Raw genomic sequence first — 56,930 nt, 5'->3', positions numbered from 1 at the left:
CCAGATGCGCGGCCCAAACTTCCGCCTCGTTCGGCGCGCGCTTGCGCCGCGTCGCCAGAATCGCGCCAGACGCCGGCACGTACTCGGTTTCGATGAACAGTTTCGAGAATGCGGGATGGGCGTGATCGGCGGCGGGCGGAGCGAGCACGATTTCCGCGTAGGACGTGAATTCGATCACGCGTGGCCGGGAGCCGGTATTGGCCACCGACACCCGCCGCACTTCCGCATCGTCCTCGGCGGATACCACCACCTCAAGCGACGTCGTCAAGGTGCCGTCGCGACGCACGAACTCGGCGCGATCTTCGGTGAACGTCACTTCGTAGCTGTCCGGCACCACGCCGGTGGGCTGCCACGTGGCCGACCAGACCTCGCCGCTCTCGGCGTCGCGCAGATACAGATAGCTACCCCAATCGTCGCGCGTCGCGTCTTCCCGCCAGCGCGTGACGGCCAGATCGTCGCGGCGGCTGTAGCCGGAGCCCGCGGCCGTGAGCATCACGGCGTAGCGGCCGTTGGACAGCAGATGCGTGACGGGCGCGGGATCGTCCGCCGACAGCAGGCGCCGTGCAACGCCGGCGTCGACGCCATGCATCCTGCCGGCGGGTCTGGCGTCGACCCGCGGCCGCCCTGCCGCGACCCGGCCCGGCACCCGTTCCTGCAACAGCAACTCGGTGGCGCGCACGGCCGGCTCGCCATGGAAGAAGGCGCGAATGCGCCCGCCCAGCAGTGCATTGGCGATCGACACGATCGACATGCCCTGGTGATGCGCCATGAATGCCCGCACGATCGCAACTGGCATGCCTTCCGGCACGCGCGCGGGCGTGTAGTCGAGCGCTTCGTAGAAGCCGAAGCGCCCGCACGCGCCGGCTGCACGCAACCGCTCAAAGTTGCGCGCGGCGGCGTTCGGCGCGACCATCGCCGCGAGCGCGGTCGCATAGGGCGCGACCACCAGGTTCTGGTCGAGATCGCGCTTGAGCCCCAACTCCGGCACGCCGAAGCTCGAATACTGATAGGTTAGCTCGATGTCGCGTGTGTTGTACGCCGATTCGGACATGCCCCACGGCAGGCGCAGCCCGTCGCCGTAGGCGATCTGGCGACGCACCACCAGCTGATTGGTGCGCGCGAGCAGGCTGCTGTCCGGCGCGCGCATCACGAGCGACGGCATCAGGTATTCGAACATCGATCCCGACCACGAGATCAGCGCCGCGCCGTGCCCGATCGGCGTCGCCAGGCGGCCGAGCCGGAACCAGTGCCGCGCCGGGACATCACCCTTCGCGATCGCGACGAAACTCGCGAGGCGCGCCTCCGATGCCAGCAGATCGTAGTTGCCCGGATCGAGCCGCCCGTCGCCCACCGCGTAACCAATCGACAGCAGATTGCGCACCGGGTCGAGCAGAAAGCCGAACTCCATCGCATAGGCTATCTGCAACGCGGTATCGGCCAGCGTATGCAGGCGCTTGTTCAGCACGTCCGCTTCGTCCGGCGTGCGCGTCGCGTCGCGGCAATGCCCTTGCACCGCGTGCTCCAGCGCCTGCGCCCAAAACAGCACGTCGTCGACGTCGCCGCGCCGCACCCCGCCGACCTCGTCCGTCAGCGCGCGCGCGACATCGGCGACCGTCGCGGTGAGGATCGTGATCTCGGACCATTCCGGCGCTGCGGGGCCGTCCGGGGCGCCGACTTCCCGGGCCGGCGCGGCGAGCGTCTCATCCAGCTCGGTCGCGGCCTGCTCGAATTCGCCGTGCAAGGTCGTCCGGGCATCGCCATCGCGGCACACGGCCTTGCGCAACAGCGCGAGCGTGTCACCGATCCCTTCGTACGCGGCCTGCCACCCCACACCGGCGGGCTGATTCGCCCAGGCCCGGCAACCGTTGCCGAGGGCGATCAGGTGGCCGGCAAGATTGCCGCTGTCGACCGACGACACGTACTTCGGCTCGAGGGGCCGCAGGTCGCGCGTGTCGTACCAGTTATAAAAGTGGCCGCGATAGCGTGACATCAGTCGCATCGTCGCGACGGTCGCCTCCAGCCGCGATACCGCGTCCAGCGTACCGAGCCAGCCAAACTCGCGGGCGCTGACGGCAGACAGCAGGTATAGCCCGATGTTGGTGGGCGAAGTCCGGTGCGCGACGACGGGCTTCGGGTCCTCCTGGAAATTGTCCAGCGGCAGCATCTGATCGTCCGCCGTCACGAACGTCTCGAAATAACGCCAGGTCCGGCGCGCGTCGCGCCGCAGTTGACGCGCATCGTGCGGGGCCACCGGCAGCTCGCCCGCCGACCGTGGTGCGCGGCTCAGCCAATACGCGATCGCCGGCGCGGCAAGCCAGACGAGTACGAACGGCACGGCCAGCCAGCCCGTATGACGATCGAGGCGCCAGCCCGCCATCAGACTGGCAGCCGCGACAAGCAGCGCGAGCGTCACACCGCCGCGCATTTGCAGATAGGTGGGCGCGAGGGTCCGCCGGTCGCGCGCACCCGCTGCGGCCGCCGTGGTCCATTCGAGCAGATGGCGACGGCTGATCGCCACACGAAACAGCGTACGCGCGATCGCGTCGCCCATCGACCACGCCTGCTGCGGCAACATGACGATCGACAGGCCGAACCGCGTCAACGCGAACCGCAACTCCATCGACCATGCATGGAGCACGCTGCGCGTGGTCATCTTCACGTGCGTGCGCCGCCAGCGCGGCACCAGCCCGCTCAATACAGGCAACAGGAACGGCAGCGCGATCGTCACCAGCACGAAGGCGCTCCAGGCGAGCGATACGGGGAGCGGCAGCATCCATCCGGCCAGTAGCGCGACCAGCATGGCGGGCGCCGTGAGTGTGCGGCGCAGGTTGTCCAGCATCTTCCAGCGGCCGACCGCCGTCAACGGTTCGTGGCCGAACAGCAACCAGGGCAGGAGCTGCCAGTCGCCGCGCGCCCATCGGTGCAGGCGGCTCGCGGCGACGTCGTAGCGGGACGGCGACGCTTCGACAACCTCGATATCCGACGCCAGTCCGGCCCGCGCGAAAATACCTTCGAACAGATCGTGACTGAGCACCGCGTTCTCCGGCACGCGACCGGCGAGCACCGCCTCGAACGCGTCGACGTCGTAGATGCCCTTGCCCGCATAGGATCCTTCGTCGAACAGATCCTGATAGACATCCGATACGGCTGACACGTAAGGATCGATGCCGTGCGCGCTCGACGACACGCGCTGGAACAGCGAACCCTCGTCGCCGCTCGCGAGCGAGGACGTGACGCGCGGCTGAAGGACGCCGTAGCCGCCGACGATGCGCCGGCTCGCCGAATCGAATACCGGCCGGTTGAGCGGATGCGCCATCTTGCCGACCAGGCGGCGCACGGTATCGCGCAGCAACCGCGTATCGGCATCGAGCGTGATCACGTAGCGCACGTCCGGCGGCACGTGCGGCGTCCGGCCGGCCGCCGCGATGAACGTCGTGTCCGATGCGCCGCGCAGCAATCGATTCAGCTCGTGCAGCTTGCCGCGCTTGCGCTCCCAGCCCATCCAGCACCGTTCGCCGTCGTTCCATACGCGCTTGCGGTGCAGCAGCAGGAAGCGCTCGCCTTCGCCCGGCGCAGCCGGATAAAGGCGATTCAACCGGTCGATGCCCTCCGTCGCGGATGCCAGCAACCTGTCGTCGCTGTCGGCGTGCGGCGTGGACGCGTCCATCCAGTCGGAGAGCAAAGCGAAGTAAAGCGCGCCGTTGGGGCTCGCCAGATGATGAATTTCCAGTTGCTCGATCTGCTCGCCGAGCACAGCTTCCGTTGTCAGCAGCACCGGCACGGCGACCATCGTGCGCAGGTCCGGCGGAATGCCGTCGAGCAATGCGAGGCCGGGCAGGATCTTCGCGCCGACATCGCGCATCACGCCGCGATTGACGAGCGCGACCGCGGCATCCAGCGCGGGTAGCAGGCCGGCGACGCCGAGCCAGATCAGCCAGTGACCGGGCGGTTCGACACGCGTGAGCCACGCCAGCATGCCCGCCAGCAGCAGCGCGACGATCAGCCCGATCCGGCCGAGATAACCGCCGAGACCGGCGTGGCGTGTCAGGCGCCGCAGCCACAACGCGACGGGCGGCCGATAGCCGATCTCCGCTTCGAGCGCGGCGCGGCCGTTCGCCAGCAGGTAGTAACCTGGATCCGTCTCGGCGGCCGGCCCGCAGCCTGCACCCTGCGCCGCCGCATCGGCGACGACGCGGCGGGCAATCTCGAGCTCGCTGACGGGTGCGCCGCGGGCCAGCGCTTCAACCGCGTCGCGATACAGGTTGCGCGTGGGGAAATCCATCTCCGCGAAGCCTGGGTGGCTGCGCAGTACCTGATCGACCAGGCTGACGCGCTCGAACAGATCGGTCCAGTCCACCTCCGAAATCAGCCGCATGCTGGTGATCACGTTGCGCACGGTCAGGCTGGCGGCGCCCTGCTGATGGTTGACGGACGCGACAATTTGGTCCGGCGTCGCGCCGCGCGCCGCCAGGTGCCGATGCAGCCACGCCAGTGCCGGCGCGACGGCCGGATTGGGATCGTGCAGCCGCTGAATCAGCTGCACCGCGAACGCATCGTGCAATACGGCCTGCTCGTAATTGGCGACGAGCGGCTCCGCCGCGACCCGCGCCTGGCCGCCCTCGCCGAGCAGGCGATCCGCGAGCGCGTCGGCGTCGAGTCTCGCGCGCCGGTCGTCGATGATCTGATCCGCGAGCCGTCGCAGGTTCTCGATCAGCACGATCCGCAGCGTGATCGCCACCGCCCACAGTTCGCCGATCGTCAACGGTTCCACGGCCTGATAGGCAAGCATGAAACGACATAGCGCATCGGGATCGAAACGGCTGTCGGTGTGGGCGACGAAGGCCCAGTTGATCTCGAACACGCGCGGATAACCGGCGAACGGGCCGTTGCCGAGTTTGGGCAGTTGCCGGTAATAACGCGGGGAGAGATCATCCCGGATCTGCCGCACCTGTTCCGCGACAAGATAGTAGTTGTCGAGCAACCACTCTGCCGCAGGCGTGATTTCTTCGCCGCGTGCGTCTGCGGCCGCCGTGTTCCGGTAGGCCTTCAGCAGATGATCCGCGTTGTCCTTCAGCCGCGTGGCGAGCGACGGGCCCGCTGCCACACCGGGCAGCACCTTCTGCGCGCGAGCCAGGCTGCCCGCATGCTGCGCCAGTCGCTCCTCGCCGAAGAACTCCTCGCGAATCGGCCGGGCATTGCTCCATGGCGATGTCCGGCGTCGCGACACTCGCGCAACGTGAATCTTCAAGGCGCTTCCTCCCCCATCGCCGCACCATCCGCAGCGGCTTCATGCCCGGCACGCCCGGGCCGTCAGGCCGCTTCCGACAGCGATTTCGCGACGGGTTCGCACCGCAACGCCCCGTGCTGCGTGGATTGGACGGCTGCGTTCTCGCACGCCAGCGACACGAAGGCATCGCGAGTCGTATGCAGCGCGTTCGCCGTCCGATCGATGTCGTGCACGATGCGCTTCGGCAAGCACAGCTCGATGCGCACCGAACTCGACGTCATCCGGCTCAGGTCCAGATCGATGAACCGCCAGATCCCGTCCTCGGCATCGACTTCCGACGCCTGCAATACCGACATGTCCGTGGTCGGTGGCGGAACGAGACGCGCGGAGCGGTCGTAGCGGGCCATGACCCGTTGCTCGGCGGCCGCTTGCAGCTCGCCATACGAGTCGCCCTCCACGCCGACCTCGGGGAAATCCGGAAGCGCGCCGCGATAGCGGGGCTGCCCATGCTGCGTGATGTAGATCGGATATTTCATGAACCGCTCCCCGCTGAAGAACGTGACGAACGTCATCGTGCATCGCGCAGGCTCGTCGAGTCGGTACGCTGAAGAACAGTCTCCGGGAAGCGTCTCGTGGTGCGCTGCACGTCATTCACACACCGGATCACCCGATATTTCGCTATCCGGTCACGCAAGCGCAGCGCGCGCGATCGAGGTACGGCACCGTACCGATCGGCATGGCGTTAGGGCGCACGCTCGCATCAGGGCTTCTGCCCTTGTTGCCAGAACGCCCAAGACGACCCGAGATGCAGTGCGCCTCATCGCTCATGCGCCAGGTTGTCGTCACCGAAACGGAGCGTCACCATGAATCCCATCACACTCGTGTTATCTGCCGCGTTCGTCCTCGCGGCATTCGCCATCGGCGCGTGGGGCCACCTGTATCTTGCGGCCCCCCTTTTCATCGTCGCGGTCCTGATCGCACTGTCCGTGCGGGTCGCCAACGTCTGGGAGAAGTTCGTGATCCTGCGGATTGGCAAGCTGCAAAGCGTCAAGGGTGCCGGTTTTTTCATGATCATTCCAATCCTGGACAATGTTGTCGCGATCATCGACGAACGCATTCAAACCACCGCCTTCAACGCCGAACAAGCGCTGACCAAGGACACCGTGCCCGTCAACGTCGACGCCGTGATTTTCTGGCACGTCCATGACGCGCAGAAAGCCGCGCTCGCCATCACCGACTACCGGCAAGCAATCGACCGCGTTGCGCAAACCTCGCTGCGGGAAATGATCGGGGCATCGATGCTGGCTGCCTTGTTGTCGGATCGCAAGGCGGCCGACATGCACCTGCGCGACGAGATCGGCAGAAAGACCGTGGATTGGGGCGTGACCGTCCGCTCGGTCGAGACCCGCGATGTTGCGATCCCAGTCGCGCTGCAGGATTCGATGTCGCGCCAGGCGCAAGCCGAGCGCGAAAAGCAGGCACGGGTGATCCTCGGCTCGGCGGAGGCCGAGATCGCGACCAAGTTCGTCGAAGCGGCGCAGGTCTACGAAAATCATCCAGGTGCGCTTCAGTTGCGAGCGATGAACATCATCTACGAAACGACGAAGGAACGCGGCGCGACGATCCTGATCCCCAGTGCGATGGTTGACAGCCTGAATCCCGTGCTCGCGCTTGCGATTGCCGGGTATGACGCGGCGGGCGCCGCACCGGCGCCTGCGCTCAAGACAGCAGCGTGATCGCTAGCTCGTATTCACTCCCCCGCGACGCCTTGCGCAGATCGCCCGAACATTGCTAGAGCGGGGGGTACCCCACACGATTTGATGATGAGACTGTTGCGAATACTTCACCGAAGGCAGGAGGCGGAAATTGCTTCATCACGTTACAACGCGGGGTTGGTCGTGGCGGGGGCGAGTCCCCCTCTCATTCGAGGTCGGCCGTGGATCCTCACATAGCATCGATTGATGACCGCCATGAACATATCGTTGCAAGAAGATAGTGGCCGCGTTCACCTCACAAAGGCTGATCGTCGAATTGCAACTGGTTCGTCACCGAGACGATGCCGTCGACGCGCCAGGCGACTGTTGCTACGAAATTCGCCTCGTTCGCGTCGGCAACCGAGCCGACAAGCGTTGCGATGACGGTGCATCACCTTGCGGGCGACCCACGCGCCCTTTTCCGTGCCTTCATTTCTTGTTACTCGTTGGTTGGATGGTATGTCTGTAGCCCGCTGGCTTGAAAAACAGACAGCAACCATTTGATTTTAAAAAAATACTTAGAGGCGGCGGGGCGTAACCCCGCATGCAGTCCAGATCGCTCTAACCGGAAAATTGCACGGAGATCAAGGTTACCCCCTATCGGACGGCGCAACTACTTGTTCGCGGGGGCAGACTCAGGTGGCGAGCGCGCTGCCGCTATCTACAGCCTGATTGTCACCGCCAAGCTCAATGACGTCGATCCGGAAGCATATCTGCGCCATGTGCTGGCGCGCATTGCGGATCATCCGATCAACCGGATTGATGACCTGCTGCCCTGGCATCTGGCACAGGATCTGGCTTAGTCCTCGTACGAGATCGGCGCTTCGGCGCAATCCAGGACAATCGAGTGCATGCGGATCTCGCACCACTCCTTGAATAGCTTGAGCGTACGACCTTGCGGCCATAGACGCTCGTCGACATACCAGTCCTCGAGCATGCGTTCGAAAATGACCTGCCAGTGCTTCTGTAACCAACGCTTGGCAGCGGCATCGGGATCGCTACCGGATGCAGGAACCAGAAAAGCGTTTGCGTTCTCGCTGGCTTGTTCCAAGCCGCCATGCTAAAGCAATACGGTGTCGGTGCCACGCTTACGCTCAATGCAGGTCAGGCGGTACGTATTGGGCCCCGAATCGCTCTGCCAGTTGCGCGAGCCGCCGATCACGCGTCCAGAGCCGGGTGCTCGGGGTCAACAGCACCGATGCAAGCAGCGTGCAATCCACGGCACCGCATCCGCGCCCATACAGCCGTTCCCGCTCGATCCAGTCCGCTACTTCGCCTGGCGTCGCGAGGCGCGTTTGGCGCAATAACGCGAGATCTCCCAGCGTTCGTGCCCGCGGTTCGGGTGGTGTCCCGCACGTGAGCTCAAGTATCACCAGCGGATGTGTAAGGATGCTATCGACGCGCAGAAGTTGGATAAGTGCCGGGAGTGGCCGCCGGAAATGCTCGACCCACACGGACGTGTCGACCAAGACACTCATCGGGCGGTTGCCTCAGCGGCGCGGCGCGGGACATCTGCCATGTCGGGCGCGCGACCGCCCAGGGCGGCTAGGCGTTGACCGGCCTGAACACGCACGAAGGTTTCAAGTGCCGCCCGGAACAGGTCGGCCGGCGGCATGCCCGGTTCGGCGAGTTCGAGTGCGCGCGCATAGAGAGTGTCGTCGACGGTGACGGTGGTACGCATGATGCCTCCTTCGATGCATTTTCGCATCAATTATAGCATCAATTCAATAGCAGCTCAGTCGCTGATAAACGGATCGCCCGCCGGCCTGAACTGGGGCCGTGACACTTTCGTGGGCCAGAGCCGAATACGAAGACAGTCGCGGCTGGCGAAAATTCGTCACGACGTTGCTGGCGCACGTCTGGGCGGGTGTTATGGTCAACACGCTGCGCGGCCATCCGTGCTCGAATCCGCATACCAAGGCAGGTACGGGCTGTCGTCAGTCTTGTCGTGTCACCACGGTAATTGTGCAGCGCGCTACTGCACAAATCCCGGCCGCGAAAGGTTGTTGTGACTGGAGGCATATTATTTCGGTGCAGCCGGAAACCGAAATGAGCGCAAGGTCTGGAGCATTAATTATGACTCCGACCCCATATATGTGATAATGTTAATTATGTCAAATTGATCGAATATTCGTTCTCCTGGGTCGGATACCAGGCGACCCCGCACGCCATCCCGCCCGCCTGATGTCTCTATTATCATGCTCGCCGCGCAGGCGCACCTGCTTGCAACTGCGCTGATCATACGTCTGAAGTTTTGGAGCGAGCATGCGAGACATCATCGATGGCTTTTTGCGTTTTCAACGCGACATCTACCCGCAACGTGAGGCGCTTTTCAAGCAACTCGCCACGTCACAGAACCCCAAGGCGCTATTCGTCACGTGCTCCGACAGCCGTGTCGTACCTGAACTGCTCACTCAGCGTGAGCCGGGCGAACTGTTCGTGATCCGCAATGCGGGCAATATCGTGCCGTCCTACGGCCCGGAACCCGGCGGGGTGTCGGCCACCGTGGAATACGCGGTCGCCGTTCTCGGCGTTCGGGATATCGTGATCTGCGGCCACTCCGATTGCGGCGCGATGGGCGCGATTTCGCGCTGCACCTGCCTCGACCATCTGCCGGCCGTCGCGAACTGGCTGCGTCATGCCGATTCCGCGCGAGTCATCAACGCCGCGCACGAATACGACACGCCGCGCGCAAAACTCGACGGGCTCGTGCGCGAAAACGTCATCGCGCAACTGGCGAACCTGCGCACCCACCCTTCAGTCGCGCTTGCACTGGAGCGAGGACGCCTAAACCTGCACGGCTGGGTCTACGACATCGAGACGGGCGGCATCGATGCGCTGGACGGCACCACCCGACGTTTCCTCCCGCTGGCCGAATCGCCCACGGTGGTCGCCGTGAACTCGCGCGACCGCGCTCAGATCTAGTCCACCGACTGTTCGCGCCCGATGCCTGGCATCGGGCGTGCACAACGATCCGCCTCTCGGAGCGAGAGCGGGAGCGCGCACGCCGGTTTGTATCGCCCCACCCCACGCGCGAGTCTAACGGCGTCAATGCAGACGCCTCCCACGTTGACGGGTATCGACACCATCACGTGTACTCCATCGGCGATATCCCGCCTTTCGCCGTCGCCATCGGCCACGGCTGCGGGCATACGCGGAGCTCGGCGTTGTTCCCGGCCCGATGGCGCCGTGCACGCGTGTTGTGTGCGGTCGCCCTAATGCGCAGTGCGCCGCAACATCGTCGTGTCGTAACCGAGCGTCCGAACCCGTTCGACAAGCGCCGCGGCCTGTTCAGCGGAGGGCTTCGCATCGCGCGTCAGGATCCACAGGAACCGACCCGACGGTTCACCGACGATCGACCATGAGTAGTCGTCGGCGCGATCGAGCACCCAGTAATCGCCGAAGAAGAACGGCCCGAAGAACGACACTTTCAGCTTTGCGCCGCCGCTGTCGGCCACGATCTTTGCGCGCCCGTCGGAGCTTCGCGCGTGGCCGTCCGGCCCGCCTTCGTGGCAGGTATTGCGCACACCGACGAGACCGTCTTCCCGCTTCGCATAGTCGGCCGTCACGCCGTCGCATCCGCGCTCGAAGCGGTTTTCATACCGCGCGAACTCGTACCATCTGCCGACGTAGCGATCGAGATCGACGGATTTCGCGGGTTGCGGAACGTGTGCATTCCCGCTGGGCCCGCCGGCGAGGCCTGCACATCCCGCCAGCACCAGGGCGGCGCCCGCCACGATCACTCCCGCCGCCCACACCGGTCGGCCAACGATACTTCGCTTCATTGAATGACTCTCCAGACACGAAACCCGGTCATTGTGCACGCAACCGACGGTAGTCGGCCGCATTCGCCGCACGTTGCGGCTGCCTGCATCCGCGCGGACGCGTCGCTCGTATCTGGTTGAAGAGATCACAGCGGGCGTTGCGCTGCACAACGTGCAGCGGGCGCGCCACCGATCGGTCGATCACATGCATCCGAGAGTGCTATATTTCGCTCGATATTCACATCATGGCGGTCCGCGCCATCCCCTTCGCATGAGCGACACGCCAGGCGGTGCCAGCGGCTTCGATCAGTCTGCCCCTTCGCGCGATGCCGATGCGGATGTCGCGCGCCGCGAACATCTGAACCGGGTGATGCTTCAGGCAGCAACAGGCGACCAGGCGGCTTTCGCGGAGTTGTACCGGCTGACCGCGTCGCGGGTGTTCGGGACAATCGTGCGCATGCTTCACGATCACGGGGAAGCCGAGGATCTCCTCCAGGAGGTCTACACGACCGCATGGCGACGCATCGACGCATTCGACCCGGCGCGCGGCGGCGCGATGACGTGGCTGATCACGCTGGCGCGCAACAAGACGATCGACCGCTTGCGGCAGCATCGCGACGCGCAACTCGACGACGAACAGGCGCTGGAGCTTCCCGCCGAAGATCCGACGCCCGCCACGCTGGCGGAGGCCTCGCAGGAGCGCCTGCGCCTCGAGCGATGCCTCGCGCAACTCGATCCGCAGCAGGGCCGCGCGGTGCGCGAGGCCTTCTTCAGCGGCGCGACCTACAGTGAGCTGGCAGCGCGACTGCGTGTGCCGCTCGGAACCATGAAGAGCTGGATCCGGCGCAGCCTGATGCAGCTGAAGGTGTGTCTGGAGCAATGAATACGCCGGCCGATCACGATCCCGAATTGCGCTGCGCCGAATACGCCCTCGGCGTGCTCGACGCAGACGCGCGCCGCGAGCTGGAGCAGTCCGCCGCGCGCGACCCGGCGTTGCAAGCCACGCTCGAGCGCTGGCAGCGCCACCTCGCCCCGCTCGCGGACGACGTCACGCCCGTCGACCCGCCCGCGAGAACCTGGACGAGGATCCAGCACCAACTGGGCTTCATCCCGCCGCCGCGCCCGCGCAGCGCTGCGCCATCCGACGGATGGTGGAACAACCTGAAACTGTGGCGCTGGGTCGGCATGGGCGCGAGCGTGGCGGCGCTCGGGCTGCTCACGGTCAACGTGATCCGGGTGGGCGAAGCGCCGCCGCGCCCCGCTGCCGAAGACAGCCACTACATGGCGGCCACGCTGGCACAAGCGGATGGCGTCGCACGGTGGACCGCCACGGTCGACTTGCGGCGTGCCCGGATGGTCGTGGTGCCCGCGAACACGCCACCTGTCGCCGCGGACCGCTCGACGGAGCTCTGGCTGATTCCGCCGAATGCGAAGCCGATCTCGCTCGGCGTATTCGCGTCGAACGCACCGGCGTCGATGACGCTGCCGCAAGCGATCGTCGCGCGACTCGATGCACGCGCGGTGCTCGCCGTATCGCTCGAGCCTCACGGCGGCTCGCCGAGCGGCCAACCCACCGGGCCGGTGCTCGCCACCGGCGCGATGCACACCACTTGACGCGCGCATCGCGCTCGACCCGCAAACGTAAAGCGCGGCGGCGTGCCGCCCGCTGCCTTCTCTCTAGACGAGATCACGCATCTCGTCGCATTCGTCTGCATCCGATCGGTCGCCGGCTCCGTATAAAGGGTATCGCGCCCTCGGAGCCCGTATGCCCGCCGTCGTCGTTGCCCTCCTCGCCTTCGTCGGACTGATCCTGTCCTTCACGACGGTGTGGATTACCCAATTGCATTCCCGGAACGCCGGGATGATCGATCCGGTCTGGGCCGCGACGCTCGGCGGCGTCGCCGTGTTCGTCGCCGCGCTGGCGACCGGCCCGGAATTGAATCGTGCGCTCGTCGCCGCGGGCGGCGGCATCTGGGGGCTGCGACTCGCGCGGCACCTGTGGCGGCGCAACCGCGGGCAGCCGGAAGACCCGCGCTATCGACAGTTCCGCCTGCAGTGGGGCGACGCCGCGCCGCGCAACATGTTCTGGCTGTTCCAGTTGCAGGCGCTGATCTCGATGCTGCTGTCCATCGCGTTCTTTATCCCCGCATACAGCGCGGCAACCCCGTCCCGGTTCGCGATTGCCGCGGCAGTGGCGATCTGGATCGCCGCCGTCGCCGGAGAGACGGCCTCCGACCGGCAACTCAAGCGGTTTCTCGCGGATCCCGACCACGGCGGCCAGGTCTGTCGCGCCGGCTGGTGGCGCTATTCGCGGCACCCCAACTATTTTTTCGAGTGCGTGCACTGGCTCGCCTACACGGCGCTGGCGATCGGCATGCCGTGGGGCTGGCTGACGCTGTTCCCGCCACTCCTGATGGCATGGCTGCTGCTCAAGGTATCCGGCTTGCCGCTGCTCGAAGCGCGTCTGGTGCAAAGCCGGCCGGGCTACCGCGAGTACATGCGCACGACCAGCGCCATCGTTCCGTGGCCTCCGAGGCCGGCGCCCGGCCCTTCCCCCACTCGATCCGATCACCCTGAAGACCGGAGCACGCGATCATGACCGCTACCACCTCGCAACCGTCGCCGGCCTCGGCGGCGGCACCCAACGACGCCTGGCTGATCCGCTGCTGCGAGCGCGGCTGGCTGCCGGACCGGCTGATCCGGGCCGGCATGCGCTCGCTCATGCGGCAACGCCTGCGCGACGAACACGCGTATGACGGCGAACGGCGCGCGGCGGCCTACGACACGCTGGTGCGTGAACTGGGCGCGAGTCCGATCGCAATCGAAACGCTCGCGGCGAACACGCAGCATTACGAAGTGCCCGGCAGCTTCTTCGAGGCCCATCTCGGCCCGCGGCTCAAATATTCGTGCGGCTATTACCCGTGCGGCGACGAAACGCTGTCGCAAGCAGAAGAAGCCATGCTGGCGTTGTACGCGCAGCGCGCCAGGCTGGAGGACGGCCATCGCATTCTCGACCTCGGATGCGGCTGGGGTTCGCTGTCGCTCTGGCTCGCCGAGCGCTACCCGGCCGCGCAGATCGTCGGCCTGTCGAATTCGCACGGTCAACGCCACTTCATCGAGCGGTGCGCGGCGCAGCGCGGGCTGACGAATCTGCGCATCGTGACCGGCAACGTGGTGGAGTTCGACTTCGATCCCGAGGATGCCGGTTTCGACCGCGTGCTCTCGATCGAGATGTTCGAGCACATGAAGAACTACGGGCAACTGCTCGCCAAAATCGCGCGCTGGATGCACGACGACGGCAAGCTCTTCGTGCACATCTTCGCGCACAAGCTGCTCGCCTATCACTTCGCGGTGCACGACGACACCGACTGGATGTCGCGCCATTTCTTCACGGGCGGGACGATGCCGTCGGCCGACCTGCTGCTGCGGTTCCAGGACGACGTGCGCATCGCCCGCCAATGGTGGCTCGACGGGACTCACTACGCCCGCACGGCCAATCAGTGGCTCGCGTCGCTCGATGCGGCGCGCCCCCGGATCATGCCGATTTTCGAGACGGTCTACGGCGCCGACGCCCGCATCTGGTTCCAGCGCTGGCGGATGTTCTACATGGCGGTCGCCGAGCTGTTCGGCTATGCCGACGGGCAGGAATGGGGCGTCGCCCACTATCTGTTCGACAAGCGCCGGGTTCTCGCATGAGGGCCGAAATCTCATACCGGGTCGTCCGCCGCATCGCCGTCACGGTCGTGACGGCGCTCGCGATCGGGGCCGCCGGGTGCTCGGGCAGCCCGCCGAACCCGAATCCGCGCGCCGCCGTCCCGCTGTCGACCGTACCCGTCGACCTGCCGCGCTACATGGGCCGCTGGTACGTGATCGCGAACATCCCGTATTTCGCGGAACGCCGCTTCGTCGGCAGCCGGGCCGAGTGGCGCCTGCGCGACGACGGCCGGATCGACGACGCATTCGTCGGCCGCAAAGGCGGCTTCGACCAGCCCGAGAAGCACTACCGGTTCGTCGACGCCGTCAAGCCCGGCAGCGGCGGCGGCGAATGGCGCGTGCGGCTGTTCTGGCCGGTGTATGTCACGCAACTGACGCTCTACGTCGACCCCGACTACCGGTACACGATCCTCGGCTACCCGGGCAAGACGCTCGGCTGGATCTTCTCGCGCGAGCCGACGATGGACGAGGCCACCTATCGCTCGCTGCTCGCCCGGCTCGATGCGATGGGTTACGACACGTCGCGCTTCAGGCGGGTGCCGCAAACACCCGACCAGATCGGCAAGCCGGGCTTCGCGTCGCCCGGCGATCGCGAATGACAACCGCGCCTGCATCCGCCGCGTGCGGTGCGACGTATATGAGCACATGTGATTCCCGAACCTGCACTTGTGACTGACGGAGACCATTCGCGATGCACCCGGAACTTACAATGTCGCTGCCCGGCCGGCGGATTGCCGTCGTCGGCGCCGGCATCGCGGGCCTGGCCAGCGCGTACTTGCTGGCCCGCCGTCACCGTGTGACGCTGTTCGAGGCCGCCGACTATCTCGGCGGTCACACGCACACGGTCGACGTCGACCTCGACGGCGCACGCCACCCCGTCGACACGGGATTCCTCGTGTTCAACGACCGGACCTATCCGAACCTGATCGCGCTGTTCGACGAACTGGGCGTGGCCGCCCATTCGACCGACATGTCGTTTTCGGTTTCGGTCGACGGTGGCCGGCTCGAATGGGCCGGCAGCAACCTGAACACGGTGTTCGCACAACGCCGCAACCTGTTCTCGCCGACCTTTCTCGGCATGTTGCGCGACATCCTGCGCTTCAACGCGTCCGCGCAAGATCACCTCGAATCGGCGAGCCGGCAGCGTCTTTCGGTCGGGGAACTGCTCACGGCCGGCGGTTACGGCGCATCGTTCCAGCATCACTACCTGCTGCCGATGGCGGCCGCCATCTGGTCGAGCGCGGCCAACGACATCCTGCGGTTTCCGGCGGCGACGTTCCTGCGCTTCTGCCTGAATCACGCGTTGTTGCAGGTCAACAACCGGCCGACCTGGCGCACCGTCGCGGGCGGCGCGCGGCAGTACGTCGAGCGCATCGCCGCGACGCTCGACGACGTGCGCGTGAATACGCCGGTCCGCGCGATACGGCGCGACGACGCGGGCGTGACGGTGGCGACCGATACGGCCGGTCACGAGCGTTTCGACGCGATCGTGCTCGCGTGCCATGCGCCGACCAGCCTGCGGCTGCTCGCGGATGCGAGCAAGGCCGAGCGCGACGTGCTCGGCGCCGTGCGTTACCAGCACAACGTCGCGGTGCTTCATACCGATACCGCGTTGCTGCCGCGCCGACGGCGCGTGTGGTCGGCATGGAACTACCTGGGCGGCCGGCCGAGGCGCACGGGCGGCGAATCGCCGGTGTGCGTGAGCTACCTGCTCAACCAGTTGCAGCCGTTGCCGTTCCGCTCGCCGGTCGTCGTCACGTTGAATCCGGTCGACGAGCCCGCGCCCGACACCCAGCTCGGCCGCTACGATTACGAACACCCGCTGCTCGATCTCGCGGCCGTGGATGCGCAGCATCGCCTGCCGATGCTGCAAGGGCGGCGCAATACGTGGTTCGCGGGAGCGTGGACGGGCTACGGGTTCCATGAGGATGGACTGAAATCGGCGTTGCGCGTCGCCCGCAGCTTCGGCATCGCGCCGTCCTGGGCTCGCCCATGAACGCGCCCTTTGCCCGCGACGGCATGGCCGCCCGGCTGCTCGTCGGCACCGTGATGCATGAACGGCTGCGGCCGGTGCGCCATGCGTTCGCGTACCCGATATTCCAGGTCTGCTGCGACGTCGAGCGGCTGGACGAGATCGACGTCGGCTGGTTCGGCATCGATCGCCGGGCCCCGCTTGCGCTCGCTTCCCGCGACTACGGCCCGCGCGACGGCCGCGCGCTCGGCCCGTGGATGCGCGATGTCCTCGCGCGCGCCGGCATTCCCGCCGACGGCCCGATCTGGCTGCAGACGATCCCGCGCATCTTCGGCTACGCATTCAATCCGGTGAGCTTCTGGTACTGCTACGACCGCGCGGGCCGGCTGCGCGCGCTGTACGCCGATGTGCGCAACACGTTCGGTGCGCACCACGGCTACCTGCTGAGTGCGATGCGTCACGCACCGATCGACGCCGACACCGTGCTCGTCTGCCGCAAGACGTTTCATGTCTCGCCGTTTTGCGACATCGTCGGCGATTACGCGTTTCGCGTGCGTCAGTGCGGCGACCATCTGAGCGTGGCGATCGACTATCGCGACGACGACGGTCTGCTGCTGCGCACGGCAATCGGCATGCGGTCCGCGCCGCTGACGGCGGCACGCGCATGGCGCGCGCTGGCCCGGCAGCCGCTGAACGCGATCAACGTCGTCATTCGCATTCATTGGCAAGCGCTGCGGCTGTGGCTCGCGCGCGTGCCGTTCCACGGCAAGACGCCCCCCGGCCGTTCCGCCGCTGCCGATTCGCCATTGTCCCGTTCGCCGGGCGCGTCGCCACACGGCCGCTCGGCGATGTCCGATCACGAGGCTCGCCCATGACCTTGCTGCGCCTGCTGTCTTCCGCCTCGCAACCGGCGATGCCGCTCTCGGCCCGGTTGTTCATCGCGCTGCTCCGGCAAATCAACGACGGTCACCTGACGCTCGTGACGCCCGAAGGCGCGCAGCATGTGTTCGGCGATCCGCACCGCCAGCCGGCCGCGACGCTGCAGGTCCGCGACTGGCGGGCGTGCCGTGCGATCCTGCGCGCGGGCGACATCGGATTCGCGGAAGCGTATCGCGCCGGCTGGATCGAGACGCCCGAACTCGTCGCGCTGCTGCGCCTCGCGATCCGCAACCAGCCGGTGATCGCGAAGACGGTGACCGGCGGCCGCCTGGCACGCCTCTGGTACGCGCTGCGTCACCGGCTGAGGATGAATACGCGGGCCGGCAGCCGCCGCAACATCCACGCGCACTATGATCTCGGCAACGACTTTTACGGATTGTGGCTCGACGACACGTGGACGTATTCGAGCGCATGCTTCGACGGCGACGCGCAGCGTTCGCTCGCCGACGCGCAAACGGCGAAGTATCAGCGCATCGTCGATTCGCTCGGCCTGCGCGCCGGCATGCACGTGCTCGAGATCGGCTGCGGCTGGGGCGGGTTCGCCGCGCATGCCGCGCGGCAAGGCATCCGCGTGCATGGCGTCACCGTCTCGCAGGCGCAATACGCGCTGGCCCGCGAGCGCATGGCGCGCGACGGGCTGTCCGATCGCGTCACGCTCGAATTGCGCGACTATCGGGACGTCGACGGCCAATACGACGCGATCGTGTCGATCGAGATGTTCGAGGCCGTGGGCGAAACATTCTGGCCGGTGTACTTCGACACGCTCAGGCAGCGCCTGAAGCCCGGTGCTCGCGCGCTGATTCAATCGATCACGATCATCGAGTCGCTATTCGACGCGTACCGCACGTCAAGCGACTTCATTCGCGAGTTCATCTTTCCCGGCGGGATGCTGCCGAGCCCGGAGCGTTTCGTCGATGCCGCGCGGCGGGCCGGCCTGGCCGCCGAACCGGTGCTGGCGTTCGGCGACGACTACGCGCGCACGCTGCGCACCTGGCGGGCCGCCTTCGAGGCGCGCATCGACTCGGTGCGTGCGCAACGGTTCGACGAGACGTTCATTCGCACCTGGCGCCTCTATCTCGCCTATTGCGAAGCGGGATTTGTCGAGCGGCGGACCGACGTGATGCATTTCATCGTGTCGTCGGGCGGCTGACATGCGGCGCAGGCTTGCGATGCTCGCCGCAGTCGCGGCCGCGGCGCTGGCTGCACCCTTGTTCGCCGGCGCGAGCTGCGTCGACGACATCGCGTCGGCGCGACTGATCGGATCCGGCCGGTTCTGCATCCTGGGCATCTGTCTGTACGACGCCCAGCTGTGGGCGCCGCGGCCGCCGGGCGCGTTCGACACGCCGTTTGCGTTGTCGCTGGCCTACCGTCACGACGTGAAAGGCGAGCGGCTAGTCTCGACGGGCATGGACGAGATCGAGCGACTCGCACCCGCACCGTTGCCGGCGGCGACGCTCGAAGCATGGCGCCGCGATATCGAACGGGCGTTCACCGACGTATCGCGCGGCGACGTGCTGTGCGGTGTGTATGTGCCCGAGCGCGGCGCACGCTTCTACACCAACGGCCGCCTCACGGCCGACGTGACCGACCCGGCGTTCGCGCGCGCATTCTTCTCGATCTGGCTCGACCCGCGCACGCGGGCAAAGTCGTTGCGCCGTCAGTTGCTGGGCGACGATGCACGCTGATTCGACGGTGAGCGGCGATGGTCCGGTGTATCGACGCCGGCAGCGCCGCTCGACCGGACAGTTCGCCAGGATCCTTCTCGACGCGTGATTCGCCATGGTCAACAAGATGCACTTGCCTGAGAAGACATGCGAGACCTGCGGCTTGCCTTTCAGCTGGAGAAAGAAATGGAAAGCCGCCTGGGACGAAGTCCGATATTGCTCGGAGCGTTGCCGTCGAAATCGGCGGCCGCGTTCCCGCATGAAGCCAAACGCTGCACGTTGGTGACTTCGCGTTGACGAGCCGGTCGCGAGCAGCGCGCGGGCCCGGTTGGCGCTTCGATCCGAGATGGAATGCTCGCGCCTGTTTTGGGCAATCCGGATCGATCGGCGCCGGTGCGCGCACAGGCGCGCTCGTCAGGGCAGTCCTCCCCCTTCCCCGTGGCCGTCTGGTTCCCTATAAGCGGCTCACTCCGCCCCGTTTCAACTGCACGACGCTTTGCGGGAACGGCCGCGGACCGGATCTCGCCGTATCGACACGCAAATGTGCGACACGGTCGATGCACACATCGAAATCGCGCACCTTCCGGCGTACTTTCTGGCCCGTCGCGGCGCAAATTAACCACCACCCCATTGACCCCGGAAGTCGTTTCATACGCCACACCAACACGAAATTCCCTTGCACAAATGAGGACTCCCGTGCTCGCAACGCAACCTTACAGCACCGACGCCTCAAGTGACTCAAAATAATCCGGGGCAAATTGTTGCGTGAATCACTTTTCCGCTTCACTTTCCGGAAAATTTGCATACAATCCAGCTGTGACGCATGAATCGACCGAGGGAGGCCCCGTGCCAACACGCAATCACGACATCAAGCCGCGCCGGTTTCCGGCGTGTCCGGCTTCATGGATGGCGCGCGTGTCCGTCGCCCCGGCACGCAACCCGTTACACCACGTCGGTGCGGCGCTCGACCGGCCGATTGAATCGCGCTTGCGGGTCGCCGCGCAGCAGCGCGGCCAACGCTGCCGGCGCCGCTCGCCGCTGGTGACCGACCGGTGTGCAAGCGCCGGCCTGCAGGGCGCACTGCCCGAACGGCGATCGCACACCGTCGCGGCTCGCGTGTGTCCCACGCTACTCGTCACGGGCGTCCTGACTGCATCCGACGAAACGATCGAGCAGGCCGGCCTGCACGTCAGCGAGCGCGTCGAGTCGGTGCCGCGGGCGCTACGGCAGCCGGGCCCGGCTGTCGACGCCCTGATCGCCGAGGTCTCGTCGTTGCAGATGAATCTGGCGATTCAATTCGTGTCGCTGGCACAGGCGCGCCGTGTCCGCGCGGCCGCGGTCATCTATGAGTACGGCAGCGTGCAGGCGCTCGCGTTGATCCGCCTTGCAGGGTTCCACCTGTTTCACTCGGTCGGCGGCCGCGTCGACCACGCGTTCGTCCTGGCCAGGTTGCAACAGTCCGCCGCCGTCATGCTCGCGGCGAAGCCGACTGCGAACGACCCGATGTTGCGGTTCCGCCGGGACGTCGGCGGCTGGGCCCCGGCAACGCCAATGGGTCCGTCGTGCGCGGTCAGGACCGGATCTCCGGTCACGCTGCCGGGCCGCCATGCACGCCCGCGCACGCCAGGTGAGCGCCGCCCGGTCGGCGCGTCGTCGAAATAGCGGCGGCGTTCGCCCGGTTTTTATCCAAGAAACACAGGCAAATCATCGCCTCTGTCGCGATCCATCGCATGACCCCCTAACCTCGAGAAACGAACCGACATGGGCAATCTGATCGACGCTCCCGAACACACCTTGACTGCGATCGACGAGGGCATTCCTCTGTCGCACATCATCCGTCGTCGGCTGGAGAACGCGGGCGCGCGCTTCCATGCGAACGACAACATCGCCGCGCACCTGCGCGACGGCGAACTCGATGCGTTGCAGAACGAAGTTGCGCAGGGAATGGAAGCGGTGCTGCGCTCGCTCGTGATCGATGTCGACAACGACCACAACACCCGGGAGACCTCGCGGCGCGTCGCGAAGATGTTCATCCGCGAAGTGTTCGCGGGCCGCTACGACGCGGCGCCGTCCGTCACCGAATTCCCGAACGTCGAGCGGCTGGACGAGTTGCTGATCGTCGGGCCGCTGCGCGTGCGCAGCGCCTGCTCGCATCATCTCTGCCCGATCATGGGTCGCATCTGGATCGGCGTGCTGCCGAGCGCCGCGTCGAATCTGATCGGCCTGTCGAAGTACGGAAGGCTCGTGAACTGGGTCATGACGCGCCCGCAGATCCAGGAAGAAGCGGTCAAGCAGATCGCCGATCTCCTCGAATCGCGCATCTCGCCCGACGGGCTTGCCGTCGTACTCGAGGCCGAGCACTTCTGCATGCATTGGCGCGGCACCAAGGACGACCAGGCAAAAATGACCAACAGCGTGATGCGCGGGAAATTTCTCGCGGACGCATCGCTTCGCCGAGAGTTTCTCGCCTTGTTGTCCGGAAAGAATGCGTAATGCGCGCGACAGGCATTCGCGACGAATGCGATGGCACCGTGCCCGGCCATGAGCCGCGCCCGCTCGTCACCTCGGGCGCGCAACAGCGCGAAGCGCAAAGCCATACGGAGTTCCCGATGAACTGCTCGCAAGATTCGCTCCGCCCGTCGTCCGGCAAGGGTCGATCGACGAAGCCGCATTCAGGCAGGCAGCAACGCCGGGACGCGTCCCGCGGGAGGTCGCGCCCGGGCGGCAGAACGGAATTCACCGCCGATGCGGTCGTTCAGCCCGACGAAGCACCCGACGCGCATGCGGAACTCGACCAATTGCTGTCTCGCGTCGCCGCCGGCGACGAGCACGCGTTCGCGCAGCTGTATCGATCGACGGCGGCGCGGCTGTACGGCGTGATCGTCCGGATGATCCGCGACCGCCACGAAGCGGAAGACCTGCTTCAGGACGTGTTCACGACGGCGTGGCGTCGCGCCGATTCATTCGACGCCGGACGCGGCACGGCGATGACATGGCTGATGACGCTCGCACGCAATCGGACCATCGACCGGATCAGGCAGCACCGCGAGGTTCCGCTCGACGACGAACTGGCGCTGTCGATCCCCGACGAGAACCCGACGCCCGATCTCGGCGCGCAGGCGAGCCAGGAGCGCCTGCGTCTGGAGCGCGGGCTCGCGCATCTGGGCGAACGGCAGGCCTATGTGCTGCGGGAAGCGTTTCATGGCGGCGCGTCGTACGCGGAGCTGGCCGAACGCATGCAGGTGCCGCTCGGCACGATGAAGAGCTGGATTCGCCGCAGCCTGATGCGACTCAAGGTGTATCTCGAGCAATGAGCGCGCGAATCACCTCGCGGTTCGATCGCGCTGCGCGAGTCGAACCGCGCGCCGTTGAATCGGCATTTGCAGCGGCGGCGGCAGCGCGCCGCTGACTCGATGGAGAGGCGACAGCATCGTCGCCGCGGGCCTGCGATATTTCATCGTGATGCCCCCCCGAATTCGATGCTCCGGCACTCGGGTCGGCGAGCTGTTCAGGACGTCGCCACGGAGGGATTCGGATCAACCGTTCATCGAAGGCGCGGCGGCCAGCAGCGAGAGACTTGCCACACTCGTCAACAGGCACCGCAACGCGAAATACCAGGCCGGAACGAAATCCTTTCTCCACAGCACGCCGTCGACGGCCGCGCAGGCGACAAGCACGATCGCCATTGCCGTGAGCCGCGCGCCGATGCCCGGCATCATGAGCACGGCCCACGCCATCAATGCGGGGATCACGCTCCATCCGTAAAGAATGCGCTGGCGGGGCGGCGACTCGGATGCGCGCAGCGCGACACCCCAATGCACGGCCCCGACGAACGACGCGATACACGCGGCGTAGTTCAGCAGCGCGTGCACGTAATCGTCATTGGCAGCCGACGCGTGGACACTCAGCCACGACAGCGCGACGAACGGCGCCAGGCCGGCCAGCGCCAACGCTGCGGGAACGCGGTAGCGATGCAGCGCCGCACGCATGATCACGACCTCGGCGAGACGATCAGCGCACCCTGGCCGCCATCGACGCCGAACTGCTGGCCGGTCACCCATGACGCATCGGCGCTCAACAGGAACGCCGCAAGCGCGGCGGGATCGTCGCCGACGCCGAGTCGTCCGAGCGGATTGGCGTCCGCGAGGCGCTTCGCGACCTGCGGCGCACTCGTCAGACGCGCGGACATCGCCGAGACGATCAGGCCGGGATGAATGCAGTTGACGCGAATCCCGCGCGCCGCGTAGGTGGCGGCCGCCACCTGCGCGAGCGCGCCAACCGCGGCTTTCGCGCTGGCGATGGCTTCATGGTTCGGGAACCCGGTTCTCGACGCGACACTGCCGAACAGCACCGCACTGCCCCCGGCCTGAGCGGCGAGCAACATGCGGACGAACGCGCGCAATGCGTTCCATGCCGAAAAGTAATTCGCCGCAAACGCGTCATGCAGTTCGGAATCCGAAGTCGAATGCATCGGCTTGACGACGATCGAGCCGACGCAATGCGCAAGCCCGTCCGGCACACCGAATCGCTCGACGCCTGCCTCGAGCGCCCGATCGAGCGCCGCCGCATCAGTCGCGTCGGCGGGCGCAACGACCACACGCTCGCGCGACATCGTGTCGGCAAGGGCGCCGAGACTATCAGCGTGTCGGGCTGTGAGCACCATTGAAACGCCCTTGGCGTCCAGCCGGCGCGCAAGTGCGCTGCCGACGGCTCCCGTTGCCCCGCAAATCCAGACAAAAGCCATGACGACTCCTGTTGCAAGCACCCTTCCCGCGCGGGGACTCCGGCTCCTGCGCGCGCGGCGCTCGACGACCGCCGCACGATGCGCAGCCGGGCCGCGACATGCCGTTTGTTCACAGTTTCTATTCTATGCCGATTCCCGGCGGGATGAAGCGATATAACGACTCATGATGACTTAACGAGTCAAAATCTACGTGTCACATTTCACAAATATCGACTTCATATGCCCGAGCGCGACATAGAATTCAATATGAGCGCTAAGAATTTGCGCAATATTCTGCATTTTTTTAGACGAATCAGATGACTTCATTTTCCGATTCGCCCGCCAACATCGCGATCGTCGGCGCGGGAATCGCCGGACTGGCCTGCGCGCGCGTCCTCACCGATGCGGGCCACCGAGTGACGGTGTACGAGAAAAGCCGTGGCGTGGGCGGGCGCATGAGCACGCGCCGCGCGGACGGCTGGCAGGCCGATCACGGCGCGCAGTATTTCACCGCGCAACATCCGGCATTCGTCGCCGAAATATCGCGATGGGTCGCCAGCGGCGCTGCCGCCCCGTGGGCCGCGCGCGTCGCATCGATCGGCTCACTCGGGCCGCGGGCACTGCTCGCGCCAGCTCAGCGATTTGTCGGCGTGCCGGGCATGACTGCGCCGGCGCGCCATCTGTCGGCCGGAATCGAAACGGTGCCCCAGACGACGATCACGGGGTTGATGCGAGACGAACATGGCTGGCGACTGATCTCGTCCGAGCATCGTGCGCTGGACGCGCGTCACGACGTCGTCATCGTCGCGGTTCCGGCGCCGCAGGCCGTCCCGCTCCTGCAGCGCGCCGAACCGGGTCTCGCGGTGATTGCCCAGCGTACCGAGATGCGCCCGGCCTGGGCCGTGATGGCGCAGTGCGGCCATTTGCCGAACCCGGGATTCGACGCCGCATTCGTCAATTCCGGTCCGCTTGGCTGGATCGCCCATGACACGTCCAAGCCCGGGCGCACCGGCGCGAGCACGTGGGTGCTGCACGCGACACCCGACTGGAGCCAGGCTCATCTGGAGGCGCCGCCCGAGCAGATAACGCGCACGCTGCTGGACGCCTTTCGGGACATCGTGGGCGCCACCGCCGACACGGCAACCGCCCATCGCTGGCGCTATGCCGAGCCGGCGCCGTCGTCTGTCGCGACTCCCGGCCGCTTTGCGTGGCGGGCTGGCCCGCGCATCGGACTGTGCGGCGACTGGCTGGGCGGCGGCAAGATCGAAGGCGCGTGGCTCAGCGGCACCGGCCTCGGCGGCGCGGTGGCCGACGCCCTGATCACGCACTGAACGGCGGCGGCCGATGACGGAACGGCCTACAGCGATTCGAGATTCCGCACCACGCTGTCCGCCTGCATGCGAATCGCTTCGAGCGCCGCGTCATCAAAGCGCGCGAGCTGCCGATAGACCATCCCGAGCCGGTTGTTGTGCTGCAGCGCGCCGCGGTGCCGGTCGAAAAAGTCCCAGTACAGCGCGTTGAACGGGCATGCGCGCGCGCCGGTTCGCGCATTGCGGTCGTACGCGCAGCCCTTGCAGTAATTGCTCATCCGGTGGATGTACGCGGCGCTGGAAACGTAGGGTTTGGTCGCCATTGCCCCGCCGTCGGCGTATTGACTCATCCCGAGCGTGTTCGGCATCTCGACCCATTCGAACGCATCGATATAGACACCGAGGTACCACTCATGCACCTCGTGCGGATCCAGCCCGGCCAGCAGCGCAAAGTTGCCGATCACCATCAGCCGCAGGATGTGGTGCGCATGCGCGTCTTCGAGCGACTGCCGCAGCGCGTGCGACATGCAGGCCATGCGCGTGCGGCCATCCCAGAACCAATGCGGCAACGGGCGGCGATGACCGAACGCGTTGCTGTTTTCATAGCCCGGCATGCGTGCCCAGTACACGCCGCGCACGAACTCGCGCCAGCCCAGTATCTGCCGGATGAACCCTTCGACGGCGGCAAGCGGCGCCGCGCCGCTGCGATACGCATGCTCGGCCCGCGCGACGACTTCGCGCGGATTCAACATTTTCACATTGAGCGCGAACGACAGCATCGAGTGGAACAGGCGCCGCGCGCTCCCGTGCATCGCGTCCTGGAACTGCCCGAAAAACGGTAGCGCATCCCGGATGAAGGCGTCGAGGCAGGCGAGCGCTTCGGCGCGATCGACGGGCCAGCGGAAGTCGCCGGCCGACGGCTCCCCGAAGCTGCGCACGCCCGCCGCAACGATCTGTTGCCACAGCGCACGATGATCGTGATGCGGACGCCAGTCGGCCGGTTCCGCGGGCGAGCCGGACCACGCCTGGCGGTTCTCGGCATCGTAGTTCCACTGCCCGCCTGCAGGCCGCCCTTCCCCGTCGAGCAAGACGCGATGCCGCACGCGCATGCTCCGGTAGAAGCGATCCATGATCCATGATCGGCCCGCTCCGAGCACTTGCGCGACCTCGTCGCGCGTCGTATGGAAATGACCGGTATCGACCGCGCGAACCGGCACGCTCGCCGCTGCCGCATAGGCGCTCAGCTGCTGGTCGACCCGCCATTCGTCCGGCAGCAGATACTCGATGCACGCCGCGCCGTGAAGCTCGGCGACACTGTCCAGGTTGGCGGGAATGGCCTGACGATTGAGCGGGTCGTCGATCTCGATGTAGTGCACGCGATGGCCCGCATCGCGCAACAGCCTCGCGAAGCGGCGCATCGCCGCAAAGATCGCAATCAGCTTCTGAGCGTGATGGAGCGTGTAGTCGGTTTCCTGCCGAACTTCCATCAGCACGTAGATCGTTTCGGCCCGGACATCGGAAAACCAATGATGATTCGGGTCCAGCTGATCGCCGAGGACAAGCCTTAAAGTCTTCATGGGACGCTTCGCGATTGATGATCGCCGCCTGGGTTGTCGAGACACCCGCGCGTCGAACGAAACACCTTGCCCCTCCGTACGCGCGGCACCGCGCGCGTCCTGACCGACCTCGCAACACGGAGCGGTACCGCTTCCAAGCATTTTAGCCGGCTCGCGCTTCGCGAACCACCTTTTCGGACGAAAATACGTATATTGAATCACTTTCCTGCTTCGTATTTCACGCAAACTGCGTACAATCCTGAGACAACAGTACGTCAACTTCAGGAGAGCAACGATGCCCCCTCGCAAGGATCGCGATACGCCCCATCGCTATCGCAGCGGCGAGGCCGCGCGCCTGGCGCGCATGCCGGCAGCCACGCTGAGAATCTGGGAAAGGCGCTATGGCGTGGTTGCGCCGCCCAAAACGCCGTCCGGACAACGACTGTACTCGGACGACGACGTCCAGCGAATTCGATTGCTGAAAACGCTCGTCAATCAGGGCCACGCGATCGGCTCGATCGCCAGCCTGAGCCGCGAGGAACTCGAGGCGTTGTCGTTGACGAATACGCGTGACCCGGTGTTTCACGAGGCAAGTGTGAGCCTCGCGGTCGTCGGCGCGCTTTCGATTCCGGAATCCGCGATAGAGCGAATGGGAATCCGGATCGCCGCGCGAATCGACTCGCTCGACGACACGAGCGCGCATGCGGGTACGTCAGTCGATGCCCTCATCGCGACGACCACGTCGCTCCATGAGGATGTCGTTTCGCAGCTCGCTGCCGTGGCGCAACAGCTCAACGCGCACGCCGTGGCCGTCGTATACGGGTTCGGCACGGCAGAGGCGGTCGAGCTGGCGCGCCTGTCGGGGTTCGAGCTGTTCCGGTCGACGGAAGGCCAGACCAACCCGATATCGATCATTTCGAAACTGGCGCAAGCCGTCGTCAAGTCGCGCCAATCGAATGACGCGGATCGCGGGCTCTGGCTGCGCACGCGGCGACGCTTCGACGAGGCGACGCTCGCGTCGCTCAGCGGCCTGTCCACCACCGTCAAATGCGAGTGTCCGCGTCATCTCTCCGAATTGATCATGCAGCTCAGTGCGTTCGAGCGATACAGCGACGAATGCGTGTCTCGATCGCCGGCCGATGCGCTGCTGCACCGCCACCTTGGAGACGCAGCGAACCGGGCAGCCGAATTGCTCGAGACAGCGCTTGCCGTCATTCTTCGCGAAGAGGGATTGGGCGGGACGACGCCGGAACTGAAGGCGCTGTAGCGCGGCACGCGCCGCCGGCTGCTCCGACCTGCCCACGACGGCAGGTGGCGATGCTGTTTCGCGCGCATTGCGGGGCTTGCCTCGATCACCGAGGCGCAACGGAAGAACGAGCCACGGCGGCAGGCGATGTTGGCTGCCTGCTCGTGGCGCCGGCATTCGACGCATTCGCGACGCGATCCACGAACGCGGAGAGATCGTCGAGCACTGGCGCCAAGCCTCGCAACGGCGCGCCCAGCACACCGACGATCGATGCATGGCTCACGTTCCTGTAACGCATGACCACGACGGTACCGCCCTTGTCTTGCAGCGCGCGCGCGAAGCGGGTCGTGTTGCCGGGCTCGACCACCGTGTCGTTTTCCGCGACGGCCAGCCACATCGGCGGCTCCGTACCCTGGATGAATCGAATGGGCTGGCTCCCGGCGCGCGCTTCCTCCGGGAAGATCCTTTCAAGCGTCGCGTCACGCAGCGGCAGGAAATCGTAAGCCCCGGCCAGGCCGATCACGCCGGCGATATCGCTCTTGCGCATCTCCTGTGCCGCCAGATAGCGGCCGTCGGTCGCAAGCAACGCGGCAATCTGTGCGCCGGCAGAGTGCCCCATCAGAAACAGGCGATGTGGATCGCCGCCGAACGCAACCGCGTGCTCGCGTGCCCACGCGACCGCCTGCGCCGCATCGTCGACGAAACCGGGAAAGGTGGTCGCCGGATACGTCCTGTAGTCGGGCAAGACGGCAACAAAGCCCCTCGACGCGAGCGCCTCGCCCACGAACAGATAGTCCTTGCGCTCGCCGGACTGCCAGCTTCCGCCGTAAAGGAACACGACCACAGGGGCGCCCGCCCTCGCATCGGCCGGCCAGTGATGCAAGACGCGCGTGGGCAAGTAGACGTCAAGCACCTGGCGTTCGCCGGATCCGTACGGGATACCTGCGAAAAGACTGAACGTGTAGCTCGGCGTCAGCGCATTCAGGAGCCGCACCGGGCTGCACGCGGAGAGGAGACCGGCCGCGAGCAGCACCGACAGGACGACGAGTCCGGCTTTCATGTTCATGGATATCCCCATTCCTGACGATTCCGGCCGCATCCGCCGCCTGGTTTGTGGTTTACGGCGATTGCGCGCAAGCGGATGCATGCATCGCAGGGCAGCCGCGCCCCTTGACGGCATCCAGATCTTCCCTGCGCAAGTGCATCCGTCCGCAGCGGAGAGTCGTATGTGGAGTGGATAAGTGAATCAACGCGGAATGCCGACGGTCGCTCGCTGCCAAGCAATCGTCCGGTGGTGAATCCGCTCGTCGACGATAGTGAGAGCCGTCTGCCATGAACGTTCTACCTGCCACTTTCCCGGAGATGCAACGTCGACATGGCGGCACGGCGAGCATGCCGTTACCGATCCGCCGCGAACGATCATGAGAAGCGCGCCGAATCAACTGACGTCGAGCACGAAAAAGTCCGGCGCCGCTCGCGTGTGCATCTATCTCGCGACGACCCAGACAGGATGGCTGGTATGCGTGATGACTGCCGCATCGCATCACGCGGCGTGGGGCGTCACCTATGCGCTGATCGCGACAACCGGCCATCTTCTCTTCGCGCGTCGGCCCGCATCCGAGGCGCGGATCGTCATCACGGTCACGGTGTCCGGATGGTTGTGGGACAGCGCCGTTGCACATTCCGGCCTGCTCGTGTACCCGAACGGCGTTTTTCTCAAAGGTACAGCGCCGTACTGGCTCGCGGGGCTGTGGGCGCTGTTCGCAATTCAACTCAACACCTTGCTGCTCTGGCTTCGGGCGCGACCGCTCGTCTCGGCGCTCGTCGGCGCGTTCGCCGGCCCCGCGTCCTTTCACGCAGGTGCGGCGCTGGGGGCCGTTCATTTCAAAGATCCGGCTGCAGCGCTCGTCGTTCTCGCAACCGGCTGGGCGTTCATCTTGCCGGCCGCGCTTGCGATTGCAAGCCATTGGGATGGCGTAACGCGCCCTTCTCCTCCGCCAATCGGCGCAGGCGACATGAATGACGCCCGCGCCGGATAGAGCCGGAAGCGACGCAAGCCGGCTTTATCTCCGATCCCGTTCAAATTGCCAACATACCTTCTCAGGCACCACACATGACACGCTCCGAATTGCCGCATGAATCCCGCCCCGTTATCGTATGGTTTCGGGATGACCAACGACTCAGCGACAATCCCGCACTCTCTCATGCGGTCAGTACCGGCCATCCTGTTGTTTGCGTCTACGTCTACGACCCTGCCCCGAAGCTCGGGCGCGCCATGGGGGGCGCGCAAAAGTGGTGGCTGCACGAGTCATTGAAAAAACTCGACGACTCGCTTTCCGCTCTCGGCGGCTCGCTGCTCGTGCTTCGCGGTAACGAACATGAAGCCATCAGGAGCCTCGCCGTCGAGACCCAGGCGGCAATGGTTTTCTGGAATCGCCGCTACTCGAAAGCGCAAACGGAAATGGATGCATCGATCAAGAAAGACCTGATCGGGCGCGGAATCGACGTGTCGACATTCAATGGCCATCTTTTGCGCGAACCCTGGACAGTGGCCACGCGCGAAGGCTTGCCGTTCCAGGTATTCAGCGCGTACTGGAGAGCCGCTCGCCGCGATAATTTTTTTCCGCCGTGCCCACTGTCGGCGCCCGCTCGGATCACGTTCTTTCCCGTCTCCAAGAACATCAGCGCACACGTCCGTACGCTTCCTGAACTTGCACTGCAGCCCTCGACGCCAGACTGGGCGGAGGGTCTGCGTGCGACCTGGCGATGCGGCGAGGAAGCGGCCGGGCATCAACTCGAGGCCTTCATTGAAAACTCGTTTTCCGATTATGCCGGCGCTCGAGATTTTCCGGCCGCTCGAGCGACGAGCCGGCTTTCTCCCTATCTTCGCTTTGGAAATATCTCGGCCCGGCAGGTGTGGTACGCAACGTTATCAGCGGTAGACACCCTGCGAAGCAGGCGAGTCGTTCGCATTGACGATGCCAAAAATGAGTCGTTGAGCAAGTTCTTCAGTGAACTCGGATGGAGAGAATTCTCGTATTACCTGCTCTATCACTGCAAACCCCTTCATCAGTTCAATTTTCGGCGTCAGTTTGACGCCATGCCGTGGCGCACCGATGCCAAGGCGCTTCGCGCGTGGCAAAGGGGGAAAACAGGATACCCGCTGGTCGACGCCGGCATGCGCGAGCTTTGGTACACGGGCTGGATGCACAACCGCGTGCGCATGGTGACAGCGTCATTTCTCACCAAGCACTTGCTGATCGACTGGCGCGAGGGCGAAGCATGGTTCTGGGATACGCTGGTTGATGCGGACGAGGCAAGCAATCCCGCCGGGTGGCAATGGGTGTCAGGAAGCGGCGCCGACGCAGCCCCGTATTTTCGAATCTTCAATCCTGTTTTGCAGGGGAAAAAGTTCGACCCGAGAGGCGAATACACGCGGCGGTGGGTGCCCGAACTATCTGCACTCCCCGCCGAAACGGTCCACAGCCCATGGACCGCTTCCGCTGAAGCGCTGCAAGAAGCATCCATCGCGCTCGGCGCAAGTTGAGGTCTGGCCGGGATTCGTAAAAAATCCGCCACATCTCGATCTAAGCAGCTGATCTAAATAAAAAAAGTCGATGGTCGGATCGAGCGGTGGACCGGGGCGTTGAAGATCCAGCAGATAGTCCACGAGCCGGTTAATGCGCCCCCGCCCGTACGGGGTGTGCTCAAGATTCGGATTTTTCGCACGCCAAGCGATGTCGCTTGCCGGCCGATACTGTTGAAAAACTCTTCTATCGCGGGCTCCGCCTGGTTTTCAGGGGTCCTCTTACCCGTAACCGATGCTCATGAGTGGCGTATAGGTCGATCTGAACGGTCGATTTTTAGCTAAGCGGTCCCATCACGGCGAGAAGCGAGTTTTTCAACAGAATCGGCCACGAAGCAGTCAGTCCAAGGAGCGTTCGGCAAAATTCCGGATGTCCAAGCCCCAATACCGAGCGGCCGCTCGGACCTATGTCGAAGTGCCGACTTCGTGGCTTCTGCGCCAGCGCGCATAGGACGCCATCATCCGGCAGCACCGTGCGGCATCATTTCTATTCGCGTGGCAAAGCTACCGATCGGCGATGGCAGGTGCGAACAAATGTCCGGGCTGAATGCTCCGGCCGCCGGACAGCGAAATTAATGTGGCTCAATTTCATGAGCCAAATAGATTGTGCTGGATCTGCCCCAGGTGTTCTGTCAGAACCTTGGCAGCCGCCTCTGCGTCACGGTCTCGTAACGCCTCAACAATCGCGCGATGCTGAGCCTGATACTCTTCGCGACGACCTGGTGTCAACGAGAGGCGCTTGAGCCGCCCCCATTCGCCTTGCTCGCGGACACGATTCATCAGCTCAAGAATCTGCATGAAGAATGAGTTGTGCGTCGCAATACTGAACGCACGGTGCAGTTCGCCGTCCCAGTGTTCGAACTCTTCGACCGTTTCCGCCGCCTCCGAGCGCTCAATGCACTCCGCCATCTTCGCAAAGTCTGCGCTGGTGGCATTCCGCGCGATCAATTTCGGCATCAAGGGCTCGATAAGCAGACGAGCCTCCATGAGTTCAGCTGGGCTGGTTTGATGCACCGAGACGCCTTGTTCATCAGCTTGCGCTTGCGTCCGGACCGATTTTGGAAGTGCAAGGGCGGCTCCTGCCTTGACGTAGGTTCCGCTACCCACGGACTGAGTGATCAGCCCGCGATCCTTTAGATCTTGAAGGACGCGCCTCACTGCACCGCGGGAGGCGCCGAATTGCTCACTGAGGTGCCGCTCTGCGGGCAATTTCATGCCATCGCCCATACGACCGGTCGCAATCTCCTCGACCAGGTAAGCAGCTAATGCCCTTGCACCCGCTGCTCGTACAGAGCTGGTTGCTTCTACCTCGCTCATTACCTTCCTCCGGGATTTCGTGGTTGCCATTCTAGCTCATGTAGTACCAATTGGACAGGATTTTGGTTTACCCGTACTTGCGTTCGGTCCACTTTGGTTCTACAGTGTGAGCACTTTCAACCAATTGGACTCGCGAACAGGAGTGATCTCATGAAGCTGGCTAACCTTAATGTGGCGGGAAAGAAGACAATTTCGATTGTGGATATCGTTCATTCTCGATTCTGGCCGGTCCAATCGTTGGTCCCCCAATTTGACGGCGATATGGTCCAATTGGTCCAACAATTTGAAGAAGTCAAACCGCATCTGAAGCCAACGGGGAACGGTTTGTCGCTCGCGGAGGCCACCATCTTGGCCCCGATCGATCAGCCGCGTCGCAACATCTTCTGTGTCGGCAAGAACTATCACGAGCATGCGGCCGAGTTCCAGAACTCGGGATTCGACAGCAGCGCAAAGAACGGCGAGCACGCGCCGGAGGCGCCGGTCATTTTCACCAAGCCGGCGTCGACGGTGATCGGGCCGTCGGCAAAGATCCCACGACATGTCGGCGTGACCGCTCAGCTCGACTACGAGGCCGAGCTGGGTGTCGTGATCGGCAAGGGCGGCCGGGGTATCAAGAAGGCGGACGCAATGAATTACGTCTTCGGCTACACCGTGATCAACGACTTCACCGCTCGGGATCTTCAGAAGCTTCACCGCCAGTGGTTCCTCGGAAAGTCGCTCGACGGCTTCTGTCCGATGGGGCCGTTCGTGATCACGTCGGACGAAGTCAACGGCCAGAACATCGACATCAAGTGTTGGGTGAACGGCGAATTGCGTCAGAACTCCAACACGTCCAAGCTGATCTTTGATATCCCGACGCTGATCGAAACCCTGTCGGCCGGCATCGAACTTCAGCCGGGTGATGTGATTGCGACCGGTACCCCGGCCGGCGTCGGTATCGGCTTCAATCCACCCAAATTCCTGCAGAAGGGTGATGTGATCCGAATCGAGATCCAGAACGTCGGTGTACTCGAGAATGAGGTGGGCGAATGACGACGACCCTCATCAGAGATATTGCCGTCGAGATAACCGGGGAAGGTCAGCCCGTCGTGTGCATCCACGGACTCGGTGGCTCCTCGAACAACTGGACCCCGGTTCTGGAAGCCTTTGGGGGCATGCGTGTCGTCCGACTCGACTTGCCCGGTAGCGCGCGTTCAGCGCTAGCCAACGAGCCGTTGTCCATCGAACTGTACGTGTCCCGGGTGGCCGATGTGCTGAGCGAACTCGGTATCGAGCAGGCCCACATCGTTGCACACTCGATGGGTACCATCGTGGCTCAGCATCTCGCAGTCCAACATCCTCATCTCGTCCGCAGCCTCGCGCTCTTTGGGCCGTTGCTGGCGCCACCAGACCAAGGCCGGCCCGCGATACGGGCGCGCGCAGCGCTGTGCCGCGATCGAGGCATTGCCGGCCTCCAAGAGATCGCGGATGCGATCGTCAAAGGCGCTACCAGCGTCGAGACCAAGTCCGTGCGGCCGGTGACGGTCGCGCTTGTTCGCGAAAGCGTCATGCGTCAGTCCCCGGAGGGGTATGCACAAAGTTGCTTGGCCCTGTCCGAAGCGAGCGAGGCAGCAATTGATCAAATCTCGGTCCCGACGCTGCTCGTGACGGGGGACGAAGATGCGGTTGGTCAGCCCGCGCTGGTCAAAAATATGAGCGAGCGAATTGACGGGAGTACGTTGACGGTTCTTCGCGGCTGCGGCCATTGGACCACGTTCGAGAAGCCCGCCGAGTGCATCGCCGAACTCAAGGCGTTCTACGACAACGACAAGTAATTCGCTGAGGCTTTGGAGGAGACATGAGCAAGATCGTATTTACGAACGTCAACATTTTCGACGGGAGCGGAGCAGATCCCTATAAAGGCGAAGTCCTCATCGAAAATGATCGAATCAAGTCTGTGTCGAAAGGCGGCGACGTCATGCGCCCCGCAGACGCGCAGATCGTCGATGGTCGAGGCAAGTTCGTCATGCCCGGCATGACGGAAGCACACACCCACTTCTCGTGGAACGACCAGCCGACGCTTGCGGCTATCCAGTTCATGCCGCCGGAGGAGCATATTCTCTGGTGTGTACGGGTCGCAAAGCGCTATCTGGACATGGGCTTTACGTCGGCGCTCGGAGCCGCGGCGGCCAAGCCGCGCCTCGACGTCGTGTTGCGCAACGCTATCAACGCGGGCGAATTTCCCGGCCCGCGTTATCTCGCGGGCAGTCAGGAAATCACGACGTTGGGCGGCTTGGGCGACAACACGCTTCCGCACCTCCCGTATCGTGAGCTCAACTTCGGGGAGGTTGTCAGCGGTCCGGAAGAGGTCCGCCGCGCGACTCGCATGTTTGTGAAGTACGGCGTTGATCACCTGAAAATCAACCTTTCCGGCGAGTATATCGCCGGCATTCCGGCCGAAGCATCGCCGTTCTCGGAAGAAGAAATCGCGATGTTGAGCGCCGAAGCGAAACGTGCCGGCAAACGTGTAGCAGCCCATGCCCGTTCGAGCGAGTCAGTGAAGCAGTGTGTCCGACACGGCTTTGAACTGGTCTTTCACGCAAGCTTCGCGGACGAGGAAGCCCTGGACATGCTGGAAGCGAACAAGGACAGGCATATCGTCGCCCCGGGGATCGGCTGGCTCGTAAGTACGCTTTACCACGCGGAGCAGTGGGGTATCACCGAAGCGATCGCAACGAAGATGGGCTATGCACGTGAACTGGAGATAGCTTCCGAGACGCTCACCAAAATGCACAAGCGTGGAATTCGCATCGCGCCGGGAGGCGATTACGGGTTCGCGTGGATGCCGCATGGCACCAACTCCCGCGACCTCGAACATTTCGTCAAGTACATCGGCATGACGCCGAAAGAGGCCTTGCTAGCCGCGACCCGCCTGGGAAGCGACGTCATGATGCACTCCGAAATCGGGCAAATCCGCGACGGATACGTGGCCGACATCGTGTTCGTCGACGGAAATCCACTGGACGATCTGAAGGTTCTGCAAGATCCGGCCAAGATCGTCGCGGTGCTGCAAGCAGGCGAGTTTCGTAAGGGCGGGTCCGGGCTTCAGCATCAGCTCGAGCAACTGTAATCAAGACTGGAAGCACGATGCAGCACGAGCGCGTCAGGCACGCTCGTGCTCGCGCACGGTTCTCAGAAGCTGACTAATCAAGCGGCGGAATCCCGCATGTAGGTAAGACAAAGATCTCACCGTGGGACGTGATACAGCGCGGCGCGTTTAATACATTAGTTATACTAATAAATTAAGGAGACGATATGGACAAGAATTTTGGATCATGGATGAGGGTGCTCATCACGATGCTGGTTGGCTTCCTCAGTACGTCCGCGATGGCCCAGAATTTCGCCGTCAACAACTTCAACTTCCTGTACACGAATCGTTCTAGCCCGGATCCTATCTATGGCTATGGAACAGGCAACGGGAACCTGCAGACGTATCAATTTGAACACTTCAGCGGCAATCAGTTTGGCGATATCTATTTCGACGCCGAGCTTTACCATGGCAACAACGTTGGCGCTCCGTTCAGTAACGCGAACTTCCAGAACCTTCTGGTGTTTAACCCGCGACTTAGCTTCGGAAAAACGCTCGGGAAAGACTTGTCCGTCGGTCCGATTTCCGACGTATCGCTCATCGCCCGATGGGAGCGGGGAAGCTATCCCGATACGGACCATTTCGAGTCTCAGAACTACGGCTTGTCGCTCAATTTCAAGGTCCCGGGTTTCGCATGGTTCGAGTCAGGTATGCTTTACCGAAACACGAACTTCGATAAGCATACGTGGCTGTGGCGATCGGTGCTGCTCTCGAACCCTATCGAAGTAGGTGGTCAGAAATTCCACTTCAACCTTCTGTCGCTCATCAATGGTTCTAACCATAACGGGACCGAGGTATTCGAGCGAGCGGAGCTTCTGTGGGAGATCTTCGGCAAGCCGCAGTACCAACTCGGTGCTCGCTTCGAGTTCATGCATTACAACAACAATCCCGTCGGCGGTGGGACCTACAACAAGTACATGCCGGAAATAATGTTTAAGTATACGCTTTGATTTAACTAGTTGACCGGCGAACATGCCGGCCGATGAGGTGATCAACGCTATTCCACCGAGGTGGGTCGAATTCTGGCTTTCACAGTTGGTCCACCCTATCAATGACGCTGTACACGTACTCGGCATCCAATATCATTCCACCCCATGTCCATGACGAGGCGTTGAATTTCCAGCGCGAATGTCGGCTACGCATTTTGGAACGGTATTTAGAGCGTCGTCAAATTGATTGTCTCCTTCGGGGCACTCAGAGTCATTTGAGACATCCGCGCTGGACGTTTGGCGTACGAAAAAAATCCGGGTCCTGAGGGCACCCCAAGACGCACGCGCGAGATTGAAAATCCGACGAGCATCAAGATGTATCGCTATCGCTAACCTATATTATCGATAGGGTCACATTTTTAGATGAAACTGCCATTTCGCAAAACGCGTCACACCTGAGCGGCACGCCGTTGTCATCCCACCGCCTATAATTTTTGGATGCCGAATAATCTGTCACCACCATCGTTTCCCGAAGCCGCGTCCCTGTCCGCAGTGCGTGCGTGGTATGCGGGCGTTGGCTCGCGTGAGGCGATTGAGCGTTATTGTCCGCACGCGCTTGGAGGGGGTCAGTCGGCGCGCGGTGTGATCGGCCGGATGCGCCGGCAGATCGCCGATTTCGCCCTCAGCCGTCATCGCGCCGATTTGGCCCGGCCGTTCCTGTGTGCGGCCGGCGAACGGAGCCGTCACCGCAAGGCGGCGATCCAGGCGCTGGACACACTGCCGTCGCTGCCGGTCCCGCACCCGCAGGTGAGCGATCCAGTCGATGCCTGGCTGTCGCCTCGTGTTGTCGCAGTGCTGCACCGGCACGGCATCCGGACGCTGGCCGATCTGACCGTGCGCATTCCCCGTCGCCGGCGGTGGTGGCTTGTGATTCCCGGACTCGGTGAACGAAGCGCGCGCTGGATCGAAGGCTTCTTTGCCGCTCATCCGGCGCTCACTGAGCGGGCTCGCGCACTGGTCGCGGTGGCGACGCCAGAACCCGTGGTGCCGTGGGAACGCATCCACGTACCTCATGAAGTCGATGGGTCGCGCGGCACTTTCCGCGCGCCGAAGCGAATGTGCGCGCTCGAGGCCGATAATGACTATCAGGCGATCAACGCGTGGCTCGAACGATACGAAGCTGCTGAAACACGACGCGCCTATCGCCGGGAAGCCGAACGCCTGATGCTCTGGGCTATCGTCGAGCGCGGCAAGGCGTTGTCCTCACTCACGAGCGAGGATGCGACCGCCTATCGCGCCTTCCTACGCCATCCAACGCCGCGTGCCCGCTGGGTCGCGCCGGCGCGGCCGCGACCTTCGCCCGAGTGGCGTCCGTTCACGGGCGCGCTGTCGCCGGATTCGATCGCCTACACCCTGTCGGTGCTCAGTGCGATGTTCCGCTGGCTGATCGAGCAGCGCTACGTACTGGCGAATTCGTTCGCGGGTCTCAGGGTGCGCGGGGCGCAGCGCATAGCGGTCGGCCGTTCTTTCACGCCCATGTTTTCGTCTCCTGATGGAACCGAGCCCGGTTCCGTTTCGTTGCCGTTATGATCGAAGGCATGGAGAAATGGTAAGCGCTTTCCCGATCTACTCGTATACAGTACTTTCCCTATGGTTATTCCGCATAAATCGCGGTGAATTCCCATAATATCCAAGGAAAGCGCTTACCCTAACAGGAAATTTCGACGCAATTCGTAAGAATGTTGAAATATATTCGTTCGAAAAACCCGAGATTTTCGGTAAATATCGCCGTGCGCAGTGCCGTTCGAACGACACGAGGAAACCGCTTACTCTCCTGCTACAATGCGTGTCAGCGGCGGGTACTGTGCCTGCCGTCGACCGCACAGACACCCATGCCAACCAAACCTTCGATCGACGCCGTTGCCCGCGAGGCTGGTGTATCCATCGCCACGGTATCCCGCGTGCTTAACGGCACGAAGGCCGTTTCTGCTGCTACGCGACAGCGCGTCGAATCGGCAGTCAAGGCACTGGACTATCGAGCGAATCCGTTTGGACGAGGCCTGAGTACAGGAGAAAGTCGTATCGTCCTCATGCTCATGCCTGACTTTGCCAACCCTTTCTACGCCGAGATCGTTCGCGGCGCGGCGGCCGTCACTCGATCGGCTGGCTATACGCTGCTTCCTGCCGGCTGGGAAGCGTCGTCGGACACCGCGGATCGATCCCTGCAGATGCTGGCCGGAAGCTTGAGCGACGGCGTCATCAATCTCATGCACATGCCGGACCAGAAGCCGTGGCAAGAGGCCACACACGGCAAACCTTGGGTCAACTGTTCCGAATTTCTTGCCGGAGACAGCGAACCCTACGTCAGCATCGATCATCGCCAAGCTGCGATGGACGCGGTTCAATACCTCATCAACAAGGGGCATCGGCGTATTGGTTTCGTCACCACCAATGATTACTTCCTCTACGCACGCCAGCGTCGCGAGGGTTACGAGGCTGCGCTGACGCGCGCCGGTATCGTGCCGACGCCGGAACTGATTTTCGCCATGGGCGAGAACAGTTACAGCGCCGGGAGTCAGGCTGCCGCCGCGATGCTTGCGGTAGTAGATCCACCCAGCGCGGTGTTCACGGTATCGGACACACTCGCGATCGGTGCGATCAAGGGATTCCGCAAGGCTGGCCGAGTCGTGCCCGGGGACGTCGCCGTGATGGGATTCGACGACGTCCCGATCGCCGACATCTTCGAACCGGGATTGACTACCGTGGCACAACCCATGTCCGATCTGGGCGCCACTGCCGCCGAGATGCTGTTGGCAATCCTTGGCGGTGATACCGCTAGCCCGAAGATTTTGCAGCATCGTCTCGTAGTGCGACAGTCAGCCTGAACGAAGGACCCACACCATAAGCTCGCGCCCGCTCTCTTCTCGCGATCCCGCCGTGGTTATAGAGCAGGCGCACTCGACAGCCCGCGGCGCATTCGGCTTTCGCCTGCAAAACACCCTTTTGCACTCACATAGCCAGCATGCGGGTTGCCGCGGAATTCCTATACCAGCACAGTGCCTGTGTAATTTTCCGCGAGCGCTGCAGATGCCGTTCGTGACGTCGTGACGTGTTCGAGTTCGGCGAGCTGCAAGCGCTGCTCGAATGGCGATGCATCGTCGATGCGATGCATCATGCTGGTCATCCAATATGAAAAATGCTCGGCGCGCCAAATTCGCCGCAGCGCGGTTTCACTGTATGCATCGAGCAAATCGGTGCGGCCTGCTCGGTAGAACGCCTGGATTGCCGCAATCAAGATGCGTACGTCGGAAACCGCAAGGTTGAGGCCTTTCGCTCCTGTCGGCGGTACGATGTGAGCCGCGTCGCCCGCAAGAAACATGCGTCCGTGGCGCATCTGCGTCGAGACGAAGCTGCGCATGCCGACGATATTTTTTTGGAAGATTTTCCCTTCGACAACCTGATGACCCTCCCGGGAATCGACGCGCGCATGCATTTCCGCCCAAATTCGATCATCGGACCAGTTATCGACCGAGTCGCTCGGGTCGCACTGAAAATACATGCGCTGCACATTCGGCGAACGCGTGCTGACAAGCGCAAAGCCGCGGTCATGACGCGCGTAGATCAATTCGTCCGAAGAAGGTGGCGCCTCGACAAGAATGCCAAACCATCCGAACGGAAAGACCCGTTCGAAGTCCTGTCGCAAGTCAGCTGGTACGGCAGCCCGCGATACCCCCTGCGAACCATCGCATCCGATCACGAAATCGCAATCCAGCACGTGCTCCGTGCCGTCGCGAACAAACCGGATCGACGGTTTATCCGTCTCGATGCCGATGATGGTTGTATCTGACACATTGAAATACACCGCGCCATTCGCCGCCAGGCGAGCGGCCACGAGGTCCTTGAGCACTTCGTGCTGCGCATAGACGGTGATGGACTCGCCCGTGAGCTCGGTGAGGTCGATCCGTCGACGCTTGCCGTCGAACGCCAGTTCGAATCCATGGTGGACAATGCCCTCCTTGGCCATGCGCTCACCCACGCCCGAATCGGTCAGTAGTTTTACTGTACCCGGTTCGAGCACGCCTGCGCGAATGGTGGATTCGATCTGTTCGCGGCCGCGCGTTTCGATGACGACGGAATCGATTCCTTGCAAGTGGAGCAGATGAGAAAGCAGCAAGCCCGCCGGCCCCGCGCCGATGATGCCAATTTGTGTGCGCATGTCAGTCTCCGATGACGTTGATTTGGCGCAAGTCTGATGAGGACACTCTCATCTCGCAACGCGATATCGGAGATAGGCACTATCTCAAAGTTGAATGATGCACGTACCCGTCGTTGTCGCACACCGGTTGGCAGGCAGTCGCCGATACGGCTCTTGCAGGCACGTAACAAGGCGCTGCGGGGGGCTCAACGTTGCTCTGCCGTCAGTTGCCTTAACTGTTCGAGCAGCTTGACGGCGGGGCTCGGCAATAAACCGTGCCGACGCCGAAATGCGGTCAACGTACGCCGCCCGACCACCCCCGGCAATTCGAGCGTATCGAATACGCCAGCCTTGCTCTCCGTCGCGTACATGGGTTCAGCCATCCAGCTCAAAAAACCGGATCGGGCGACGAGACTCTTCAACACGGTAATCGATCGGGTTTCGACCACGACGTTCGGCAATCCGAGGCCGTGTACGACGAACGCCTGCTGCATGTGCTCGAATGGCGCGGTGCCGCGCGGCGGGATCGCCCACTGCTGATCCAGCGTATCGGCCAGCGTGATCCCCGGCTTTCCGCGCAGCGGGTGATCGAGCGCCGCCACCACGTAGCTGTTGTCCTCCCAGCGACAGTCCTCGATCGCGACGATCTCTTCGGTGTCGGGCATCACCATGCTGAGTGCGAGATCGATTTCGCGCTGCACTAATGCCTCGGCAAGACGATCCCAGACGCCTTCGATGACGTGGACACGCAAATTGGGCCACTTTTGCAACACGCCGCTCACGGCGAGCGGCAGCACGAGGCTCGCAATGCTGCCTACCGCACCGCAGCGAATCGTCCCGCGCGCGAGCCCCCGCATTGCGTCGATCTCTTCGCGCGCCTGCTCCGCCTCGCGTTGCAACAGAACGGCATGCGGCAGCAGCGCCTCTCCCACTACCGTCAGGTGCATGCCGCGTGTATGGCGCTCAAATAAAGGGGCGCCAACGTCGTCTTCGAGCCGGCGGATCGCGCGGCTCAAGGCCGGCTGGGTGACGTGCAAGGTCTCGGCCGCGCGCCCGAGACTACCGGCCGAGGCGATCGTGACGAAAGCGTGAAGCTGCTGGAGATTGAAAGTCATATCTAAAGGTAATGCCTTTTTGCAAAATCGGCAATTTCGGATTCTGCCGGATGTTTCGATAATGTGTTCATCACAGAAACGTACTGAACAAAAGGAGACTTCGATGGAGCACCGCCTCCCGCAGCAAGACGATCAAGGCAGCAACGCGCAGGACATGACAGTGCGCGATGCGGTGATCGACTTCGCGCGCCGTGTCGGCATGACGTCCGTGTTTGCCAACCCGGGCTCGACGGAACTACCGATGTTCCGCGACTTCCCCGCCGACTTCCGCTACGTGCTCGGGCTGCAGGAAGCTGTCGTCGTCGGCATGGCCGACGGATACGCCCAGGCAAGCGGGCGGGCCGCCCTCGTGAACCTGCATTCGGCAGCCGGAGTCGGCAACGCGATGGGCAACATCTTCACCGCCTTCCGTAACCGGACACCGCTCGTAATCACGGCGGGACAACAAGCGCGCTCGATCCTGCCGTTCGATCCGTTTCTTTCGGCCACGAGCGCCACGGAACTCCCCAAGCCCTATGTGAAGTGGAGCATCGAGCCGGCTCGAGCCCAAGACGTGCCGCTTGCCATCGCGCGCGCTTGGGCGATCGCGATGCAGGAGCCCTGCGGGCCCGTATTCGTGTCCATTCCCGTCGACGATTGGGATCAGCCGGCCGAACGACTGCCCGAGCGCGTCGTTTCGCACGTGACATGCCCCGCCCCGGAGGCGCTCGCGCACATCGGAGACCTGCTCGATCGATGCGAGCGCCCCGCCTTCGTCGTAGGCGGCGCCGTGGACCGCGCCGGTGCCGTCGACGACCTCGTTCGGCTGGCGGAACGTCATTGCGCACGCGTCTACGTCGCACCCATGACTGGGCGCTGCAGTTTTCCGGAGTCCCATCGGCTGTTCGCTGGCTTCCTGCCCGCGATGCGCGAGCGCATCGTCGAACTGCTCGACGGCCACGACGTGATATTCGCCGTTGGCGCACCGGCCTTCAGCTACCACGTCGAAGGGCACGGCCCGCACGTTCCCGCAGGCGCGACGCTGTGTCAGTTGATCGATGACCCGGGTACGGCGGCATGGACGCCGGAGGGGTTGGCCGTCGTCGGGAACGTGCGGCTCGGCATCCAGGATCTGCTCGAGCGCGGTGCGCCGCGCGGGCGCGAATTGCCTGCGCCCCGGCAGTTGCCGCCGCGTGCGCTTCCGCCGGGCCCGGATGAGCGCATGTCGGTCGCCTTCGCGCTGCAAACGCTGGGCGAAGTCCGTCGCGCGGAGGACATCGTCGTCGAAGAAGCGCCGAGCGCGCGCCCCGTGATGCAGGCGTACCTGCCCATCCAGGGAGCGGGCGGATTTCTGACCATGGACAGCGGCGGCCTGGGCTTTGGAATGCCGGCAGCGGTCGGCGTGGCGTTGGCCCGTCCCGGCGAGCGCGTGATCGCGGTGATCGGAGACGGCTCGAGCATGTACTCGATCCAGGCGATCTGGTCGGCCGTACATCTGCGCTTGCCCATCACGTTCGTGATTCTGAACAACACGCGCTACGCAGCGTTACAGGATTTCGCGCCGGTGTTCGGCTTCGGTCCGCAAGACCCCGTGCAGGGTACCGACCTGCCCGGTCTCGATTTCGTGAAGATCGCCGCCGGCATGGGATGCCCGGGTGAGCGTCTGACCGACGCCGACGGCCTGCGCGACGCGCTGCGAAGCGCGCTCGCGGCGAACGGTCCGTCACTCGTCGAAATCGAGGTCGCGTAAGCCGCCCTCGCCGCCCGAACAATCCAGGAGACAAACGATGAAGACAGTGTCGATGCTCATCGACGGTGAGCAAGTCATGGCACGCAGCGGCGCGATATTCGAGCGCCGTAATCCGCTCGACGGCGAGGTGGCGTCGTGTGCGCCCGCCGCGGGCGTCGAGGATGCCGAGGCGGCGGTGGATGCCGCGGCCCGCGCATTCCCGATCTGGTCGGGGTTCGGCCCGCTCAAGCGGCGCGAGCTACTTACCGCCGCGGCCCATGCGCTCGAAGCGAAGTCCGAGGCCTTTGCCGCGGCGATGGCGTCCGAGACCGGCGCATCCGGCTTGTGGGCCAGCTTCAACGTCCACCTTGCAGCACAGGGCCTGCTGGAAGCGGCCGCGATGACGACGCAGATCGGCGGCGAACTGATCCCGTCGGACGTGCCCGGCAGCCTCGCGATGGGCATGCGCCAACCGGCGGGCGTCGTCCTTGGCATCGCACCATGGAATGCGCCCGTGATTCTGGGGGTGCGCGCCATCGCACTGCCGCTCGCATGCGGCAACACCGTCGTGTTGAAAGGCTCGGAGATTTGTCCGGCCACCCACGGCCTCATCATCGAGGCAATGCAGGAAGCCGGATTGCCGCCCGGCACGGTGAATTTCGTGACGAACGCCCCGGCGGACGCAGCCCGCATCGTCGACGCGCTAGTCGCCCATCCGAAGGTCCGGCGGGTCAACTTCACGGGTTCGACGCGCGTGGGGCGCCTGATCGCGGAACAATGTGCCCGTCACCTGAAACCAGCCGTGCTCGAGCTCGGCGGCAAGGCGCCGTTCATCGTCCTCGACGACGCTGACGTCGACGCGGCGGTCGACGCGGCCATCTTCGGCGCCTTCGCCAATTCGGGGCAAATCTGCATGTCGACCGAGCGCATCATCGTCGACGAACAGATCGCGGATACCTTCGTCGAGCGGCTCGCCATGCGCGCACGCGCGCTACCGCTCGGCGATCCTCGCAACGGCCCGGTGGTCCTCGGTTCGGTCGTCGACATGAGTACGGTCGAGCGCTGCAACGCATTGATCGACGATGCGCTCGCGCGCGGCGCGACGCTTGCGAGCGGCGGCAAGGCCAACACGACGCTCATGCCCGCTACGTTGCTCGACCACGTCACGCCGGCGATGCGTATCTACCATGACGAATCGTTCGGCCCGGTGAAGCCGATCGTGCGCGTGCGCGGCGAGGAAGCGGCGATTGCTTGCGCAAACGACAACCCCTACGGTCTCGCGGCGGCCGTGTTCAGTCGAGACAGCGCACGAGCGATGAACGTCGCCCGGCGCGTCGAATCGGGTATCTGCCATATCAATGGACCGACGGTACACGACGAGGCGCAAATGCCGTTCGGCGGCGTGAAGGACAGCGGCTTCGGGCGCTTCGGCGGCCGCGCGGGTATCGCGGAATTCACCGATTTGCGGTGGATCACCCTGCAGACCACCCCCCGCCACTATCCGTTCTGAGGAGCACATCATGCAGATCGCCATTCTGGGTGCCGGTGCAATGGGTTCGTTCTTCGGTGGCCGCCTCGCGCTGGCGGGCCATTCGGTCAGCCTGCTCGACATCGACGACGCTCATCTCACATCGATTCGCAACCACGGCCTGCGGCTGTCGACCGATTCCGGCGAGCAAATCGTGCGCAATCTCGTCGCACTAAGGCCGGAGGAGGCCAGCGAGCCCGTCGACCTCGTCATCGTCTTCACAAAGACGATGCATACGACTGCCGCACTCGCTGCCGCAAGCGCCGTACTCGGTCCTGACACCGTCATCCTGTCTTTGCAGAACGGCCTGGGGAACGCCGAACGGCTCGCCCGATCCGTATCGCCCGACCGCGTCATGGTCGGCGTGACCACGTGGCCAGCCGACAAGTCGGAGCCTGGCTCCGTCAACTCGCATGGCCAGGGCACGATTCGACTGATGAACGCGAACGGTACGCATACGAGCGCGCTCGAACAGACCGTGCAAGCCTTGAACGACGCCGACCTCTCGTGCCATGTCGATCCCGACGTCTGGGCCGCGATCTGGGAGAAGGTTGCATTCAACGCCGCCCTGAACAGTCTGTGTGCGGTGACGCAATGCATGGTCGGCGAGTTGACGAATACGCCTGACGGCGAAGAACTGGCGCTGAAGATTGTTTCGGAGGTAATGGCCGTCGCACGTGCGCTCGGTATTTCGGCAACTGAAGCGCATGTGGTGTCGAATGTGCGCGATGCGCTCGCCCATCATCGTACGCATCGGCCATCGATGCTGCAGGACGTGCTGGCCGGCCGGCGTACCGAGATCGAAGCGATCAACGGCGCCGTAGTCGAGGCTGCTCGCAAGGTCGGTGTAGAGGTGCCGCATACGCACAGCCTCGCCTGCCTCGTCAGACTCGTCGACGCTCGTGCACGCCAGTCGGACGGAGCGACGGCTCGACATTGAAGCACTTGGCGGTTGCCGCCACGCGCGTCGTCGAATTGTCCGTCGACCAATCCCCGCAGTCGGCCGCGGTAAGGAGCGTCACGCAACCTGCCGCAGCCATTTCAAAACACAAGGGCGCGCTGCGCGCACAAGGAGACAACATGAACTCTTCCCTTCCTGCGTCGTCCGACGGGCGAGCTCCATCACGCGATCTCGGCCTGAGCGGCGGCGGATCGCTCGATATCGGGCATACGCTCGATCACGGCACGTACACGCTCGTACAGCGAATCGCCGTCGTCCTCGCAGCGCTCTCCATTATCGTGGACGGCTTCGACAGCCAGCTCATCGGCTTCGCGATCCCGGTCCTGATCAAGGAATGGGGTGTCACACGCGGGGCCTTCGCGCCCGTCGTCGCGGCCGGCCTGATCGGCATGGGAATCGGCAGCGCAATGGCGGGCCTCTTCGCCGATCGATTCGGACGCCGCTCGGCCGTCATCGCGAGCGTGCTGGTTTTCGGCACGGCGACCTGCGCGATCGGGTTCGCACCGAACATCGCCGTCATTGCCGCGTTGCGCTTCGTGGCCGGTCTGGGCATCGGTGGCGCGCTGCCCACGTCGACGACGATCACGGCAGAATTCACGCCGGCCCGGTATCGGACACTCGCGGTCACCGCAACCATCGTTTGCGTACCGCTCGGCGGGATGCTCGCCGGATTGTTCGCGGGGCAGGTGCTGCCGTCGTACGGATGGCGCGGCCTGTTCTTCGCAGGCGGCATCCTACCGCTCATCCTGGGCATCGTGTTGCTCGCCATGCTGCCCGAATCGCCCCGCTATCTCGCGCGTCGCCGGCACCGCTGGCCCGACCTCGCGCGTCTGCTCGCCCGCATGGGGCATCGACTCGGCGCCGACACCCAGTTCACCGATGCACGCGAGCAGCAAACCGAAAGGCAGACGGGATTCGTGTCCCTGTTCCGCGAGGGCCGCGCGCGCGATACGGTTTCGATCTGGAGCGCATTCTTTGCATGTCTGCTGGCCGTCTACGCGGCGTTCAGCTGGCTGCCCGCCATGCTCACAAGCGAGGGATTGTCAGTCGCGATCGCCAGCTACGGCTTGACCGCCTACAATCTCGGCGGCGTGCTCGGCGCACTCGCGTGTGCGATTGCGATCGCTCGCTACGGTTCGCGTGGCCCGCTGCTTCTGTGCTGCATCGGAGGCGCCGTCAGTGCATGGCTGATCCTCGGCGTGGACTTGAAGCATCAGACCGCACTACTGATCATTGGACTCGGGCTACACGGCCTGTTCGTCAACGCAGTCCAGTCGACGATGTATGCGCTCTGCGCGTACGTCTATTCGACCGGCGTGCGGGCAACCGGCACGGCGTCCGCGCTTGCTTTCGGCCGGCTCGGCGCAATCCTCAGCGCATTTGCCGGTGCGGCCGTCATTACCGCGACCGGAGGAACCGGCTACCTGCTGATGCTTGGTTCGGCGATGGTGGTCGTGTTCGTAGCCCTCGCCGTCGTCCGTCAGCATATTCCCGCATCCGCACGGTCAAGCCGACGGTAGGCATACGAAATTCCGGCGATCGTCGCATCGGCGGCGATCACCCGTTCCACGCGAACCGGACGCATTGAAAAGAACACGGGATGCAGGAAGTCGCCGATTGACGCAGGAATTTTGCGAAACCATATTTGTCGAGAAGACTCATGTGGCCCAGCCGCCTGCCGTGGGAAGATCGAAGAATGGGATCGCCGGACAACCTGAATGCGAATTGTCGTACCAGCGAATCGCTCGCCCAATGGGAGCAGATGGCGGCGCAATGCTGCGTTCCGCTTGCCATATCGCACGAGCGGGATACGCACTTCTCGGGAAGCATACAAAGCGCGACGATCGCCGACGTCTGCATCTCGCGGATTGCTGCCGGAAGGCATGTCGCCGTGCATGATGTCCAGTCGGTCTCCAACACGGACGGAGACTATATTCTTGCCTGCCTTCAGTTGCAGGGTGCAGGCAAGCTGATTCAGGACGGACGATGCGCCTCGGTCGAACATCACGACCTTGTGTTATTCGACTCGCGCAGGCCGTTTCGCTGGGAGCTCGCCGAGCCGTTCGACCAGATCTGCATACGGTTTCCGATGTCGCTGGTCACTTACCGGATCCCGCTTCGGGACACATTCGTCGCGCATACGATTTCCGGCACGGAGGGCCTGGGCATGCTCGTGGCTCAACACCTCATTACCCTGTGCGCCGAACGCGAGCAGCTCGCCCGCTCCCCGAGCGCGCCGCAAATTTCCACGTCGACCGCAGATCTGGTCGGCGGGCTGCTGGCGGAGTGGCTCCAGGTCCGGCCCGGCCCCCGCACCAATCTTCATTCGATGCACTTGCAACAGTTGCGTCAGTTCATCTCGAACAATCTTCGGAATCCCGATCTGAATGCCGACATGGCGGCAGCAGCGCTGGGGATGTCGACACGCTATCTTCATCGCCTCGTTCAGCAAGATGAAACCACCATCGGACGCATGATTCTCGTTGCGCGACTGGAGCGTTGTGCGCAATGGCTCTCGCTGAAATGCTATGCAAATTACTCGATCGAGCAGATCGCAGGAACCTGGGGCTTTGCAAGCGCGGCGCATTTCAGTCGAGCGTTTCGGACCCGTTACATGAAAACGCCGCGCGAATACCGGCTAATCTATCAATCGACGCCTTCCTGAGCGTCATTCGTGTCGCTCGATGCGCCATCCCGCGCCGGCAGCTGTATCCTTCGCGACACATCGTTTTCGCCAGCATGCTCCACGCACCGCCGCGGTTGCTTGTCGAACCAGAGTTTCAGGACGTCGGGGCGCGCGTAGTGCCCGACCGGATCCGCCGAGGCCTTCGCGAGCGAGATGCGCCCGAGGTCGATGTCGACGTACAGCAACCCTTCCGCCGTTTCCGGCAGTTTCTCGACGAGCGCTTGCCCGTCCGGCCCGTACGCCGTGGCATGCCCGCCGCCGGCACGGATCATCGCGCGCTTGTCTTCCGTATCGCACAACATGTCGACCATTTGCTCGCTGATCACCGCACATGGCGCGAGCACGAAGCACGAGCCTTCAACGGCGTATACCCGGCTGACCGCGTTGTTCACCTCATGGCCGAGTGCAGGCGCAAACTCGTACATGGAGAAGCTCGGCCACGCCGCGACGTGCACCTGTTCATGCTGCGCGTACATCGCGTACTTGACCAGTGGCTGAATGTGCTCCCAGCAACACAATGCGCCAAGACGCCCAATGTCGAGATCGTGCACGGCCAGATCGCTGCCGTCGCCATCGCCGAACACGGTGCGCTCGATATGCGTCGGCCGCAGTTTGCGGCGCGTGGCGATCGTCGCGCCGTCCGGACCGATGATCCACTGCGCGATATAAAGACTGCCGCCGCATCGCTCCGACAAGCCCAACACCACCGTCATCTTGTTGCGTGCCGCAGCGGCCCTCAGGGCACCGGCCTGCGGACTGTCGTACGTCATCGAATGATCGAAATAGCGCTGGACGAAACCCGCACCAAGCGCCCATGCGGGCGGCCCGAGCCACACATGGAACGAATAGCCGGGCAGCCAGGTTTCCGGAAACGCAATCAGCGCGGCTCCGTTTCGTCCGGCTTCGTCGATCAATGCGACCGTTTTTTCGATCCCACTGTCGAGGTTCAGGAATTCAGGCACGGCCTGGACGACGGCCGCTACGTACTTCGGATGTTCTAGTGCCATTTTGAGTACCTGTGATTGAACGGATGACCGCTTCGATTAAAACCGGTGTTGAATGCCGACCGACGCCGCCAGCGTATTGCCGTCCGGGATACGGGTGAGGTCGCCGTTTGCGGCGACGCCCGTTCCCATGCCGCCGTGATTATTGACGAGCGCGATCTGTGCATAAAGCGACGTCCTCAGCGACAACGAGTACATCGCCCCAACCGAGTACATCAGCGAATGACTCCCGCTTGCCGATCTGTCCTTCGAGTAATACACGCCACAGTCCAGGAGAATCGGAGCAGACGGTTTCCACGAGAGCCCGCCTGCGTAGGTCATGTAGTTCGGGCTGCCAGGCGCCTCGTTATTGCGCAGACGAATGGCCAGCGCATAACCCGTCACCGATTCGAACGAATATGACGCACCGAGCGTTGCGCCATCGATGGCAGTCTGGCCCGTCGCCGTGTCTTTCGCCTGGTAGTACGCCGCGTCGGCGGAGAACGGACCGGCCGCATAGGTCAGCGACCCGGAGAGCCGGCGCCCCTTGACGCCGCTGCCTGCGATTCCGCCCGGCGCGTACTGGACACTGCCGGTGAAACCGCCGAATGTCGGCGACGTATACACGAATGAGTTCGAATCGAAAATCCCGTTGATACCGACCTTGCCCAGATATTCCGTGAACGCGCTCGCGAAATTGGACATGGCGCGGGGGTCGCGACCGCCGATCGCCAGAAAGAACGGCGAAAATTGCAGACCGGCCTTGATGTCGCCGAAACCGCCTGTTGCCTGGACGTATGCATGGCGGCCGAAAATACCGCCGTTGGAATTGCCGAATTGCCCTGTCGTGGTCGAGAACCCGTTCTCGAGCGCGAACCCGATCTTGGTCCCGGCGCCGATATCCTCCTGTCCTTTGAGCCCCCAAATCGATGGCGCCCACCCGCCATCGAGTGCGCCTTTCAAAGAGCCGGCGTTGCCCGAAGACTTGGTTTGGTAGACGAGGCCGGTGTCGACGATGCCATACAACGTGACATTCGATTGCCCCAGCGCATGTGTGGATACGCCGCAAAGGGTTGCCATCGCCAGAAAGACGGCTGACGGCCGATGAAGCATTTTCATTTGACGATCTCCGATGTAATTTAGTTTTTCTGTGCGCTCAGGCTTTCATGCGCCATGGCATGGCCTCGCTTTCCCGGTGCAGTTTCCCGCAGCAGAAAGGCAAGCAGAAAGCCAGCACCGAGCGCCGCAGAGGCAAACAGGATCGTCACTTGAAGGCCCAGATGTTGAGCGATGAAGCCGGCGATGGCCGGGGCGACACCACCGCCGAAAATCTCGCCGGCGCCTACGACGGTGCCCACTGCGGACGAGGTCATAGAAGAAGGCACGGCCTCGGCGGCAACCGGCCCCGCCATCAGCGAGATCGCGCCGCAGCAGAAGAAGGCGATCACGAACAGGAGTACGAACAACACCGTAGGAATAGTCGGTGCATAAGCGAAGGCGAGCAAGGACGCACAGCCGGAGACGAAGGTGATCTTCGCGGCATTCCTGCGCCCTATGGAGTCCGATATGCCGCACACGAAGATCTGACCGGCAAATCCGCCAAATCCGAGGCCGGACATCACGAAACCCATCTGTGCCGTCGACATGTGACGGTAGTCGGTCAGATACACTGGTGTGATGGCCGCCAGCACGAACAGTCCGGCCATTGCACAGAAAATGGCGCCCATGCCGACGCGCACGTTTCCGTACCGAAGCACTGAACTCCAACTCTCACGGCGCGACGTGCGGTCGCGCGAATCCGTCGGGGCGATATGAACCGGCTCGCGGATCGTTCGATACATCAGGAACGCGAGCAGCAGCCCAGGTGCGGCGACGAGGGCGAACACGATGCGCCACGACGGAACGACCGACAGCAGTTGCGTGGCGATGATCGGCCCGAGGCCGAGCCCGAAAAGTGCGAAGCATCCCTGAATGATGCCGAGGTTAAGGCCGCGTCGGACCGGAGGCGACGCGTCGTCTCCGGCCGCGAAGCTAGCGGGACAGTACGCGCCTTCGGTGACGCCCATCAGCACACGCGTCATCATGAGCACGCCGACACCACCGACAAGGCCGGTCGAACCAGACAGCAGCGAAAAAAGGATGATGGCCGGTATCAGGATCTTGCGTCGTCCGACCGTGTCGGACAAGCGTCCCATCAGGATCGCCGACACGCCCCAGGCGAGGCCAAGCACGGCCGTGACGTTCCCGAGATCCTGATAGGTGAGGCCGAGGTCCCGCATCATTTGAGGGAACAGCGGTGTAATGAGCCAGCGGTCGAGACCGACCAGCCCGAAGCCAAGTGCGAGCAACGCAATCGCCCGCCGTTCATATGCCGAATTTGATCCAATGTTTGTATTCATGGTGCAACCCCCTTGCGTCTCCCGCAATCAGCCTTCAGCACGTACATCAACCCGTTGACCCGCTCCGGCACGTATCGCGTGTCGGAGCGGCGTCAGGGCAATCGTGCGTCGCTGAAATTTTCAGAGGTTGACTGATAGCGAACTGCTTCTTGACGTCCAGCGCCTCGCCCCGGCGCCATCGACAACGAGACAGGCGGGCGGGGAAATGCAGGCGCTCGCAATTCGCGCCGGAAGTGTTCACCCGCGCGCCAGGAAGTTCAGTCGCCTTGCTGGTGACCTGCCTGATTTCTTCGGGCCATTTCAAGCTTGGGGAACGGCCTCGGTTGCTTCAGTTGAACAGTACTGCTGCTTGAACTCGTCGGGCGTAAGGTACGCCAGACTCGAATGCGGTCGGATGCCATTGTAGTGACGTCGCCATTGCTCGATCACAACCTTCGCTTCCGTGCGAGTTCGAAACCACTCAAGGCTCAGGCATTCGTCCCGGAACTTGCCGTTGAAGCTTTCGTCCGCGCCGTTCTGCCAAGGCTTGCCCGGATCGTTGAGCGCCATCTCCATGCTGTTCTGTGCGGCCCACTTCAGGATACGCGACTCTCAATCTGCCTCGCAGACTGAATACCCTATGGCTAACCGGTCGTCAGTGCCTATACCCAAAGTCGAACGGATCATGCACGAGCCTGTACCGTGGCGGTACTTAATTTTTCTGAAGCACCCCAAGCTGTCTTTGCCAAAACGAGAAGATCGACGGCTCAGCATCCGATTACCGAAAATTTCAGAAAATTTCAGAAAAGCCAGAGCTCGCCCCCCTCGATTTCCTCGACCCAGAGATCCCGCACGTCGCGCTGGCCGTCAGGCTGAATGCCCAAATCCAGATATACGGCTTTGTTGCTGACTACGTCGTCGCGGGTCAGGTCCGCGTTCCTGAGAGAGCACGCGGCGGATGTCAACAACCACATCCTCTTCGAGTCGCAGGACGAGCAGCTTTCGGAGAAAGCATTCGCCTGGCACGACGATCTCGAAGCGATGTGCGCCAACCTCGACCATCCGTTCTGGCGCGGCGCGTCGAACTGATCCTCATGCTCCCCTACGGACTCGAATGGTTCCCTTTCTCGCTGGCGCGTTCGTCCCGGCGTGAGGATTGGTACGCGACCGCGAAGGCGGTTTTGCAACGACGGGTTGAATCCGCCACGGCGACTTCAAAGCCTTAGCGCCCCAGCGCATTGCCATCAAAGACCGTACTTGCGCTTTCGATTCTTAAAGGCTGGCTCGGTGCCCTCAAGAATTTCAACGACAGTGCTCTTTATCAGTGGTGACTCAATGCCGCCAGAGACGTAGTTGAACGTATTGGTCGTCTTGTCGCGGGTGGCGCAAATGATTTGCTCGGCGTCGCAAACCACGGCCAAGTTCGGGTTGTGCGTCACCATAATGGTAATCCCCCCGTTTTCCACGGGGTTCAGAAGTAGAAACTAAGCGGCCTTGGCGAGCCGCTGCTTTGGCGTAAATCCACCCAGGGCCATGTGCGGGCGATCGTGATTGTAAGTCCACATCCAATCGGTCGCGAAGCGCTGCGCGTGGTCCAAGTCTTCCCAGTGGTACTGCGACAGCCATTCGTACCGCACGGTTCGGTTGAATCGTTCGACATACGCATTCTGCTGCGGCTTGCCCGGCTGGATGTAATCGAGCCTGATGCCATACTGTCGAGCCCATTCGATGATCGCTGCGCTCAGGTACTCGGGCCCGTTGTCGCACCGAATCGCTTTGGGCCTGCCGCGCCAACCGATGATCTGCCGCAGCGCACGGATCACGCGTTCCGATGGCAATGAGAAGTCGATCTCGATGCCGAGCGCCTCGCGGTTGAAGTCGTCGATCACGTTGAACAGCCGGATGCTGCGTCCGTCGGCCAGTTGGTCGTGCATGAAGTCCATCGACCAGACTTGGTTGACGGTGCACGGTACCGTCAGCGGCTCCGGTACCTGCCTGACCAGCCGCTTACGCGGCTTGATCCGCAGGTTCAGCTCCAACTCGCGATAGATCCGGTACACCCGCTTGTGATTCCAGCCGCAGCCCTTCACGTTGCGCAGATACAGGAAGCACAGTCCGAAGCCCCAGTTCCGGTGGTTGTCCGTCAGACGCAGCAGCCAGTTCGCAATCTCGTCGTTCTCGGCGCTGCGCCGACCGACGTACCGATAACAGGCCTGGCTGATTCCAAACGCCTCACATGCCAGCCGAATCGATATGCCTCGGCTAGACACCGCATGCATGGCCATCTCACGCCGGCAAGATGGCCTCAATCTTTTTTTGCGAGCGCCTCCGCCACGATCTCGGCCTTGATCTTCTCCTCGACGTACATCTTGCGCAGCCGGGCGTTCTCGGCCTCCAGCTCCTTCATCCGCGCGATCAGCGAAACGTCCATGCCACCGTACTTCGAGCGCCATTTGTAGAACGTTGCCGTGCTGATGCCCAACTCTCGACACAGGTCCGGTACCGCCAGTCCTGCCTCCACGCGCTTGAGCGCGTCCATGATCTGGCTGTCCGTGAATCTCGACTTCTTCATTCCGTAGAACTCCCTCAATGAGAAAATTCTACTTCTGATCACACCGGTTTTTCGGGGGGATTACCATGGACTGGTCATCCCATTTGAGGTTGTCCCATTCCGTCTTGCCAACTGCGATCAGGTATTTGCCTGCAAAGTAGTGCTTGTCGAGCGCCTCGACAACCTTCTCCAGGCTCACGCACAAGTTGTTGAAGCCCTCCTGCAAATGCGGGGCGTAGTCCCCTCGTTTGTCAGGCGGCGCCGACTCTACGACCATCTTTCCAAGCTCGGACAAGCTGTCGCGGGTGATGATGCCTTTCCATTTTCCCTTCCAGTCGCTGGAGTCGGGGATTAGTTGGTAGCTTGGGGTCAGCGAATTGAGGAATTGCTGCTGGATGACCTCAGGGTCCATCGCGTCGAAGATGACGTGCAGGTTGATGCGGTTCCAGCCGGACTGCGAGTAGGTACCGTCCTTCTCCTTCTTAACCACCCCGGCGAACTTGTCCAAACGCAGCTCGATGACGGGCAGCAGCAGGTCGATATTTTTGAGCCGGTTTTGCTCGAGCTTGGCTTTGCGCGCTCGCTCGTAGCCATCTATGAAGATGTAGTCGTTGATACCGATGGCTTTGAACTCGGGTGGCAGGGCCTCGAGGTCTTGAAGGAAGGCCTCCCACGCATCGTCGTAGCTGGTGCCGGGGTAGTTGTGGACGACCGACAACGGAGTGTGGACGTGCAAGTCCCATTTTTTCCAAGTCGAGCCGGCAGGATCATTCGTCATCGGAGCCCCCTGAATTATTGACTGATGCAAGCTACGGTTTCTTTCTGATGCAAACCTTCTTCAAGCTACCAGCGTTAATTGAATACTAACCCGATTAATCTGGCCACGAGGCCTTAGGAACCGGCCGAAACGCGACCCTAGGCCCTGTTCACATTCTCACGAGCGGTCCAAAGGCACAGGCAAGCGAAGCGAAGGCGAGATAGTTTCCTGCGAGCTTGTCATAGCGAGTGGCGACACGACGAAAATGTTTGATGCGACTGAAAAAGCGTTCGACGATGTTCCGGGTCCGATACAGCACGCGGCTATAGCGACGCTTGGTCTTCCGGTTCGAACGCGGCGGGATTACGGCCTTCGCACGCGTACTGCGGATACTCTCCACAAAGGCGTTCAAGTCGTAGCCCTTGTCAGCGATGACCGCGCCGGTACGCAAATGCTCAACGAGTTCATTCGCGCACGAAATATCGGAAACTTGTCCCTCGGTGGCAATCAACCGCAGGGGACGTCCGGCGTCATCGACAGCCAAGTGCAACTTGGTGGTCAGTCCACCTCGCGAGCGACCGATCGCTTGCGGTCCGTTTTTTTTCGAGCGCCGGACGAGTGCTGGTGTGCGCGCACGATGGTCGAATCGATCAACACATGCTTGATCTCGGTTTCGTCGGCCACGGCGTGGATCACGCGTTCCCACACCCCCTTGCGACGCCACCTGGAGAAACGCATGTACACCGTGTGCCATCGGCCGAACGCCTTCGGCAAATCGCGCCACGGGCAGCCGGTCCGGCCGATCCAGAGGACAGCCTCGACAAACCAACGATTGTCGGTCGCCGTGCGCCCCGGATCGCCTTCCTTGCCCGGCAAGACAGATTCGATTCGTGCCCATACTTCATCGCTCAATAACGTGCGAATCATCTTGGCCCGTGTAGAAGTTCACAATCAATGCTAGCCGCGCCCAAAGGAGTGCTAGCAATGTTCACTAATACTGCTAGCGTAATGTTTTGCTCAGCCTGAGCGGTGGGCATCGATAACGTGATATCGCCCGCAGCGCGGCGTCGAAATTCGGAGCTCTGGCAAAAATCGATTGCGGAACAGTCTCGAGCAGGCTGTGGTGCACCCGGCAGTAGTCGGCTGACGGATTGAGCCACTCCCTCTTCCACCGTGATGCAGTGACATCGGCGTCGTTCAGAACACTCAAGCACAAGATCAGTTGCAGGATACGCAAGGT

General features: G+C 63.3%; 48 protein-coding genes and 7 pseudogenes (1 of these 55 running past the window's edge). 32 read left to right on the top strand and 23 right to left on the bottom strand.

Annotation, left to right across the window (positions count from 1 at the left end; genetic code table 11):
* Together ABY44_RS28945 and ABY44_RS28940 are read right to left on the bottom strand one after the other, a co-directional pair.
* Window positions 1-5,248, bottom strand: partial view of a GH36-type glycosyl hydrolase domain-containing protein gene (locus ABY44_RS28945; RefSeq protein WP_234743367.1) — the 5' portion only. It extends 3,380 nt beyond the left edge of the window; 5,248 of the gene's 8,628 nt are visible here — the first part of the coding sequence; its start codon is at window positions 5,246-5,248; the stop codon falls past the left edge of the window.
* 62 nt (window positions 5,249-5,310) lie between these two features.
* A complete protein-coding gene (locus ABY44_RS28940; protein WP_234743366.1) occupies window positions 5,311-5,763 on the bottom strand; it encodes a type II toxin-antitoxin system HicB family antitoxin in 453 nt (150 codons plus the stop codon).
* A gap of 327 nt (window positions 5,764-6,090) precedes the next feature.
* On the opposite strand from ABY44_RS28940, the gene ABY44_RS28935 reads away from it, so the two are divergent.
* Entirely contained in the window at window positions 6,091-6,963 is an 873-nt protein-coding gene (locus tag ABY44_RS28935) for a slipin family protein (RefSeq protein WP_027792660.1), read from the top strand.
* Between the two features lie 617 nt (window positions 6,964-7,580).
* Window positions 7,581-7,784: pseudogene (locus ABY44_RS28930) on the top strand (transposase domain-containing protein); the annotation flags it as partial.
* Here ABY44_RS28930 and ABY44_RS28925 read toward each other — a convergent pair.
* The 3 genes from ABY44_RS28925 to ABY44_RS28915 are packed head-to-tail and all read right to left on the bottom strand — an operon-like array spanning window position 7,781 to window position 8,662.
* A complete protein-coding gene (locus tag ABY44_RS28925) occupies window positions 7,781-8,032 on the bottom strand; it encodes a hypothetical protein (protein WP_234743365.1) in 252 nt (83 codons plus the stop codon). The pseudogene ABY44_RS28930 and the gene ABY44_RS28925 overlap by 4 nt on opposite strands.
* 43 nt (window positions 8,033-8,075) lie before the next feature.
* The gene (locus tag ABY44_RS28920) at window positions 8,076-8,459 is read right to left on the bottom strand and encodes a type II toxin-antitoxin system VapC family toxin (RefSeq protein ID WP_234743364.1); all 384 of its coding nucleotides are present in this window, start codon (window positions 8,457-8,459) and stop codon (window positions 8,076-8,078) included.
* The gene (locus tag ABY44_RS28915; RefSeq protein WP_234743363.1) at window positions 8,456-8,662 is read right to left on the bottom strand and encodes a type II toxin-antitoxin system VapB family antitoxin; all 207 of its coding nucleotides are present in this window, start codon (window positions 8,660-8,662) and stop codon (window positions 8,456-8,458) included. The genes ABY44_RS28920 and ABY44_RS28915 overlap by 4 nt, the downstream gene beginning before the upstream one ends.
* Window positions 8,663-9,246: 584 nt before the next feature.
* Here ABY44_RS28915 and ABY44_RS28910 point away from each other — a divergent pair.
* Entirely contained in the window at window positions 9,247-9,906 is a 660-nt protein-coding gene (locus ABY44_RS28910; RefSeq protein WP_059676244.1) for a carbonic anhydrase, read from the top strand.
* Between the two features lie 290 nt (window positions 9,907-10,196).
* Here ABY44_RS28910 and ABY44_RS28905 read toward each other — a convergent pair whose 3' ends face one another.
* Window positions 10,197-10,766, bottom strand: coding sequence for a lipocalin family protein (locus ABY44_RS28905; protein WP_212103891.1), 570 nt, complete (start codon window positions 10,764-10,766; stop codon window positions 10,197-10,199).
* A 250-nt stretch (window positions 10,767-11,016) separates the two neighbouring features.
* Here ABY44_RS28905 and ABY44_RS28900 point away from each other — a divergent pair, with 250 nt between their 5' ends.
* The 13 genes from ABY44_RS28900 (at window position 11,017) to ABY44_RS28840 (ending at window position 22,348) form a co-directional block, all read left to right on the top strand.
* Window positions 11,017-11,628 (top strand): sigma-70 family RNA polymerase sigma factor, encoded by a 612-nt coding sequence (locus ABY44_RS28900; protein ID WP_034203526.1) that lies wholly within the window; start codon window positions 11,017-11,019, stop codon window positions 11,626-11,628.
* Window positions 11,625-12,359 (top strand): anti-sigma factor, encoded by a 735-nt coding sequence (locus ABY44_RS28895; protein WP_059676247.1) that lies wholly within the window; start codon window positions 11,625-11,627, stop codon window positions 12,357-12,359. Before ABY44_RS28900 ends, ABY44_RS28895 begins: the two co-directional genes overlap by 4 nt.
* A gap of 151 nt (window positions 12,360-12,510) precedes the next feature.
* Window positions 12,511-13,344, top strand: a complete 834-nt coding sequence (locus ABY44_RS28890) for a DUF1295 domain-containing protein (protein ID WP_212103873.1) — start codon at window positions 12,511-12,513, stop codon at window positions 13,342-13,344.
* Complete coding sequence (locus tag ABY44_RS28885) at window positions 13,341-14,441, top strand: SAM-dependent methyltransferase (RefSeq protein ID WP_212103871.1); 1,101 nt, start codon at window positions 13,341-13,343, stop codon at window positions 14,439-14,441. The genes ABY44_RS28890 and ABY44_RS28885 overlap by 4 nt, the downstream gene beginning before the upstream one ends.
* Complete coding sequence (locus ABY44_RS28880) at window positions 14,438-15,058, top strand: lipocalin family protein (protein ID WP_009687747.1); 621 nt, start codon at window positions 14,438-14,440, stop codon at window positions 15,056-15,058. The genes ABY44_RS28885 and ABY44_RS28880 overlap by 4 nt, the downstream gene beginning before the upstream one ends.
* A 92-nt stretch (window positions 15,059-15,150) precedes the next feature.
* Complete coding sequence (locus ABY44_RS28875; RefSeq protein WP_059698581.1) at window positions 15,151-16,455, top strand: NAD(P)/FAD-dependent oxidoreductase; 1,305 nt, start codon at window positions 15,151-15,153, stop codon at window positions 16,453-16,455.
* Window positions 16,452-17,306 (top strand): DUF1365 domain-containing protein, encoded by an 855-nt coding sequence (locus ABY44_RS28870; protein WP_059698579.1) that lies wholly within the window; start codon window positions 16,452-16,454, stop codon window positions 17,304-17,306. Before ABY44_RS28875 ends, ABY44_RS28870 begins: the two co-directional genes overlap by 4 nt.
* Window positions 17,303-18,520, top strand: a complete 1,218-nt coding sequence (locus ABY44_RS28865; protein ID WP_060279538.1) for an SAM-dependent methyltransferase — start codon at window positions 17,303-17,305, stop codon at window positions 18,518-18,520. The genes ABY44_RS28870 and ABY44_RS28865 overlap by 4 nt, the downstream gene beginning before the upstream one ends.
* A gap of 1 nt (window position 18,521) precedes the next feature.
* A complete protein-coding gene (locus ABY44_RS28860; protein ID WP_059517762.1) occupies window positions 18,522-19,055 on the top strand; it encodes a chalcone isomerase family protein in 534 nt (177 codons plus the stop codon).
* A 94-nt stretch (window positions 19,056-19,149) separates the two neighbouring features.
* A complete protein-coding gene (locus tag ABY44_RS28855; RefSeq protein ID WP_009687752.1) occupies window positions 19,150-19,320 on the top strand; it encodes a DUF2256 domain-containing protein in 171 nt (56 codons plus the stop codon).
* 620 nt (window positions 19,321-19,940) lie between these two features.
* Window positions 19,941-20,696 (top strand): hypothetical protein, encoded by a 756-nt coding sequence (locus ABY44_RS28850; protein ID WP_234743362.1) that lies wholly within the window; start codon window positions 19,941-19,943, stop codon window positions 20,694-20,696.
* Window positions 20,697-20,795: 99 nt separating this feature from the next.
* On the top strand, window positions 20,796-21,527 hold the full coding sequence (folE, locus tag ABY44_RS28845; protein WP_009687754.1) for a GTP cyclohydrolase I: 732 nt from the start codon (window positions 20,796-20,798) through the stop codon (window positions 21,525-21,527).
* 116 nt (window positions 21,528-21,643) lie between these two features.
* Complete coding sequence (locus ABY44_RS28840; protein ID WP_060279567.1) at window positions 21,644-22,348, top strand: sigma-70 family RNA polymerase sigma factor; 705 nt, start codon at window positions 21,644-21,646, stop codon at window positions 22,346-22,348.
* 222 nt (window positions 22,349-22,570) lie between these two features.
* On the opposite strand, the gene ABY44_RS28835 is transcribed toward ABY44_RS28840, so the two are convergent.
* Window positions 22,571-23,023 (bottom strand): DUF3429 domain-containing protein, encoded by a 453-nt coding sequence (locus ABY44_RS28835; RefSeq protein WP_059517766.1) that lies wholly within the window; start codon window positions 23,021-23,023, stop codon window positions 22,571-22,573.
* 2 nt (window positions 23,024-23,025) lie between these two features.
* Window positions 23,026-23,778 carry an SDR family NAD(P)-dependent oxidoreductase gene (locus tag ABY44_RS28830; protein ID WP_039369986.1) on the bottom strand — a complete coding sequence of 251 codons (753 nt, stop codon included), beginning with the start codon at window positions 23,776-23,778 and terminating at the stop codon, window positions 23,026-23,028.
* Window positions 23,779-24,074: 296 nt separating this feature from the next.
* Here ABY44_RS28830 and ABY44_RS28825 point away from each other — a divergent pair, with 296 nt between their 5' ends.
* Complete coding sequence (locus ABY44_RS28825) at window positions 24,075-25,088, top strand: NAD(P)/FAD-dependent oxidoreductase (RefSeq protein ID WP_212103867.1); 1,014 nt, start codon at window positions 24,075-24,077, stop codon at window positions 25,086-25,088.
* Window positions 25,089-25,114: 26 nt separating this feature from the next.
* Here ABY44_RS28825 and ABY44_RS28820 read toward each other — a convergent pair whose 3' ends face one another.
* Window positions 25,115-26,644, bottom strand: coding sequence for a cryptochrome/photolyase family protein (locus ABY44_RS28820; RefSeq protein ID WP_059676258.1), 1,530 nt, complete (start codon window positions 26,642-26,644; stop codon window positions 25,115-25,117).
* Window positions 26,645-26,918: 274 nt separating this feature from the next.
* Between ABY44_RS28820 and ABY44_RS28815 the strand changes: the two genes are divergently transcribed.
* The gene (locus ABY44_RS28815) at window positions 26,919-27,890 is read left to right on the top strand and encodes a MerR family transcriptional regulator (protein WP_009687760.1); all 972 of its coding nucleotides are present in this window, start codon (window positions 26,919-26,921) and stop codon (window positions 27,888-27,890) included.
* A gap of 85 nt (window positions 27,891-27,975) precedes the next feature.
* Here the strand turns inward: ABY44_RS28815 and ABY44_RS28810 are convergent, their stop codons facing one another.
* A complete protein-coding gene (locus tag ABY44_RS28810) occupies window positions 27,976-28,935 on the bottom strand; it encodes an alpha/beta hydrolase (RefSeq protein ID WP_212103865.1) in 960 nt (319 codons plus the stop codon).
* Between the two features lie 355 nt (window positions 28,936-29,290).
* On the opposite strand from ABY44_RS28810, the gene ABY44_RS28805 reads away from it, so the two are divergent.
* Window positions 29,291-29,908 (top strand): DUF2878 domain-containing protein, encoded by a 618-nt coding sequence (locus ABY44_RS28805; RefSeq protein ID WP_060279533.1) that lies wholly within the window; start codon window positions 29,291-29,293, stop codon window positions 29,906-29,908.
* A gap of 74 nt (window positions 29,909-29,982) precedes the next feature.
* Entirely contained in the window at window positions 29,983-31,416 is a 1,434-nt protein-coding gene (locus ABY44_RS28800) for a cryptochrome/photolyase family protein (RefSeq protein ID WP_212103863.1), read from the top strand.
* Window positions 31,417-32,043: 627 nt separating this feature from the next.
* Here the strand turns inward: ABY44_RS28800 and ABY44_RS28795 are convergent.
* Window positions 32,044-32,802, bottom strand: coding sequence for a FadR/GntR family transcriptional regulator (locus ABY44_RS28795; RefSeq protein ID WP_011545442.1), 759 nt, complete (start codon window positions 32,800-32,802; stop codon window positions 32,044-32,046).
* Between the two features lie 120 nt (window positions 32,803-32,922).
* Between ABY44_RS28795 and ABY44_RS28790 the strand changes: the two genes are divergently transcribed.
* The 6 genes and pseudogenes from ABY44_RS28790 to ABY44_RS28765 all read left to right on the top strand — a co-directional run bounded on the left by ABY44_RS28790 (window position 32,923) and on the right by ABY44_RS28765 (window position 39,713).
* Complete coding sequence (locus tag ABY44_RS28790; protein ID WP_011545441.1) at window positions 32,923-33,804, top strand: fumarylacetoacetate hydrolase family protein; 882 nt, start codon at window positions 32,923-32,925, stop codon at window positions 33,802-33,804.
* Window positions 33,801-34,586, top strand: coding sequence for an alpha/beta fold hydrolase (locus ABY44_RS28785; protein WP_011545440.1), 786 nt, complete (start codon window positions 33,801-33,803; stop codon window positions 34,584-34,586). The genes ABY44_RS28790 and ABY44_RS28785 overlap by 4 nt, the downstream gene beginning before the upstream one ends.
* 23 nt (window positions 34,587-34,609) lie before the next feature.
* Window positions 34,610-35,881, top strand: a complete 1,272-nt coding sequence (locus tag ABY44_RS28780) for a metal-dependent hydrolase family protein (RefSeq protein ID WP_011695028.1) — start codon at window positions 34,610-34,612, stop codon at window positions 35,879-35,881.
* A gap of 185 nt (window positions 35,882-36,066) precedes the next feature.
* Window positions 36,067-36,849: a hypothetical protein gene (locus ABY44_RS28775; RefSeq protein WP_011545438.1), complete on the top strand. Its 783-nt coding sequence runs from the start codon at window positions 36,067-36,069 to the stop codon at window positions 36,847-36,849.
* A 477-nt stretch (window positions 36,850-37,326) separates the two neighbouring features.
* Window positions 37,327-38,328: pseudogene (locus ABY44_RS28770) on the top strand (phage integrase family protein); the annotation flags it as partial.
* A gap of 392 nt (window positions 38,329-38,720) precedes the next feature.
* The gene (locus ABY44_RS28765) at window positions 38,721-39,713 is read left to right on the top strand and encodes a LacI family DNA-binding transcriptional regulator (RefSeq protein ID WP_212103861.1); all 993 of its coding nucleotides are present in this window, start codon (window positions 38,721-38,723) and stop codon (window positions 39,711-39,713) included.
* A 158-nt stretch (window positions 39,714-39,871) separates the two neighbouring features.
* Here the strand turns inward: ABY44_RS28765 and ABY44_RS28760 are convergent, their stop codons facing one another.
* A complete protein-coding gene (locus ABY44_RS28760; RefSeq protein WP_212103859.1) occupies window positions 39,872-41,044 on the bottom strand; it encodes a 4-hydroxybenzoate 3-monooxygenase in 1,173 nt (390 codons plus the stop codon).
* Between the two features lie 185 nt (window positions 41,045-41,229).
* Entirely contained in the window at window positions 41,230-42,138 is a 909-nt protein-coding gene (locus ABY44_RS28755; RefSeq protein ID WP_124626149.1) for a LysR family transcriptional regulator, read from the bottom strand.
* 103 nt (window positions 42,139-42,241) lie between these two features.
* Between ABY44_RS28755 and mdlC the strand changes: the two genes are divergently transcribed.
* The 5 genes from mdlC to ABY44_RS28730 all read left to right on the top strand — a co-directional run bounded on the left by mdlC (window position 42,242) and on the right by ABY44_RS28730 (window position 49,000).
* Window positions 42,242-43,867 (top strand): benzoylformate decarboxylase, encoded by a 1,626-nt coding sequence (gene mdlC, locus ABY44_RS28750; protein WP_212103857.1) that lies wholly within the window; start codon window positions 42,242-42,244, stop codon window positions 43,865-43,867.
* Window positions 43,868-43,904: 37 nt separating this feature from the next.
* Complete coding sequence (locus ABY44_RS28745) at window positions 43,905-45,356, top strand: aldehyde dehydrogenase (RefSeq protein WP_212103855.1); 1,452 nt, start codon at window positions 43,905-43,907, stop codon at window positions 45,354-45,356.
* A 10-nt stretch (window positions 45,357-45,366) separates the two neighbouring features.
* On the top strand, window positions 45,367-46,314 hold the full coding sequence (locus ABY44_RS28740; RefSeq protein WP_212103854.1) for a ketopantoate reductase family protein: 948 nt from the start codon (window positions 45,367-45,369) through the stop codon (window positions 46,312-46,314).
* Between the two features lie 140 nt (window positions 46,315-46,454).
* Window positions 46,455-47,855: an MFS transporter gene (locus ABY44_RS28735; protein WP_212103852.1), complete on the top strand. Its 1,401-nt coding sequence runs from the start codon at window positions 46,455-46,457 to the stop codon at window positions 47,853-47,855.
* A 140-nt stretch (window positions 47,856-47,995) separates the two neighbouring features.
* Window positions 47,996-49,000 (top strand): helix-turn-helix domain-containing protein, encoded by a 1,005-nt coding sequence (locus tag ABY44_RS28730; RefSeq protein ID WP_212103850.1) that lies wholly within the window; start codon window positions 47,996-47,998, stop codon window positions 48,998-49,000.
* Here ABY44_RS28730 and ABY44_RS28725 read toward each other — a convergent pair.
* The 5 genes and pseudogenes from ABY44_RS28725 to ABY44_RS28705 form a co-directional block, all read right to left on the bottom strand.
* Window positions 48,982-50,028, bottom strand: coding sequence for a carbon-nitrogen hydrolase family protein (locus tag ABY44_RS28725; RefSeq protein WP_124626137.1), 1,047 nt, complete (start codon window positions 50,026-50,028; stop codon window positions 48,982-48,984). The genes ABY44_RS28730 and ABY44_RS28725 overlap by 19 nt on opposite strands.
* 36 nt (window positions 50,029-50,064) lie before the next feature.
* Window positions 50,065-51,123 carry a porin gene (locus tag ABY44_RS28720; RefSeq protein WP_212103848.1) on the bottom strand — a complete coding sequence of 353 codons (1,059 nt, stop codon included), beginning with the start codon at window positions 51,121-51,123 and terminating at the stop codon, window positions 50,065-50,067.
* A 20-nt stretch (window positions 51,124-51,143) separates the two neighbouring features.
* On the bottom strand, window positions 51,144-52,403 hold the full coding sequence (locus ABY44_RS28715) for an MFS transporter (RefSeq protein WP_212103846.1): 1,260 nt from the start codon (window positions 52,401-52,403) through the stop codon (window positions 51,144-51,146).
* A 300-nt stretch (window positions 52,404-52,703) separates the two neighbouring features.
* Window positions 52,704-52,982 (bottom strand): annotated as a pseudogene (locus ABY44_RS28710) (integrase core domain-containing protein); the annotation flags it as partial.
* 206 nt (window positions 52,983-53,188) lie between these two features.
* A pseudogene (locus ABY44_RS28705) lies at window positions 53,189-53,302 on the bottom strand (transposase); the annotation flags it as partial.
* Between ABY44_RS28705 and ABY44_RS28700 the strand changes: the two are divergent.
* The gene (locus ABY44_RS28700; RefSeq protein ID WP_234743440.1) at window positions 53,259-53,471 is read left to right on the top strand and encodes a hypothetical protein; all 213 of its coding nucleotides are present in this window, start codon (window positions 53,259-53,261) and stop codon (window positions 53,469-53,471) included. The pseudogene ABY44_RS28705 and the gene ABY44_RS28700 overlap by 44 nt on opposite strands.
* A 155-nt stretch (window positions 53,472-53,626) precedes the next feature.
* Here the strand turns inward: ABY44_RS28700 and ABY44_RS28695 are convergent.
* The 5 genes and pseudogenes from ABY44_RS28695 to ABY44_RS28675 all read right to left on the bottom strand — a co-directional run.
* Window positions 53,627-53,827 (bottom strand): annotated as a pseudogene (locus ABY44_RS28695) (hypothetical protein); the annotation flags it as partial.
* Between the two features lie 39 nt (window positions 53,828-53,866).
* A protein-coding gene (locus tag ABY44_RS28690) for an IS3 family transposase (protein ID WP_431642863.1) occupies window positions 53,867-54,954 on the bottom strand; the annotation gives its coding sequence in 2 pieces (ribosomal slippage) (window positions 53,867-54,693 and window positions 54,693-54,954; 1,089 coding nt in all).
* Window positions 54,955-54,982: 28 nt separating this feature from the next.
* Window positions 54,983-55,711: a hypothetical protein gene (locus ABY44_RS28685; RefSeq protein ID WP_212103842.1), complete on the bottom strand. Its 729-nt coding sequence runs from the start codon at window positions 55,709-55,711 to the stop codon at window positions 54,983-54,985.
* Window positions 55,712-55,859: 148 nt separating this feature from the next.
* Window positions 55,860-56,617, bottom strand: a pseudogene (locus tag ABY44_RS28680) (IS5 family transposase).
* A gap of 73 nt (window positions 56,618-56,690) precedes the next feature.
* Window positions 56,691-56,930: pseudogene (locus ABY44_RS28675) on the bottom strand (hypothetical protein); the annotation flags it as partial.

The sequence above is a fragment of the Burkholderia sp. ZZQ-2 genome (assembly GCF_050768715.1).
GTDB lineage: Bacteria > Pseudomonadota > Gammaproteobacteria > Burkholderiales > Burkholderiaceae > Burkholderia > Burkholderia cepacia.
The sequence above is the reverse complement of the archived record's forward strand: the minus strand, read 5'-3'. Positions and strand labels throughout refer to the sequence as shown.

What these genes read in the sequence shown, in the direction of transcription:
- ABY44_RS28790 (WP_011545441.1), top strand. Translation starts at nt 32,923, where the DNA reads ATGAAGCTGGCTAACCTTAATGTGGCGGGAAAGAAGACAATTTCGATT.
- ABY44_RS28890 (WP_212103873.1), top strand. Translation starts at nt 12,511, where the DNA reads ATGCCCGCCGTCGTCGTTGCCCTCCTCGCCTTCGTCGGACTGATCCTG.
- ABY44_RS28700 (WP_234743440.1), top strand. Translation starts at nt 53,259, where the DNA reads ATGCCCAAATCCAGATATACGGCTTTGTTGCTGACTACGTCGTCGCGG.
- ABY44_RS28905 (WP_212103891.1), bottom strand. Translation starts at nt 10,766, where the DNA reads ATGAAGCGAAGTATCGTTGGCCGACCGGTGTGGGCGGCGGGAGTGATC.
- ABY44_RS28725 (WP_124626137.1), bottom strand. Translation starts at nt 50,028, where the DNA reads ATGGCACTAGAACATCCGAAGTACGTAGCGGCCGTCGTCCAGGCCGTG.
- ABY44_RS28730 (WP_212103850.1), top strand. Translation starts at nt 47,996, where the DNA reads ATGTGGCCCAGCCGCCTGCCGTGGGAAGATCGAAGAATGGGATCGCCG.
- ABY44_RS28885 (WP_212103871.1), top strand. Translation starts at nt 13,341, where the DNA reads ATGACCGCTACCACCTCGCAACCGTCGCCGGCCTCGGCGGCGGCACCC.
- ABY44_RS28775 (WP_011545438.1), top strand. Translation starts at nt 36,067, where the DNA reads ATGGACAAGAATTTTGGATCATGGATGAGGGTGCTCATCACGATGCTG.
- ABY44_RS28755 (WP_124626149.1), bottom strand. Translation starts at nt 42,138, where the DNA reads ATGACTTTCAATCTCCAGCAGCTTCACGCTTTCGTCACGATCGCCTCG.
- ABY44_RS28820 (WP_059676258.1), bottom strand. Translation starts at nt 26,644, where the DNA reads ATGAAGACTTTAAGGCTTGTCCTCGGCGATCAGCTGGACCCGAATCAT.
- ABY44_RS28745 (WP_212103855.1), top strand. Translation starts at nt 43,905, where the DNA reads ATGAAGACAGTGTCGATGCTCATCGACGGTGAGCAAGTCATGGCACGC.
- ABY44_RS28780 (WP_011695028.1), top strand. Translation starts at nt 34,610, where the DNA reads ATGAGCAAGATCGTATTTACGAACGTCAACATTTTCGACGGGAGCGGA.
- ABY44_RS28900 (WP_034203526.1), top strand. Translation starts at nt 11,017, where the DNA reads ATGAGCGACACGCCAGGCGGTGCCAGCGGCTTCGATCAGTCTGCCCCT.
- ABY44_RS28860 (WP_059517762.1), top strand. Translation starts at nt 18,522, where the DNA reads ATGCGGCGCAGGCTTGCGATGCTCGCCGCAGTCGCGGCCGCGGCGCTG.
- folE (WP_009687754.1), top strand. Translation starts at nt 20,796, where the DNA reads ATGGGCAATCTGATCGACGCTCCCGAACACACCTTGACTGCGATCGAC.
- ABY44_RS28825 (WP_212103867.1), top strand. Translation starts at nt 24,075, where the DNA reads ATGACTTCATTTTCCGATTCGCCCGCCAACATCGCGATCGTCGGCGCG.
- ABY44_RS28910 (WP_059676244.1), top strand. Translation starts at nt 9,247, where the DNA reads ATGCGAGACATCATCGATGGCTTTTTGCGTTTTCAACGCGACATCTAC.
- ABY44_RS28935 (WP_027792660.1), top strand. Translation starts at nt 6,091, where the DNA reads ATGAATCCCATCACACTCGTGTTATCTGCCGCGTTCGTCCTCGCGGCA.
- ABY44_RS28765 (WP_212103861.1), top strand. Translation starts at nt 38,721, where the DNA reads ATGCCAACCAAACCTTCGATCGACGCCGTTGCCCGCGAGGCTGGTGTA.
- ABY44_RS28720 (WP_212103848.1), bottom strand. Translation starts at nt 51,123, where the DNA reads ATGAAAATGCTTCATCGGCCGTCAGCCGTCTTTCTGGCGATGGCAACC.
- ABY44_RS28830 (WP_039369986.1), bottom strand. Translation starts at nt 23,778, where the DNA reads ATGGCTTTTGTCTGGATTTGCGGGGCAACGGGAGCCGTCGGCAGCGCA.
- ABY44_RS28850 (WP_234743362.1), top strand. Translation starts at nt 19,941, where the DNA reads ATGGCGCGCGTGTCCGTCGCCCCGGCACGCAACCCGTTACACCACGTC.
- ABY44_RS28895 (WP_059676247.1), top strand. Translation starts at nt 11,625, where the DNA reads ATGAATACGCCGGCCGATCACGATCCCGAATTGCGCTGCGCCGAATAC.
- ABY44_RS28815 (WP_009687760.1), top strand. Translation starts at nt 26,919, where the DNA reads ATGCCCCCTCGCAAGGATCGCGATACGCCCCATCGCTATCGCAGCGGC.
- ABY44_RS28855 (WP_009687752.1), top strand. Translation starts at nt 19,150, where the DNA reads ATGGTCAACAAGATGCACTTGCCTGAGAAGACATGCGAGACCTGCGGC.
- ABY44_RS28920 (WP_234743364.1), bottom strand. Translation starts at nt 8,459, where the DNA reads ATGAGTGTCTTGGTCGACACGTCCGTGTGGGTCGAGCATTTCCGGCGG.
- ABY44_RS28685 (WP_212103842.1), bottom strand. Translation starts at nt 55,711, where the DNA reads ATGACGAATGATCCTGCCGGCTCGACTTGGAAAAAATGGGACTTGCAC.
- ABY44_RS28735 (WP_212103852.1), top strand. Translation starts at nt 46,455, where the DNA reads ATGAACTCTTCCCTTCCTGCGTCGTCCGACGGGCGAGCTCCATCACGC.
- ABY44_RS28840 (WP_060279567.1), top strand. Translation starts at nt 21,644, where the DNA reads ATGAACTGCTCGCAAGATTCGCTCCGCCCGTCGTCCGGCAAGGGTCGA.
- ABY44_RS28870 (WP_059698579.1), top strand. Translation starts at nt 16,452, where the DNA reads ATGAACGCGCCCTTTGCCCGCGACGGCATGGCCGCCCGGCTGCTCGTC.
- ABY44_RS28940 (WP_234743366.1), bottom strand. Translation starts at nt 5,763, where the DNA reads ATGAAATATCCGATCTACATCACGCAGCATGGGCAGCCCCGCTATCGC.
- ABY44_RS28880 (WP_009687747.1), top strand. Translation starts at nt 14,438, where the DNA reads ATGAGGGCCGAAATCTCATACCGGGTCGTCCGCCGCATCGCCGTCACG.
- ABY44_RS28810 (WP_212103865.1), bottom strand. Translation starts at nt 28,935, where the DNA reads ATGAACATGAAAGCCGGACTCGTCGTCCTGTCGGTGCTGCTCGCGGCC.
- ABY44_RS28740 (WP_212103854.1), top strand. Translation starts at nt 45,367, where the DNA reads ATGCAGATCGCCATTCTGGGTGCCGGTGCAATGGGTTCGTTCTTCGGT.
- ABY44_RS28715 (WP_212103846.1), bottom strand. Translation starts at nt 52,403, where the DNA reads ATGAATACAAACATTGGATCAAATTCGGCATATGAACGGCGGGCGATT.
- ABY44_RS28865 (WP_060279538.1), top strand. Translation starts at nt 17,303, where the DNA reads ATGACCTTGCTGCGCCTGCTGTCTTCCGCCTCGCAACCGGCGATGCCG.
- ABY44_RS28795 (WP_011545442.1), bottom strand. Translation starts at nt 32,802, where the DNA reads ATGGCAACCACGAAATCCCGGAGGAAGGTAATGAGCGAGGTAGAAGCA.
- ABY44_RS28785 (WP_011545440.1), top strand. Translation starts at nt 33,801, where the DNA reads ATGACGACGACCCTCATCAGAGATATTGCCGTCGAGATAACCGGGGAA.
- ABY44_RS28760 (WP_212103859.1), bottom strand. Translation starts at nt 41,044, where the DNA reads ATGCGCACACAAATTGGCATCATCGGCGCGGGGCCGGCGGGCTTGCTG.
- ABY44_RS28835 (WP_059517766.1), bottom strand. Translation starts at nt 23,023, where the DNA reads ATGCGTGCGGCGCTGCATCGCTACCGCGTTCCCGCAGCGTTGGCGCTG.
- ABY44_RS28800 (WP_212103863.1), top strand. Translation starts at nt 29,983, where the DNA reads ATGACACGCTCCGAATTGCCGCATGAATCCCGCCCCGTTATCGTATGG.
- ABY44_RS28875 (WP_059698581.1), top strand. Translation starts at nt 15,151, where the DNA reads ATGCACCCGGAACTTACAATGTCGCTGCCCGGCCGGCGGATTGCCGTC.
- ABY44_RS28915 (WP_234743363.1), bottom strand. Translation starts at nt 8,662, where the DNA reads ATGCGTACCACCGTCACCGTCGACGACACTCTCTATGCGCGCGCACTC.
- mdlC (WP_212103857.1), top strand. Translation starts at nt 42,242, where the DNA reads ATGGAGCACCGCCTCCCGCAGCAAGACGATCAAGGCAGCAACGCGCAG.
- ABY44_RS28805 (WP_060279533.1), top strand. Translation starts at nt 29,291, where the DNA reads ATGAGAAGCGCGCCGAATCAACTGACGTCGAGCACGAAAAAGTCCGGC.